Here is a 40,920-nt window from a genome sequence, read left to right as displayed (position 1 = left end):
CCGGCGTGGTCGGCGTTGCGTCTTGTCTGTCATGCTCTTCTCGGTCTCGGGGGATACAAGCCCTCATCGACCTGTCCGATCAGATTGAACCACGACACGCGCAGCCAGCCTTGCGCCCGGCATGGCCGAGCTGGATGCCCGGCACCGCAGCGGCACCCGTGATGGCTCGCGCCACGGCGGCCAATCCCCGCACGTGTGCGTCGCTCCAGAGCCCGAGGTCTCCGGGTGTGATGCGGCCTTCGGGCGACACGGCGGTAGCCTCGACCATCACCAGGCCAGCACCGCCGCGCGCCAGGCTGGCGTAGTGCGGAAGATGCCAGTCGGTCACCAGGCCTTCCCGGGCCATGTACTGGCACATCGGCGAAGCTGCGATGCGGTTGCGAAGGGTGACACCCTTCAACGTGTAGCTGTCGAACAGTCCAGGCATCGAATACGTGTTCCGAGGTAAGGGGCTGAAGGCGCAGAAGCTCGGCAGGCCGCAGTCAGAAGTTGCCGACGGTCGACTTCGAGAGATCCTCGAAGGCGTGCACCGCCTTCAGTCGGGCTTGCACGGCCGGGGCAATCATCTCGATCGCGTCGCCTCCCGCCACGAACAGGCGTGGCGGTGACGCCATGCCGGTGAGCTTCACGAGCACTTCGCCGAGCTTGTCGGGGTCCCCCGGCTGGTGGCCTGCGTAGGGAGACCACATCTCCTGGGCGCTCACCTCGTTTGCCGCATAGTCCGCGATTCGATGGCTGGGCCACTTGACGTTGGCGGCGTCCAGCAGGTCCGTGCGGAAGAAGCCCGGCTCGACGGCGGTGACCTTGATGCCAAACTGCTCGACCTCGTCGGCGACTGCCAGCGAAAGGCCCTCGACGGCGAACTTGCTCGCACCATAGGCACTGCAGTGCTTCATCCCGACGACACCCGCCACGGAGCTCATGTTGATGATGTGGCCGGAGCGCTGCTTGCGCAAGACGGGCAACGCTGCCCGCATGACGTGGCTGACGCCCCAGAAGTTGGTTGCGAACTGGCGCTCGATCTCGTGTGTCGTCAGCTCCTCGAAGTTGCCGACCAGGCTGTAGCCGGCATTGTTCAGCACGACGTCGATCCTGCCAAACCTCGTCATCGCCTGCGCCACAGCCGTTGATGCCTGCGCCTCGTCGGAGACATCCAGGGGGAGGATCTCCAGGTTGTCGGCCGCCACGCCGCGAAGCGCGCTTCTCAGTTTCTCCACGTTCCTGCCGGTGGCTACGACGCGGTGACCGGCGCCCAGCGCGGCCTTCACGGCGCCGGCGCCAATGCCGCTGCCCGCTCCGGTGATGAACCAAACTTTGCTCATGATGTGTTCCTTGCGAATACTCTGACTACTTGGCACCGTCGACCAACCATTGCCCGAGCACCCGTGCGTCCGCCTCCGGAACCTGCATTTGCGGCGGCATCGGCATGGCGCCCCATTTCCCCGAACTGCCCGCCCTGATGCCGGCGGCGAGTTGTGCGGCCGCGCCTTGTCCTTCGCCGTACCTTGCGCGGATGTCTTTCCACGAGGGGCCTACGACCTTTGTCGCGGGCTGATGGCATGCGACGCACGCGTACTTCTGTGCGAGCGCCTGGCTGGCCGCGGCGCTCATCGGCCATGCAATGCCGCCACAGCTGACCAGCGCGGCTGCCAGCACGGCTCGCAGCGAGCGCCGACTGGTTGCGGCTCGTTGGATGCTGGCTTGCGTCTTCGTTGCTCTGTTCATTTTCTTCCTCGTCGGTCGGGCGTTGTGCGAACTCTATGAGGGGGAGAACGAAAGAAAAATAGGGCAATGCTGCATGACCTGTGAAGGTAAGCTTCAAGGTATGAAACTGAATCAACTGGACGGATTGATCGCGTTCTGGAAGGTCGCGGAGCATGGTGGATTCACCGCGGCCGCAGCGGACCTGGCGGTTTCACCCTCCGCATTGAGCCAAGCCATCCGGCATCTGGAGGCACGCCTGGGTGTGCGGCTCTTGAACCGCACCACGCGAAGCGTCAGCCTGACTGAAGCCGGCCAGGCCTACCTCTCACGCATCGGTCCGGCCCTCGGGCAAGTCATCGATGCGGGGGACGAACTGAATGTCCTTCAGGGGAAGCCCTCCGGCACTTTGCGCTTGAATGCGGCAAGGGCCTCCAGTGCGCTGGCCCTGCGCCCCTTCCTGGAAGGTTTTCTCCGAGAGAACCCGCATGTCCTGCTCGAGCTGACCAATGACGAGGGTTTTGTCGACATCGTCGAGAAAGGTTTCGACGCAGGCATCCGCTTTGGCGAGAGCGTTCATCGCGACATGGTCGCCGTTCCCATCGGAGGCCCCCTGACGGTCGCGGTGGTTGCGTCTCCGGAATACCTGAAGCGCGTGCCTGCTCCCCGGCATCCGGACGACCTCGTGCATCACAACTGCGTGCGGCTGCGATTCGCCACCACAGGCGCGATCTACAAGTGGGAATTCGACGTAGACGGCCGGCTGGTGGACTATGAGGTCGGCGGCAACATCATCATCACCGACACGACGTTCAGCCTGGACGTCGCACTCGAAGGCGTCGGATTGGCATACACGTTCGAGCAACTGGCGGAGCCCCACATCCGGGCCAAGCGCTTGAAGCGTGTACTGACCGAGTTCTCGCCAACGTTCTCCGGGTTCTACTTGTACTACCCCAGCAGGCACGACCAGCCTTCGAAGCTGAAGGCGTTGATCGAGTACGTCGGCCGGCATGCGTCTTGATCGAACGGCGCGGCGGGTTGAGTCGAGGCGCGCATCTTGAAGAAGACCTTCATACGGTCATAAGCATTGATGCCTTTTTCTTCTTCGTCAGCGTACCTACAGTCGCGGTCGCTGGCGCAAGACAACGCCTGACACCCCCACGCCGATCCATCGGGCACCCCTCGCCCGTCCACTGTTCGCGGAGAACCGACCCACCATGAGCAAGCTCAACATCAACGGCCGCGATCACACTGTCGACACCGACCCCTCCACGCCGATCCTCTGGGCGCTGCGCGACACGCTGGGCATGACGGGCACCAAGTTCGGGTGCGGCGCGGCCCTGTGCGGCGCCTGCACGGTGCACATGAACGGCCAGGCGATCCGCTCCTGCGTGACGCCCATCTCCGCGGCGGCCGGCCAGAAGATCACCACCATCGAAGCCGTCACCGGCGGCACCGACAAGGTCGGCAAGGCGGTGCACGAAGCCTGGGTCAAGCATGACGTCGCGCAGTGCGGCTACTGCCAGAGCGGCCAGATCATGTCGGCCACTGCCTTCCTGAAGTCCGTCCCGCGCGGCAAGCTGCCGACCGAGGCCGAGATCGATGCGGCCATGGCCGGCAACATCTGCCGGTGCGGCACCTACGCCCGCATCCGCGCCGCGGTGGCCGATGCCGCCAGAACCCTCGCCTAAGGAACCACCATGTCGCGCAACATCGAATACCGGGAACTGCCGCTCGCCTTGCAGCACATGCTGGACCGGGAGCAATCCGGCCAAGCCACCACCCTGCCGCGCCGCAGTTTCCTGAAACTGGCCGGCGCAGGAGGGTTCGCGCTCGGCGCCTTTCCCCACCTGGCAATGGCGCAGGCCAACGGCGCGGGCGAGTCGGCCGGCGGCCTCAAGCCGACCCAACAGCCCTCGGCCTTCGTGCAGATCGCACCCAACGGCGAGGTCACCGTGACGATCAACAGGCTGGAGATGGGCCAGGGTGTGCAGACCGCATTGCCGATGATCCTGGCCGAGGAACTCGATGCGGACTGGAAGCTGGTGCGCAGCCAGCATGGCTCGAGCGACGCCGCCTATGTCGACCCGGCGTTCGGCATGCACCTGACCGGCGGTTCCAACTCGGTCAAGAACAGCTACACGCAGTACCGCGAGCTGGGCGCGCGCGCGCGGGCCATGCTGCTGGCCGCGGCGGCGGCGCGCTGGAATGTGGACGCATCCACCTTGCGCACCCGGGCCGGTACGGTGCTGGGCGCGGGCGGCCGCAAGCTGGGTTACGGCGAGCTGGCCGAGGCCGCCATGGCCTTGCCCGTGCCCGAGAAGGTCACGCTGAAGGATCCGAAGGACTTCCGCATCATCGGGCGGCCCACCGGCCGCCTGGACGCCCGGGCCAAGAGCAGCGGACGGCAGAACTTCGGCATCGACGTCCGCCTGCCCGGGCAGCTGACTGCCGTGGTGGCCCGTCCGCCAGTGTTCGGTGCAAGGCTGACCTCCGTGGACGACGCTGCGGCACGCGCCATCAAGGGCGTGAAGGCCGTGCTGCGCGTGCCGCTGGACCGCGGGGCCGAAGGCATCGCGGTGATTGCCGACGGCTACTGGCCGGCCAAGCAGGGGCGCGACGCGCTGAAGCTGCAATGGGACACGGCAAATTTGGAGAAAGTCGACAGCGACAAGCAGCTCGCACAGTACCGCGAGTTGGCCGGCCGCCCCGGGCCGCACCATTTCGAAGCCGACATGGCCCCACTGGCCAACGCGCCACGGCAACTGGAAGCCGAGTTCGTCTTCCCCTACCTGGCCCACGCGGCCATGGAACCGCTCAACTGCACCGTCGCGATCACGGACGGGCACGCGGAAATATGGACGGGCTCGCAGTCGCCCGGCATGGACGGTGCCGCGGTCGCGCGCGTGCTGGGCCTCAAGCCCGAGCAGGTGAAGGTGAACGTGCAGATGGGCGGCGGGGGTTTTGGCCGGCGTTTCTCAGCCACCAGTGACTTCGTGGTCGAGGCCTGCGAGATCGCCAAGGCGGCGGGGGCTGCCGGCCTGAAGGTGCCGGTACGAACGCTGTGGAGCCGCGAGGACGACATGAAAGGCGGCTACTACCGCCCGATGCACCTGCATCGCGCGCGCATCGGGTTCGACGACACGGGCAAGGTGCTGGCCTGGGACCACGTCATCGTCGGCCAGTCGATCCTCGCTGGCTCCGTGTTCGAGAAGTTCCAGGTGAAGAATGGCATCGACGCGTCCGCAGTCGAAGGCATGCGGGAGCCCTACCCGCTGCCGATGCGCCTGACCGTGCACCATCCCACGCTCAACGTGCCGGTGCTGTGGTGGCGCAGCGTGGGTTCCACCCATACCGCGTTCGTGATGGAGACATTGATCGACGAGATTGCCCGCGCCACGAAGCAGGACCCGGTGGCCTACCGCATGAAGCTGTGGGGCGACAAGCACCCGCGCCACCGCGCAGCGCTACAGCTGGCCGTGGACAAGAGCGGCTACGGCAAGAAGCAGCTCCCCGCCGGCCGCGCCTGGGGCGTGGCGGTGCACGAATCTTTTTCGACCGTCGTTGCCTACGTGGTCGAGGCTTCGATCAAGGAAAACAGTCCCGTGCTGCACCGGGTGACGGCGGGTGTGCACTGCAACCTGGCGGTGAACCCGCGCACCATCGAGGCCCAGGCGCAAGGCGCAGCCGTGATGGGGCTGTCGATGTGCCTGCCGGGTGCGGCGATCACGTTGAAGGACGGCGTGGTGGAACAGAGCAACTTTGGCGACTTCGCCGTGCCGCGCATCACCGACATGCCGCAGTTCGCCGTGCACGTCGTGCCCAGCGCCGATGCGCCCACGGGCATGGGCGAGCCGGGCCTGCCGCCGCTGGCGCCCGCGTTCGCGAACGCGGTGGCGGCGTTGACCGGAAAACCGTTGCGTGAGATGCCGTTCAAGCTCTCCTGAACCTGGGTGAATGGAAGCCCGCGCCATGACCGTGCGCGCGGGCTTCGACAACACAGGCAGGTAGAAACTCCCGATGGACACACAGCATCTGCGAACGTTCATCGAGGTCGTGCGCCAGGGTAGTTTTGCCGCAGCGGCTCGGCGGCTGGATCTCGCCTGCTCGCAGGTAACCCGCGCCGTGGCAGCCCTGGAAGCCGAACTCGGCGCGCGCCTCATGCACCGGACCACCCGGAAGTTGACATTGACCGAGTCAGGGGCTGCCTACTTCCGACGTGTCAGCGAACTGATGGATGAGCTCGACGAAGCATCGGACGATGTGCGTGCCAGTACGGGTGAAACTCGCGGGCTGGTCCGGCTGACCGCCTCGATGGCGCTCGGGCAAAAGCTCGTCTTGCCTCTCTTGGGCAAACTTCACGCGCGGCATCCCGGTCTTCACCTGGACCTCCACTTCACGGACACGGTCGTCGACCTGATTGGCCAGCAAGTGGACATCGCCCTGCGGCAGAGTCACACCGTTGATGGGTCCCTGATCGGTGTCCGGCTCGGTCCGCTTCGCTCTCGCGTGTGCGCGAGCCCCGAATACATCGCACGGCATGGCCGACCCAAGGCGCCAGCCGAGTTGACCCATCGCGACTGCTTGCGCTTCGCGCTGCCTGGCGTCCAAAGCGCCTGGTCGTTCAAGGAAGGCGGCATCGCTGACGCGGCAATCGAGGTGGTCCCGATCGGCGGTTGGCTGGCAGCGTCATCGGCCCTGTCGCTGCTCGAGGCGGCGCAGGGCGGACTCGGGCCGGTGTTGCTGGCAGACTGGCTGGTCGATCCCGACATCGCAGCAGGTCGCCTTGTCGACCTGTTTCCGCAGCACGAAGCCACGTCGACCAGCTTTGACAACGGTGTCTGGCTGCTGTTCCCGTCGCGCGAGCATCTGCCACGGCGCGTGCGCGTCGTGGTCGATTTCCTGCGCGAGGAACTGCCGGCGCTCATCGGGGATTCGAAGGGGCCGCCGTTCGTGGCGGCGTCCCACGGTTCATTCACCCGCTGAGGCCTGCCCGCGCGAGGCGCCCAAGGAGGCTCTTCATGACAAGTTTCTGTTGGGTTGCGGATGGAAGAGAAAAGCGAACCGCGCGTCGAGCGGCACGGTTCTTCACCCGCGATGCGTTCGCTGGGCGTCAGATCGCGCAGCCGGCGATCGTCCCGACTTCGAGGTGTGGCGCTTGATGCCGCGTCTTGCCATCGGCAATCCTCGTCGGCGCATCCAGCTCGACACCGTTCTTCATGGCCACCACTTCGGCCATGATCGACAGCGCGATCTCAGCGGGCGTCTTGCTCCCGATGAACAGGCCCGCCGGCCCGTGCAGGGCCTGCAGCGCCGGTTCGGAGAGATCGAAGTGATCGCGCAGCCGCTCTCGCCGCTGCGCAGAATTGCGGCGTGAACCAATGGCACCGACGTAGAAGGCATCGGACTGCAAGGCATCGATCAGCGCCAGGTCATCGAGTTTCGGGTCATGCGTCAAGGCCACCACCGCGGTACGAGCGTCCGGCTTCAGCCGCAGGATCAGGTCGTCGGGCATCTCGCGGCTCACCACCACGCCGTCCAGGCTCCAACCGGTGCGGTGCTCCTCACGCGGATCGCAGACGATCACCTCGAACCCCAGGCTCAAGGCCATCTGGCACAGGTAGCGCGAGAGGTCGCCGGCTCCGATCACGATGAGTCGAACTCGCGGCCCGAGGTAGGTCGTCAGATGCGTTTCGGTGAGTTGCGGGACGCCGTCGCGCTGGCCTTCGCGCAACACCGCCCTGCCGGTGCGCAAGTCCAGCGTTCGCTCGGTACTGCGCCGCTGCAAGCAGGCGTCGAGCAAGGCTCCCAGCTGGCTGTCTGCCGACACAGGTTCCAGCACCAGTTCCACCGTTCCACCGCAGGGCAGGCCGAAGCGGTGGGCCTGGTCGGCGGAGATGCCGTAGCGCAGCGTCGTGGGCAAGAGCGTCGCGCAGACCTCCTTCACGCCGCCTTCCTTGATGCGCTGGATGAGGTCGTCCTCGATGCAGCCGCCGGAGACGGAGCCGACCGTCTCGCCCCGCCCGTTGATCGCCATCAGCGAACCCGGCGGCCGCGGCGAGGAACCCCAGGTCCGCGCGACGGTGACGAGCACCACGGGCAGCCCATGCAAGTGCCAGCTCAGCGCAGCGCGCAAGACCAGGGTGTCGAGATCTTCCATGGCTCAGGTCAGGTCGAAAGGGTCGGTTCTCGCAGGGGTGGGCAGATTGGCGAAGATGTTCAGAAGATGCCTTCAGGTCTTCCCGATGGCGCTGAATGTAGGCAGCCGAACTGAAAAGAAAAATGCCCAAACGCTGCATGCGGTATGAAGAAAATCTTCACAGTACGAAACTCGCCCGGCGCACGGCCTGCGCTCACGGGTTTCGCCCGGGTCAAGCCCCGGCGGGCCTTCTAGGGATTGGCGAATGGGGGCTGGGCCTTCCACTATCCGGGTCCCTTCACCCTGCGAATCCATCACGTGAACAAGCACAAGGCACCCTCACTGCGTCAGTTCATCCGGTTCTCCCTCCATTCGCTGTCCCTGGCCGTGGCCGTCGCCGCCTGCGGCCCGGCGCTCGCCCAGGGAACCTGGCAACGCCTCGCCACGCAAGGCAACGGCCCGTCGGTGCGTTCGACGCCCGTGGCCGTCGCGGTGCAACAATCGATCTATGTGTTCGGCGGGGTCAAGGACGACTTCAGCACCGGCCAGAACGAGTTCCATGCGGACCTGTACCGCTTCGACGCCATCACGTCGCGCTGGACGGCGCTGGCCCCGGCAGGCGCCACGCCGCCGGCGCGGGCCTTCGCCGCCGGGGTTGACGTGCCGCAGCGGCAATGGGTCGTGGTGTTCGGCGGTGCCAGCTACGGGGCCGACTTCTCCAACATGACCTTCCACGGCGACCTGTGGGCCTATGACATCCGCGCGAACCAGTGGTTGCAGCTCCAGCCCGTGAACGCCGGTCCGTCGGGGCGCTCGGGACCGGCCGTGTGGCGGGTGAACGATCAGCTGTATGTGTTCGGCGGCATCAACAACGCCAGCGGGGCCTATGGTGCACTCAACGACCTGTGGCGGTATGACTTGCGCGCCAACCGCTGGGAGCAGCTCAGCGGCCAGAACCAGGCGGGTTCGCCGGTCACCCGGCACGAGGCCACCCTTGGCGGGAGCTCGGCGTTCGCGGGTCAGTTGACCTTGTACGGTGGCGATACCACGACGCCGGAGGGCGGCTTTACCCATCTCAACGACACGTGGCAGTACGACCTGCACACCCGGCAGTGGCGCAACATCACGCCCGCCACCGGCAACATCACGCCGTCGCGCATCTCCGGCGCCAGCGCGAAGATCGGCCATTCGCTCTACCTGGCCGGAGGCGACGCGCCCGGCGGCAGCTCGGAATGCGGCGCGTCCTTCCCGCAGAATCCCACCAACGAGTTGTGGCGGTTCGACCTGGTGCGCCACACGTGGTCGCAGGTGACGGCCGGCGGCGACACCTTCCCCGCCATCAAGCGAACCAGTGCCGCCGAGGTCAACGGGCGCATGTTCGTCTTCGCGGGCTGGGCCTTCGCCTGCACGAATGGGCAGGGAGGCCAGACCTGGAATCCGGACGTGTACGTCTACGCGCCCACATCCCACGCCCACTGACGTTCACCGTCGTGCCACGCCGGCCCCATCCTGCCCAGGATGGGGCCGGCACGAGCGGCGTGCTCCCGCGCGCCCTCACCCTGCCGTGGACACGACAGATCGATCAAGCAGTACACGCCGCGGCCTGAACGGTACGATGCGCCAGCGTCCACCCCGCCGAAAGAGCCCTTCGTGCCTCCCAGATCGATCGCACCGCCACGCCTGCCCGGCTCCACCTACCTGCTGACGCTGGCGCAGGCCATCCACCTGACGTGCGCGGTGATCTCGGTGACCGTGGCCGCCGTCGTGGGCACGGCATTGGCGCCGTCGCAGGCGCTGGGCACCATCCCCTACGGCATCCAGTTCGCCGCGATGATGCTGTGCACGTACCCCGCCTCGATGCTGATGCGCCGGTGGGGCCGGCGGCGGGTGTTTTCGCTGGGCGCCCTCCTCCTGGTCGCCTCCGGCGTGTCGGGCTACCTCGCTGCGCAACACGGCAGCTTCGGCGCGTTGACCGCAGCCCATGCGCTGCTGGGCGCGTTCATGGCCTGCGCCGGGTTCTACCGTTTCGCCGCGGTGGACCATGTCGCGGCGGCGCTCAAGGCACGCGCCATCTCGCTGGTGGTCGCCGGGGGTGTGCTGGCCGCCCTCGCCGGGCCGGCGCTGGCCAGCACGTTGCGCAGCGTCGCGGGTTTCGCCGATTTCTCGCTGTGTTACGCCACGTTGAGCGTGATGGGGGTGGCCACCCTCGGCCTGATGGCGCTGTGGCGTGAGCCGGCCCCCTCGCCGCAGTCGGCTGCCGCAGCACCGGCCTCGCAGGCCGGTTCGGGCTGGACACTGCCCGTGTTCACCGCCATCTTCTGCTCGGCCGGGGCGTACCTGATGATGAACCTGCTGATGGTGCAGTCGTCGCTGGTCATGAAGGACATCTGCTCCTTCTCCGCGTCGTCCCGGGCCATCCAGGCGCACGTGCTGGCCATGTTCCTCCCGTCGTTCGTCACCGGACCGCTCATCGCACGCATCGGCCTGCGTGCCACGCTGGTGACCGGGTTCGTGCTGCTGCTGTGCGCGGCAGCCGCGGGCACGCTGGTCGTCGCCTACGAACCCATCGTGGGCGGCCTGGTGCTGCTGGGCCTCGGCTGGAACTTCGTGTACGTGGGCGGCGGCGCGCTGCTGGCCCGGCACGTGAGCGACAGCTCGCGGCACCGCTGGCAGGGCCTGAACGACACGGCGATCGCGGCCTGCGCCACGCTGGGTGCCTTCCTGCCGGCCCCGCTGCTCAGCGGGGTGGGCTGGAACGTCACGAACATCCTGCTGATGCCGATGTGCGCGGCCGGCATCGTGCTGTGCTGGAAAGCCCTGCCCCGCGCCAGCAACGGAATGGGCGCCGCCGTCAGGGCTTGAACAGGAGGCAGACGGCCCGCGTCTCGATGGACTCGAGGCGCCCCACCGGCCCCATCTTTTCCGCCGTCTTCGCCTTCACGTTGACCTGGTCGAGCGCGATGCCCATCGCGGTGCTCAGGCGCTGGCGCATGGGCTGGATGTGAGGCGCCATCTTCGGCGCCTGGGCCACGATCGTGCTGTCCACGTTGGCGATGTGCCAGCCCGCGGTGCGCACGCGCCGGGCCGCCTCGGTGAGCAGCGCGATGGAGTCGGCGCCGTGGAACTGCGGGTCGGTGTCGGGGAAATGGCGGCCGATGTCGCCCAGCGCCGCGCCGCCCAGCAGCGCGTCGGTGATGGCGTGGCACAGCGCGTCGGCGTCGGAATGCCCCAGCAGGCCGTGGGTGTGCGGGATCTCGATGCCACCGAGGATCAGCTTGCGCCCCTCGACGAGCGCGTGGGTGTCCCATCCTTCTCCCACGCGGAATTTGGGAACGGGGGGCTTGATCATGGTCGGGTCCTCAGCAGTCGTTCGGCCAGCGCGAAGTCGGCGGGCCAGGTGATCTTGAAATTCTCGAGCGAACCGGGCACGAGCAGCGGGCGCCGGCCGGTCGCCTCGATGGCGCTGGCCTCGTCGGTGATGTGGCCCGTGGCGCCCTCCAGTGCCGACAGCAGCAGCCCGAGCCGGAACATCTGCGGTGTCTGCGCCTGCCACATGCCGGCGCGGTCCACCGTCTCGCCCACGCGGCCGTCACCTTCGCGCTTGAGGGTGTCGGGCACGGGCAGCGCGAGCAGGCCGCCCACGTCGTCGGGCAGGCAGGCGTCGATCAGCGCGTCGATCCATTCGGGCCGCACCAGGCAGCGTGCCGCGTCGTGCACGAGCACCCAGTCGTCGGCGCGGGCGCCCCGCGCGAGCAGGTCGCGCAGGCCCTGCGTCACGGTATCGGCCCGCGTGGCACCCCCCCCACGCGACACCCACCCGGCAAAACCCGGCGCCTGGGCCTCGAACGAGGTGTCGTCGGGGCTCAGCACCACGAGCACGGCCTTCAGGCGGGCAACCTGCCCCAGCGCGTCGAGCGTGTGGGCCACGAGGCTGCGGCCGGCCACCGGTGCGTACTGCTTCGGCCCACCGGCGCCCGCACGCTGGCCCACACCGGCGCACGGCACCACGGCATACAAATCAGGGGGAATGTGTTTGGTCATCGGAACGTCTTTGATGCCGGAATTCTATAATTCGCGGTTTCGCGCCCCGGGGCTCACGGCCCACCGGGGCGTTCTGCCTTGTCGACGCGCATGCTCCTGCCCACACTCGCCCCAGGTAAACGGTTCACGCTGCCCCGCTCCGTCGGCTCGTCCGACGCACTGCTGCTGGCACGCTTCGCCCAATCGCAACTGGCCGCCGGGCGGCTCACGGCCGTCTTCACGGCCGAACCTGCGGACACGCAGCGCCTGGAGGACGAACTCGCCTTTTTTGCGCCCGAACTGCGCGTGGCCGTGTTCCCCGACTGGGAAACGCTGCCGTACGACACGTTCTCGCCCCACCAGGACCTGATCTCCGAGCGCCTCGCCACGCTGTGGCGCATCCAGCAGCGCGAGGTGGACCTGGTGCTGATGCCGGCATCCACCGCGCTCGTGCGCCTGGCTCCGCCCAGCTTCCTCGCCGCGTACACCTTCCACTTCAAGCAGAAGGAAAAACTCGACGAGGCCGCGTTGAAGGCGCAGCTCACGCTGGCCGGCTACACGCATGTGAGCCAGGTGGTGTCCCCCGGCGAGTACGCGGTGCGCGGCGGGTTGATCGACCTGTTCCCGATGGGCTCGCTGGTGCCGTACCGCGTGGACCTGTTCGGCGACGAGGTGGACAGCATCCGCACGTTCGACCCCGACAGCCAGCGCAGCCTGTACCCGGTGCCCGAGGTGCGGCTGCTGCCGGGCCGCGAGTTCCCGATGGACGACGACGCCCGCACGGCCTTCCGCGCCCGCTGGCGCGAGCGCATGGAAGGCGACCCCACGAAGGTGCGGCTGTACAAGGACATCGGCACCGGCATCGCCACCGCCGGCATCGAGTACTACCTGCCGCTGTTCTTCGATGCCACGGCCTCCATCTTCGAGTTCCTGGGCGAGGCCGCGGCCTTGGTGCTGCACGGCGAGATCGACGAATCGCTCAAGCGCTTCTGGACCGACACCCGCGAGCGCCACCGCTTCCTGCAGCACGACAAGGAACGCCCCCTCCTGCCGCCGGAAGACCTGTTCCTGCGCACGGAGGAATTCTTCACGCTGGCCAACGCACACCCCGTGCTGGCCGTGCGCGGACTGGAACCCGTCGACTGGGCCCGCCCGCTGCCCGACCTGAGCGTGGACCGCGGCGCACCCGAACCCCTCAAGCGCCTGCAGCAGCACCTGGCCGACACGAAACACCGCGTGCTGATCGTGGCCGAAAGCTCGGGGCGCCGCGAGAGCCTGCTGGAACTGCTGCGTGACAGCCGCATCGAGCCGCCCAGCGTCGAGGGGCTGGTCTCCTTCGAAAGCGGCACCGAGAAGTTCGCGATCGCCGTCGCACCCCTTGCCGAAGGGTTCTTCTGGACAGAACCGGGCATCCAGTTCGTCACCGAGACCGAGCTGTTCGCCACCACGCCCACCACACGCCGGCGGCGCAAGCAGGAGCAGGTCAGCGACGTCAACGCGCTGATCAAGGACCTGTCCGAGCTGAAGGTGGGTGACCCGGTGGTCCACTCGAACCACGGCATCGGCCGCTACGTGGGGCTGATGAACATCGACCTCGGCGACGGCCCGAGCGAGTTCCTGCACCTCGAGTACGCCGACAAGGCCACGCTGTACGTGCCGGTGGCGCAGCTGCACCTGATCAGCCGCTACACCGGCGTGAGCGCCGAGGAAGCGCCGCTGCACCGGCTGGGGTCGGGCCAGTGGGACAAGGCCCGCCGCAAGGCCGCCGAGCAGGTGCGCGACACCGCCGCCGAGCTGCTGAACCTGTATGCCCGCCGCGCCGCGCGCGAGGGGTACGCCTTCCGGTTCACGCCCCACGACTACGAGGCCTTTGCATCGAGCTTCGGTTTCGAGGAAACGCCGGACCAGAAGGCGGCCATCCACGCCGTGATCCAGGACATGATCTCGCCGAAACCGATGGACCGCCTCGTGTGCGGCGACGTGGGCTTCGGCAAGACCGAGGTGGCGCTGCGCGCCGCCTTCGTGGCGGTCAACGCGGGCAAGCAGGTGGCCATCCTCGCGCCCACCACGCTGCTGGCCGAGCAGCACTTCCAGAACATCTCGGACCGCTTCGGCAAGTGGCCGGTCAAGGTGGCCGAGCTCTCGCGGTTCCGCTCGGCCAAGGAAATCAAGCTGGCCCTCGAAGGCATCGAGGACGGCACCATCGACATCGTGGTGGGCACGCACAAGCTCATCAGCCAGAGCGTGAAGTTCATGCGCCTCGGGCTGCTCATCATCGACGAGGAACACCGTTTCGGCGTGCGCCACAAGGAAGCGGTCAAGGCCATGCGCGCCGAGGTGGACGTGCTGACCCTCACCGCCACCCCGATCCCGCGCACGCTGGGCATGGCCCTCGAGGGCCTGCGCGACCTGAGCGTGATCGCCACCGCGCCACAGCGGCGCCTGGCCATCAAGACCTTCGTGCGCTCCGAGAGCAGCGGCACCATCCGTGAAGCCGTGTTGCGCGAGCTCAAGCGTGGTGGCCAGGTGTACTTCCTGCACAACGAGGTGGAGACCATCGGCAACCGGCTGCAGAAGCTGCAGGAGCTGGTTCCCGAGGCACGCATCGCCATCGCGCACGGCCAGATGCCCGAGCGCGAGCTGGAACACGTGATGCGCGACTTCGTGGCCCAGCGTCACAACGTGCTGCTGTGCTCCACCATCATCGAGACCGGCATCGACGTGCCGAGCGCGAACACCATCGTGATCGCCCGGGCCGACAAGTTCGGCCTGGCGCAGCTGCACCAGCTGCGCGGCCGCGTGGGCCGGTCCCACCACCAGGCCTACGCCTACCTGCTCGTACCCGACGTCGAAGGCCTCACGAAACAGGCGTCGCAGCGGCTCGAAGCCATCCAGAACATGGAGGAGCTGGGCTCCGGCTTCTACCTTGCGATGCACGACCTGGAGATCCGCGGCGCCGGCGAGGTGCTCGGCGACAACCAGAGCGGCAACATGATGGAGGTGGGCTTCCAGCTCTACAACGAGATGCTGTCCGAGGCCGTGCGGTCGCTGAAGGCGGGGCGAGAACCCGACCTGCTGTCGCCGCTGTCGGTCACCACCGAGATCAACCTGCACGCACCAGCCCTGCTGCCGAACGACTACTGCGGCGACGTGCACACGCGCCTGAGCCTCTACAAGCGCCTCGCGTCGGCCGAAAAGGCCGACCAAATCGACGCGATGCTGGAGGAGATCACCGACCGCTTCGGCAAGCTGCCGCCGCAGGGCCAGACGCTCTTCGACGTGCACCGCCTGCGTGTGCTGGCCAAGCCGTACGGGGTGGTCAAGATCGACGCCGCCCCCGCGCTGATGGTGTTGAACTTCCGCCCCAACCCGCCCATCGATGCCATCCGCATCATCGAGCTGGTGCAGAAGAACCGCCACATCAAGCTCGCCGGCAACGACAAGCTGCGCATCGAACGCGCCACCACCGACCCGAAGGACCGGGCCCAGCTCGTGCGCGACGTGTTGCGCCAGCTCGGCACGCCCAAGGCCGAATCCTGACCCCCCTGCCCTATCCCCCATGACCACCGAACTGAGCCCCGGCCTCGTGATCCAGCGGTTCACCGCGCCCCTCCCGCTGAACCGCTTCAAGGTGATCGCGTTCGACATGGACTCGACACTCATCAACATCGAGTGCATCGACGAGATCGCCGACGCTGCCGGCAAGAAGGCCGAGGTGTCGGCCATCACCGAGGCCGCGATGCGCGGCGAGGTCACCGACTTCAAGGACAGCCTGCGCCGCCGCGTGGCGCTGCTGAAGGGGGTGCCCGCCACCTTCCTCGACCAGGTCTACACCGAGCGCCTGCGCCTGAACCCGGGGGCCGAGGTGCTGCTGGACGCGGTGCATGCCGCGGGCCTGCGCAGCCTGCTGGTCTCCGGCGGGTTCACGTTTTTTGCGGACCGCGTGCGCGACCGGCTGAAGATCCACCGCGCGCAGTCGAACGTGCTGGGCATCGAGGACGGGCTGCTGACCGGCGAGGTGATCGGCGGCATCGTCGACGGCGCCGAGAAGCAGCGCCAACTGCTGCGGGCCTGTGAAGAAGCGGGCTGCGCACCGGCCGAGTCCATCGCCGTGGGCGACGGTGCCAACGACCTGCCCATGATGGGCGCGGCCGGCCTGTCGGTGGCCTTTCACGCCAAGCCGAAGGTGCGCGAGCAGGCCATGGTGGCCATCAACAGCGGCGGGCTCGACCGGCTGCTCGAGGTGCTGCGCTGAGGTGAATCAGCGGGGGTGGATCGGGTGCCCCACGGGCAGCAGCACGAGGTGCAGCCCGGCCCCCGAGCGCACCACCTGCAGCGGCAGGTCCACCTGCGGGAACATCAGGCCCAGCACCACCCCTTCGCCCAGCAGTCTGGCGGCACGGGGTGGCAGCTGCGCCTTGGCACATCCCCGGTCGTCGACGAACCCCTTGACCGGCAGCAGTTCCACGTCACCCAGTGACGGGTACGCCACGAGCGTCCACGGCGTGTTGTAGGCGGTGTTGAAGGCCCGGCCGTAAACACCGCCCAGGTCGAGCCCGCACGCACGCAGCTGCAATGGGCGCTTCGGCAGCGGTGCGGCGGCCGTGCGCGCTTCGGCGAGGTAGCGGGCCCAGGCCAGCCGATGTTCGGGCGGGTGCAACACGTAGGTGTCGCCCTCGTCCAGTGCGCGCAGCTTCGCCATGCGGTCCACGCCCTGCGTCAGCTCGGCCATGTCCGGCGTGTAGCGCAGGCGGTCCTCCAGCAGGCGGATGGCCGGGCTCCGCGCGTCCGGCAGGCCCAGCAACGCGGCCTGTTCGTAGTGCACCAGCGCGCGGTCCCGGTGCTCGCGCTCGTCCATCCGCGCCAGGTGGTAGTGCGCCACGGCCACGCCTTGTGCGGCGGCGCGTTCGAACGCCGCACGCGCGCCGTCACGATCGCCCTCCTCGTGCAGCAGCACGCCATGGTTGGTCCACGACGGCGCGTGGCCCTGGTCCATCCCCACCTGCAGCCACTGGGCGGCGCGTTGGCGCAGCGCGGGCAGGTCGAAGGCCTTGTCCTCCGGCGGCACCGCGTTGCGCGCGAACTGCCACGCCTGCAGGTACTGCCGCGATGCCTCGAACGCTTCGGCCACGTCGGAAGACTGGGCGAAGGCCCGCGCGTAGTAGTCGCCGGCCCGGCCTGCGGCGGCCACCGGCTCGCGCAGGAAGAACCGCGTGCCCGGGATCTCGGGCGAATGGGCCCGTCCGAGGTTGTGCAGCGTGGGCATCTGCAGCCCGCGCGCCAGCGCTTCGTCGAGCAAGGTGATGGCCTCGCCACGCTGGCCAGCGGCGAGCGCCATCAGGCCGAGGTTGTGGCTGGCGCGGGCCGAGCCCTTGGCCCGGGCCTCGCCGTACAACGCGCGGGCGCGTGCCGGGTCGGCTTCCACACCCACGCCCAGGTGATAGGCCTTGCCCAGAAGGAACAGCGCCTCGGTGTCGCCACGTGCCGCGGCCGCCTCTGCTTCAGCGAAGAACCGGGGTTTGTCAGGGCCGTTGAAGGCATCTTCGAGCGGCGAGGCCCCGGCCATGCCGGCCAGGCCCCACAGCACCAAGGCGGCCCAACGGCGCCGGAACGTCATGCGAATGGTCGTCTCCTGGAGGTGCGCCACCCTTGGCGCACCCGGGACTATCGCATGAGTCAGAAGCGGTACATGTACCCCAACCGCACGCCACCCTCGGTGGAACGATCGACGAGCGGGCTGTCGGTGATGCCGCTGCCCAGGCGCGTGACACTCATGTCCACGAACATGATGTGCCGCTGGGCGAGCACATGTCCCACACGCAGCCCCGCCTCCAGGTTCACGGTGCCTTCGCCGCCGTAGGCCGGCCGGTCGGCGAGGACCTCGCTGCCCTTCACCCCGTAGTAGTAGTCGACGTACTTGCCGTTGAGGCCGATGGCGGCCACGCGCGGCGTGATGTCAGTGGCGCCGAACTGGAAGCGGTGATCGGCCTGCAGCTTGAACATCGCGCCCTTGCTGTGGTCCGACACGTCACCCAGCAGTTCGGCCGACAGGTTGGCGATGGGGTTGCGCCACATCGCGGCACCGCCGAGCCAGACGCTGCCCTTGCGCTTGTCCATGCCGGCCAGGTACGGGGAGTCGTCGGCCTCGTAGCCTTCGCCCGCGTACTGCAAGCGCACGCGGAACGACAGGTCGCCCACCGGGGGCAGCTTGAAGTCGAGGCGGGGGCCCATCAGGCTCAACCACGAACTCTCGTAGCTGATCAGCGGGAACACCATCGCCTTGTTGTCGAAGTCGCGGTAGGCCTTCTTGCCAAAGCCGGTGATCAGGCCAAGGCCCCACCCCGGGGGCGCTTCCTGCGCCTGCACCGCCGGCAGGCACAGCGTGGCGGCGGCAGCCACGAGGGCCGGCCGGAGCCAGCGGGAACGGGGGAACCGTTTAACGGCGGTGAGCGTCATCGTCAATGTCCTCATGAGAATGAAAGGGTCGCACGGCAGTGTTGCGCAACCCACCGGGGAGGACTGTAGAAACCCTGACTTAGCGCAGCGTTAGGAACCGCCGCCACGTTTGACCAGGCCGGGATCAGATCAGTGATGCCCACTGCCCACCGTGAAACAGGTAGAGGTCCTTCGGCCCCATCGAGACCACGCCCCCATCGCCGGGCATCAGCCGCAGGCAACTGGTGGGACGGTCGGTGGTCTTGAAGCGTGTGTCCGGCACGAGGGTTTCGCCGTCGAGGCACAGGATGCGAAAGTCGCTGACCACGAACACGTTGCCGTCGAACGCGCAGACATCCTGCAGGCTCTCCTGCCGGCCGGCGTCGAACACCGCCCAGACATCGCCCCGGCCGCGCACCAGGGTGCCGCCATCGCCCACCACGTAGACCCATCCGTCGGGCGCGCAGCATACGGCGTTCAGGTTCGCCGATACCGGGCTGTCGATGCGCCGCCACGCGCCCTGCTCGCACACCCAGATCTCGCCTCCCCAGCCGACGGCGTACATCTCGTCCGTCGAGTAGCCGGCCATGTCTTCGAAGCCGATGATGCCCGTCTCGTCCGCGCCGAGTGGCGGCCCGATGGGTTGCCAGACACCGGGACCATCGCGCCGCAGCACCTCGCGCCCCATGCCGCAGGCGAAGATGACGTCGCCGATGGCGGCCAGCGACGCCAGCGGGAACTGCGCCTCGCGGATTTCTCCGACCGTTTCGGTGACCGTCTGCGTGTCGGCTTCCCACACGTCCTTGTCGGCGCCAATGAAGACGAGCGTGCGGTTCTGGCCGGCGGGCTTGATGGTGGCCGATGCCACCGCCGGCCAGCCAACCGACGTCGGGAACTTCGACCAGGCACCGGCATCGAGCCCGAGGATGGTCGAGTTGCCGACTCGCTGGCCGGACAGTTCGTCCGCCTGCTTTGCGACGAAACAAAGATCGTGGAAGGGCGCGCAATGCCATTGGCGAATACCGGATTTCCCATGTTGGCCCTAGCTGATCCCGGCGTCGTGCCCGACACGGGCGGAACCGCGGGCGATCACCGCAAGCGACGAGGTAGCGCGTCGAAAGTGAGGTTGGTCACATGCACCGCACCCTGCCCTGCCCTGCCCTCTCGCTCATGCTCACCTCAGAAAAGAACGCTACGCTCGCGGCCTGAGGGGTTTTTTCGGGAGACGGGGTGCGCGCGCTGCTGGTGGAAGACGACGACATGATCGGGCAGAGCCTGCGCCATGCGCTGGCCGCCGCCGGCTGGTCGGTGGACTGGGTGCGCGACGGTGGCCAGGCCCATGCCGCGATGACCGACGGCGGCTACGCGTGCGTGCTGCTCGACCTGGGCCTGCCCACGCTCGACGGCCTGGAAGTGCTGCGCCGCGCCCGCGCCCGGGGCGACCTGACCCCGGTGGTGGTGCTGACCGCCCGTGACGCCCTCGACGACCGTGTGCAAGGCCTCGACATCGGCGCCGACGACTACCTGCCCAAGCCGTTCCAGGTCAGCGAACTGCTGGCCCGCATGCGTGCCGTGGTGCGCCGCCGCAGCGGGGCCGCTCAATCGGTGCTCGGCGCACCGGGGCTGCAGCTCGACATGGCCACGCGAGAGGTGCTGCGCGACGGCGCGCGTGATGCGCTGACGGCCCGGGAGTTCGCGCTGCTGCACGCGCTGCTGGAGCGTCCCGGCGCCATCCTGTCGCGCGAGCAGCTGGAGAAGCGCATCTATGGCTGGGGCGAAGAAGTCACCAGCAACGCGGTCGACGTGCTGATCCACGGCATGCGCCGCAAGCTCGGGGCGGACGCCATCCGCAACGTGCGCGGCCTGGGCTGGCGGGTGGCCGCGGCATGACGGCGCCGGTGAAATCCGGGCCACCGCGCTGGTACCGGCCCCGCTCGCTGCGCGGCAAGCTGCTGATCTGGCTGGTGCCGCTGTACCTGGTCATGGCCCTGTTGTCGGGCGTTGCAAGCTGCTTCCGCTACGAAGCCCTCATCCATCGATTCATGGACGAGCTGATGGAAACGCTCGCGTACTCCCATGCGGCGGGCCGCATCGAGGACATCGCGCCGTTGCCCGTGGTCAGCTGGCGCAGCGCGCACGAAAACGGAGCCGTCATCGTGCAACTCTGGACGCAGGATGGCCGACTCATCACTTCATCCCGTTTCGACGCGGCCGTGTCGCTGCAGGCCACGCCCGGTCACCACGTCGTGGCCGACGAGCAGGACAAGGACCAGGTCTGGCGTGTCTTCACGGCCCCGCCGGGCATCCGTGCCTCCCAACCCCGCGTCCAGGTGCTGCAGAGCGAGCGGTTCACGAAAAAAGAAGTGGCGAGGCGGGCTTTTTTCGCGGCGGCGCCCGTCGCCTTGCTGGTGCCGGTGACGCTGCTGGTGCTCTGGCTGGTGGTGGCCCGCACCTCGCGATCGTTGCGCACCGTGGCAGACGACGTCGCGCGCCGGGACGACGGCAACCTCGACGAGATCCCCGCGTCACAGGTACCGGAGGAACTCGCGCCGCTGGTGGGTGCGTTCAACACGCTGCTCGCGCGGTTGCAACGGGCGTTCGTGGCCCAGTGCCGCTTCGTGCAGGATGCGGCGCACGAGTTGCGCACCCCGATGACCGCGGTGGCGCTCCAGATGGAGAACCTCCGGGCGTGCGTCCCCGACGGCCAGGCCCGCGACCAGCTGGCTCAGTTGGAGGCCGGCATGCACCGGGCCCATCACCTGGTGGAGCAGCTGCTGCGCCTGTCGCGCCAGGACGTCCCGGCCACGCCACCGCCCACCGACCCGGTCGACCTCACGGCCCTGCTGCGCGAGAGCGTCGGGCAGTGCATGGCACTCGCCGACCGGCGCCGCATCGAGGTGGGGTTCGACGGGCAGGTGGCACCGGTGTTCCGGGCCTCGGTGAGCGACCTGCGAAGCGTCTTCGACAACCTCCTCGACAACGCCTTGCGCTACACCCCCGAAGGTGGCGAGATCGAGGTCCGGGTGCACACCGCGGACGGCCGCGCGGTGGTAGACGTGGTGGACAGCGGTCCGGGGCTGCCCCATCACATGCTCGAGCGGGTCTTCGACCGCTTCTTCCGCATGCCGGGGGCGCCGTCCGGTGGCAGTGGCCTGGGCCTTGCCATCACCCGCGCGGCCGCACTGCGCCAGGGGCTGAGCGTGGAGTTGCGCGCCCGGGACGACGGCGTCCCGGGGCTGGTGGCGCGGGTCCACCTGCCCGGGTGAGCCAGGTGCTCATGGGTGGCTACCCGCTTTTGTTCCGCCACCCGCAACAAGGTGTTGGGTCGCGCGCTATTTTTTTCGCGCCGGTCCCCGCCTAAAGTAAATACAGGTCGACTCGACCTGCCCACGCCCACCGAATGGAACCGCCATGAACCTGCTCCATCGCAACCAGCTCGTTGCCGCCACCGTGGCCCTCGCGGTGGCCAGCGCCTACCTGCTTGTCGCCACGCCGGGCATCATCTGACCGTCAGGTCTCGTCGAACTGAGGCAGGTCGTCGGTGATGTCGAACCACGGCGCCTTGCTGGCCACGTGGACGTGGCGGGTGGCCTTGACACCAGGATCGGTATCGAGCGTGCCGAGCGGGAAACCCAGCACGGCCGGATGCGCGTCGAACTTCGTGAAGAGGCTCGACCCGCAGTGGCCGCAGAAGGCCTTGTGTTCGCCGGGTGATGATTCGTACAACCGGATCTCGTCCGCACCCGACAGCGTGGTCCAGTCTTTCGTGGCCACCCGGGCGCGCGTGCGGAACGCCGCGGCGTGCAGCTTGCGGCACATCGAGCAGTGGCAGTTGAGCAGGTCGGTCAACGGGCCGTCAATCTGGTAAGTGACACGCCTGCACAGGCAGCTTCCTTGCAACAACATTCATGGGCTCCATCCCGGAGAAGACCGGTGGCGGAGATTGTCGCAGCTGCTCGCTGGAACCCGCCCGCAGCGTCGCCTACCGGCACTCGTCCCAGTACCAATCAGGATTCCCCAGCAGCGGCGTGGCGATCCGCTTGAGCGACGGGCGGCCCTTCGCGTCCTTCGCAACAACGAAGACGTGCCCGTCCTGAATCGGGAAACCGTTGCGCAGAAGCCTGAAGCCACTGCGCACCGACGGAAAGCGGGCGTCGTTGAGTGCGTTGCGCAGGGTATCGAAATCGGCGACAGAGCCCTTGGTCTCCTTCAACGCGCTGTCGATCAACAGCGCCGCATCGAAACTTTGCGCGGCGTATTGCGATGGGATCCGCCCGTGCTTCTTTTCGAAGGCCTCAACGAAAGCCTTGCTAGTCGGGCTCGGCAGGTCGGGGCCCCAGACCGCGCCGGCCAGCACATTGAGCGCGGCATCCTTGAGCAGCGGCAGTGTCGTGCCGTCGACCGTGCCCCCCGTCAGCAGGGGCACCTTGTTCAGGAGGCCCGAGCGATTCATCTGCTGGATGAAGTTGACGCCCATGTCGCCCGGCAAGAAGGCCACCACCGCATCGGGCGCGACGCGCTGGATTTGCGCCAGCGCTGCCGCGTAGTCGGTCTGGTGGGGCTGGACGTGGATCTCGCTGACCACCTCGCCCGAGTAGTAGCGCTTGAAGCCCCGCAGCTGGTCCTTGCCCCATGGGCTGTCGGGCGCCAGGAACAGCGTCTTCCAGTAGCGCTTGTCGACCGCGTACCGTCCCACAATCTGGGCCTGGTACTCGTCCTGATACGAGGTGAAGACGAACTTGATGTTGCACTGCTTGCCGGCAATCGGCGCGGGGCCGGCATTCGAGCCGACGAACAGAATGCGCGATCTGACCATCGGCTTGGCCATGGCCATCATCACGTCGGAGAAGGTCACGCCGGTGATGAAGGTTACCTTGTCTTTCTCGATCAGGCGCTGCGCCAGCTGCGCCCCGAGGTCAGGGTTGTGTTGGTCGTCTTCCTTGATGACCGTCACGGGGACGCCGCCGAGCATTCCTTGCCGTTGCTCGACCGCCAGCATGAAGCCGTCGTACTGTTCCTGCCCGAGCGCTGCCCCCGGCCCGGACAACGTGCCGACGAATCCGATCTTTACCTGTGCGGAAGCGGCCAGTACCGTGGCGCCCAAGGCGCAGGTCACGAGGACAGAGCGGATGCGATGGATCAAGGTGTTCCTTGTAGGTGAGTCGGGCGAGTGGCAAACGCTCGCGGCCGACGACTCGCCTATTGCACCACGCCGGCGGTCGGCTGCCGGGACTCAACTCTTGGCCACCAGTGGGCCGGTGTTCGCCCACTGCTGTCCGGGGAAAATCTCGGGTCATCCCGGTGAAAACCGGGACCCACTGGACGCATGGGCTCGAGCGTGTGATGCAGAGCAGGTGTTGCCTGCAGCGGGCCCAAACGTTCCACGCTGTCGAGAGAAGCGTTGAGGCGGGGGTATCAGGCCAGATGTGACCGGAACGTCGCCGCGCCTGGCCGCAGTGGGTCCCGGCGTTCGCCGGGATGACCCGAGATTTTCCCCGGACAGCAGTGGGCGTTCGCCGGGATGACCCGAGATCTTCCCCAGACAGCAGTGCCCGCAGGCCCGCGATCTACCGCCGCGCCGCCGACAAGCGCCGCACCACCGTCACCAGCCGGTCCACCTCTTCGCACGTGTTGTAGAACGCGAGCGACGGACGCACCGTGGTCTCCAGGCCGAAGCGCCGCAGGATGGGCTGGGCGCAGTGGTGCCCGGTGCGCACCGCGATGCCCTCCTGGTTCAGCGCCTTGCCCACCTCCTCGGTGGTGTAGCCGTCGAGCACGAACGACAGCACGCTGGCCTTGTCCTTCGCCGTGCCCACCAGCCGCACGCCCGGGATGGGCTTGACGTGGTGGGTGGCGTAGTCGAGCAACGCATGTTCGTAGCGGCCGATGTTCTCGATGCCGATGCGTTCCACGTACTCCAGCGCCGCGCCCAGCCCCACCGCGTCGGCGATGTTGCCCGTGCCGGCCTCGAACCGCGTGGGCGGTGCGTGGTACACGGTGCGCTCGAAGGTCACGTCGGCGATCATGTTGCCACCGCCCTGCCACGGCGGCATGTCGGCGAGCACGTCACGCTTGCCGTACACCACGCCAATGCCGGTGGGGCCGAAGATCTTGTGGCCCGAGAGCACGAAGAAGTCGGCGTCGAGCGCGCGCACATCCACTTTCATGTGCGACACCGACTGCGCGCCATCCACCAGCGCGCGGGCGCCGGCCCGGTGGGCCATCTCGACGATTTCCCGCACCGGCACCACGGTGCCCAGCGCGTTCGACACCTGGGTCACCGACACGATCTTCGTGCGGTCGTTCAGCAGCTTCTGGTACTCGTCCAGCAGCACCTGCCCCGAGTCGTCCACCGGGATGACACGGATCTTCGCGCCCTTCTCGGACGCGAGCTGCTGCCACGGCACGATGTTCGCGTGGTGCTCGAGGTGCGACACGATGATCTCGTCGCCCGGCCCGATGTGCTTCGCGCCCCAGCTCTTGGCCACGAGGTTGATGGCCTCGGTGGTGCCCCGCACGAAGATGATCTCCTCGGTGGACGACGCGCCGATGAACCGGCGCACCGTCTCGCGGGCCTTCTCGTAGGCATCGGTGGCCCGCGCGGCCAGCTCGTGCGCGGCGCGGTGGATGTTCGAGTTCTCGTGGGCGTAGAAGTACGCGATGCGGTCGATCACCGACTGCGGCTTGTGCGTGGTGGCCGCGTTGTCGAACCACACCAGCTGCCGGCCGTTGACCCGCTCCTGCAGGATCGGGAAGTCACGCCGCACCGCATGCACGTCGAACGGCGGGTGAGCCGACGACGACGCCTGCGGGATTTCGCGCCCGTTGTGCGTTCGCTCCGCCGAGGTGTCGATGAAGTAGAACGGCGCGCCGGCCGGTTCCGCCGGCAGCGTGGCGCGGCGCGGTTCTTCCGACAGCAGACCGCGCAACACGTCGTTGCCCGGCAGCCCGAAGGACTGCGTGGTGACACGGTCGTCCACGGGCACGTCCACCGCGTCGCGGCCGGGGATGCCACCGCCATCGAGGAAGTAGTACGGGGCGGCGGCCGCCGGCACCGGTGGCACACCGATCGCATGGGTGCCGGCGCGCCCGTCGTAGGCCGGAGCGGCGCTCAGCAGGTGATCGGGCACGGCGTTGGGCGCCTGCGCGTGGGGCCGCAATGCGGGCGCCGAAGCCAACATGTTCGCGGGCGCCTGGGGCGAGGTGGGCACCAGGTTCGCCCCAGGCGGCACGGCACCGAACGGCACCGCCGCCGGCGTGGCCGGCCCGGTCACGCCCGGGGGCAACGACAGGCCGGCCGGGTGCGGGTTCGCCGGCACGGGCACCCCACCCGCGGCCGACAGACCGGGCAAGGCAGAGAAGAGTTCACCGGCCAGCCGCGCAATGGCGGCCGGGTCCGGCAGGCCCGGCGGCAAGCCCGGGCTCAGCACGTCGGAGGTCGACATGGGTCAGATCACTTGTAGGTGTCCGGGTACTCGTGGTACTTGCCCACCTCGACGTCCTCGAGCACGGCCAGCGCATCCGGCGTCTGCACGGCCAGGGAGCAGTACAGCGAGATCAGGTACGACGAGATGGCGCTGCGGTTGATGCCCATGAAACGCACCGACAGGCCCGGGCTCTGCTCACCCGCGAGGCCCGGCTGGTACAGGCCCACCACACCCTGGCGCTTCTCGCCGACACGCAGCAGCAGCACCTTGGTCTTGCCGTCGGCCACCGGCACCTTGTCGGACGGGATCAGCGGAATACCGCGCCACGTCAGGAACTGCGAACCGAAGAGGCTCACGGTGGGCGGCGGCACGCCGCGGCGCGTGCACTCGCGGCCGAAGGCGGCGATGGCCAGCGGGTGGGTCAGGAAAAACGCGGGCTCCTTCCACACCTTCGTCAGCAGCTCGTCGAAGTCGTCGGGCGTGGGGGCACCGGTGAGCGGGTACACGATCTGGTCGGGGTGGACGCTGGCGAGCAGGCCGTAGTCGGCGTTGTTGATCAGCTCGCTCTCCTGCTTTTCCTTGATCGTCTCGATCGTGAGGCGCAGCTGTTCCTTGATCTGGTCGTGCGGGCTGCTGTACAGGTCCGACACGCGGGTGTGCACGTCGAGCACGGTGCTCACCGAGTTCAGGAAGTACTCGCGCGGCTGTTCCTCGTAGTCGACGAACGTGGTGGGCAGCTCGGCCTCGTCGCGCTTGGCGCACAGCACCTGCACGTCCTGCGGGTTGCGCACCTGGTTCAGGCGGTAGATGCCCGCCTCGACCGGCAGCCACTGCAGCAGGTGTGTCAGCCAGCGCGGGCTGATGACGGACAGGATCGGCGCGGTCTTGGTCGCGTTGGCAAGCTGGCGGGCGGCGTTGTCGCCGAGGGCGCGTTGGTCCGGCGCGGACACGGGCTGATGGTCTGCCATGGGATCTCCAGTAGAAGAAAAACGAATGTCGATGGACGAAAAACAACTAAGGCAAGTGTCGAGTTCCGGCGCCGGCCCATCAACCGGCTATAGCCACCAAGCCATGAATTCAGCCCGTGACGGGCGCTTCGCAATGGGAGATGAGTTCGGACAACGAGACCTCGAGGGCCTGGGCCAGCTTCGCCGCGGTGGCGAGCGACGGCATCGCGGTGGCGCGCTCGATTTCGCCCATGTACGACCGGTTCAGCGCCGCGTGCCCGGCCAGCCGCTCCTGCGACCAGCCCTTCGATTCACGCAACCGCCGCACGGCCGCGCCGAAACGCTCCCCCATCGATTCCACCGTGTCCTCCACCTTGTCAGAGCACCGTGCGCCCGGCGTCCGGGTCGTCCCGCGAGCCCTCCCGCGATTGCGCCTGCGTGATGCGGCTGCCCGGAGGCACGCTGCGCGTGAGCCACACGTTGCCGCCGATGGCCGACCCGCGGCCGATCGTCACGCGCCCGAGGATCGTGGCGCCGGCGTAGATCACCACCTCGTCCTCCACGATCGGGTGGCGTGCGCCCCCCTTCTGCAGATGGCCGTCGTCGTCCGTCACGAACCGCTTGGCGCCCAGCGTCACCGCCTGGTACAGGCGCACATTGCTGCCGATCTCCGCCGTCTCGCCGATCACGACGCCGGTGCCGTGGTCGATGAAGAATCCGGGCCCAATGCGTGCACCGGGGTGGATGTCGATGCCCGTCTCGCCGTGGGCCAGTTCGGCCACGATGCGTGCGAGCAGCGGCACGCCGAGCACATGCAACTGGTGCGCCAATCGGTGGTGGATGACCGCATGGATGCCGGGATAGCAGAGCAGCACCTCGTCGACGCTGTGCGCGGCCGGGTCACCGCGGTAGGCGGCCAGCACGTCGCTGTCGAGCAGCTCGCGGATGGACGGCAGCGCGGCGCCAAACGACCGCACCACGTCGACTGCACGCGCCTCGGTGGTGGCACCGGGTTCGCTGCCCTGGCGGGCGTGGTACCGCAGCTCGAGCTGCACCTGCGTGAGCAGCGCGCCGAGCGTGACGTCGAGCGTGTGGCCGACGTAGTAGTCCTCGTTTTCCTGGCGCAGGTCGGGCGGGCCCAGCCGCATCGGGAACAGGGCCCCGCGCAGCGCGGACACGATGGCCGACAGCGCTTCGCGCGACGGCAGCTCGCGGCCGGTGGCCTCGCGCGGGCGGTGTTGCCCATCGCGCCAGCGTTCCCGCGCGGACCGCAGCTGCGCGACGATGTCGGCCAGCCCCGGGGTGACCGCGGCGCTCACTCCTGCACCCACGGCAGGCCCCGGAAGCGCCAGCCGTCTGCCGTGCCGCGGTGGTTGTCGGCGTCGAGCTCCCCTTCGAATCCTTCGAGCACGTTGAACGCGTTGGCAAAGCCCGCCTTGGTGGCCGCTTCCGCCGCCAGCGCCGAACGCTTGCCGCTGCGGCACAACAGCAGCACCACCTGGTCGTGGCCCACCTTGGCCTCGAGCTCGCGCACGAAACGCGGGTTGCGCGTCAACGCGGTGCCGCTGGCCCAGGCCACGTGCACGGCGCCGGGCACCTGGCCCACGAACTTGCGCTCCTCGCCGCTGCGCACGTCGACGATGACGGCCTCGCCGGCCTGGAACAGGGCCCACGCGTCCGCGGGCGGAAGGCTGCCGGCGTATGGCTGGCCGATGTCACGCGCCGCGGCGCGGGCCCGCTTGAGCGCGGGGTGGAGGGACAGGGCTTCTGCTGCGATGGACATGGCGCCACGGGCCTTTCGTCTGTGCTGGACACAAACGACAGGTTAGGGACATGCCCCCCGCGCAGGAACGAACCGATGCGCCGGTCGATATATGAAAACCGTTGGTCAGCCCGCCAGGACGTCGAGCAGCCCGCTGTAGCGGCGGGTCTGCTGGGCCAGCGCCTCGGCAAATGCCCGTTCGCGCCCGGTCACCAGCGTGAAGCGCTTGCGCGCCCGGGTGATGCCCGTGTACACCAGCTCGCGCGTGAGCACCCGGCTCGGTGTTTCGGGCAGCACCAGCACGGTGTGCTCGAACTCGGACCCCTGGGACTTGTGCACCGTCATGGCGAAGGCCGTCTCCACGTCGGGCAGCCGGCTCACGCCCACCGACCGCACCGCGTCCCCTTCGAGGAAGTACACCCGCAGCGGCGCACCCTCCCCCGGCGCCCGCAGCGCGATGCCGATGTCCCCGTTGAAGACCCCCGCGCTCGCGATGTTGCGGGTGACCATGACCGGCCGGCCCTCGTACCACTCGCCGCGCGGCGACAGCAGCTTCTGCTGTGCCAGCGCCGCGAGCACGGCCTCGTTCAGGCCGGCCACGCCCCACTCGCCTTCGCGCACGGCGCACAGCAGGCGGAAGCGGTCGAAGGCCGTCAGCACGGCGTGCGCCCAGGCCGCGTGCTGTTCGTCGGCAGCAGGCCGGTCGCGCAGCAGGTCGAGGCACGGGCGGTAGCCCGCCACCGCGAGCCGCACCGCGCCGTGGGCCGAGGTGTCGGACACCCACGCCAGTTCGCCGGCATGGCGCGCGTCGCGCAGCAGCACCGTGGCCCGCGCCGTGGCGCCTTCGTTCACCGCCAGCGCGAGCTGGCCGATGGCGCCTTCGAAGCGCCGGCTTTCGCGCAGCATCACGGTCTGCTGCGCCAGCGCGGGACCACCGCCCGCGTACGCATCGGGCAGGCGCTGGCCCGACACGGCCTCGGCATAGCGCCGTGTCTCGGTGTCGTAGCGGCCCTCTTCGGCGCCGCGGCACAGGTCGCCCAGCACCGCCCCGGCCTCGACGGACGCGAGCTGGTCCTTGTCGCCCAGCAGCACGATGCGGGCGTTCGGCGGCAACGCGTCGAGCAGCGACGCCATCATCTCCAGGTGCACCATCGACGCCTCGTCCACGAGCAGCACGTCCACGTCGAGCGGGTGTGCGGCGTCGTGCTGCAGCCGGCGCGTGTCGGGCCGGGCGCCCAGCAGCGAATGCAGCGTGCGGGCGCTTTCCAGGTGGGAGACCCAGTCGGTGAGCGGCAAGGTGTCACCCACCTTCGCCTGCAGGTCGGCCAGGGCGGTGGAGATGGACTGCTTGAGCCTCGCCGCGGCCTTGCCGGTGGGTGCGGCCAGCGCGATGCGCAACCGCGCCGGGGCCGGGTCCACGGCCCACAGCAGCGCGAGCAGGCGGGCCGCGGTGTAGGTCTTGCCGGTGCCGGGGCCTCCGGTGATCACCGACAGCCGCGCACGCAGCGCCACCGCGCAGGCAAACTTCTGCCAGTCGAAGGCCGGCGCGGGCGGGAACAACGCGTCGAGCCAGCGGCGGGCCACGGCTTCGTCCACCGTGTCGTGCGCGGCCACGCGGCGGGCCACCTGGCGGCCCACCCGCTGCTCGTCGAGCCAGTAGCGCCGCAAGTACAGCCGCTCGCCCGACAGCACGAGCGGTTCGCTGCCGGCGGCCTCGTGGCCCACCACCGGGCTGCTGCGCAGTGCAGCCAACCAGTGGGCCGTCTGCCGCGGCAGGCGCGCCGCCACGGTGTCCCAGGCTTCCAGCGCCAGGTCGGTCCAGCCCAGCAACTCGTGCGCGCGCGACACCAGTTCGTCGACCACGAGGCACGTGTGCCCGCGCCCTTCCATGTGCACGAGCATCGCGGCGGCCATCAGCACCGGCGCGGGGTCGTGGGGCGCCCGTTCGGCCATGAAGCGGGCGAACATGTGGTCGAGGTGGCGCACGGATCCGGCGTCCGCCCACGCCTTCAGCGCGGCCAGCGCCTCGGCGCCCGACAGCGGCGGGCGCTTCTCCGGCGGCAGCAGGTCGTCGAACGCGTCCATCTGGATGCCCGGGGTCATCGCACGCCCTCCGCCAGGCTGCCGAACGCATCGTCGAGCGCGTCGAGGAATTCCGGGTGCGCCGGCACGTGGCAGCAACCCGACGCCGGCCCGTGGATTCCCCGCAGGAACAGGTAGACGGCGCCACCGAGGTGTTCGGCCGGATCGTAGGCCGCGCCGAGGCGGATCTTCAGCAGCCGGTGCAGCGCCAGCAGGTACAGCGCGGCCTGCACGTCATACCGGTGTTCGGCCATCGAGGCCTCCAGCGCGCCGCGGGTGTAGTCGGCGTCGCGGGTGCCGAGGGCGTTGGACTTGTAGTCGAGCACCCAGTACTTCCCGCCGTGGAAAAACACGAGGTCGGCGAAACCCATCAGCATGCCGCGCAACTCGCGCTCGGGCAGCGCGGGCCGGGCGATGCCACCCAGCAGGTGCTCGCGGCAGAGGCGGTCCACCTCGCCGGTGGCCAAGGCGTCGCTCGGGAACCAGAATTCCATTTCGGGCAGGCGTCCGGCCAGCGCGTCGAGCGCGGCGCCCACCGGCGGCAGCGGACGCGACACCACGTCGCCGAGCCACGCCACCACGTCGTCGGCGCGGTGGCCCCAGCCCTGCCGGTCGCAGCGCTTGCGCAGGCGGTCCTGCAGCCGCTCGGACGCGGCCAGGCCGAACTGTTCCTCGGCCAGCCACTCGAGCTGGTCGTGCAGGAAGTTGCCCGGCAACGCGCCCCGCGGGAACGTGTGCCAGGGCTGCGTGGCGGCGGCGGGCACCGCGGTGTTGCGGTCGGCGGACGCGAGCACCTCGTCCTCGCGCACCACGCCGGCCAGCGGCGGCATGGGCGCGTGCGCAATGTGCCGCACCATCGACGAGAAGCTGCCCACCGACCAGCGGCGCTCGAAGCGCGCGGCATAGGGCACCGGGGTCACGAGGGGCACGTCCTGGTCGTGGCGGCGCAGCGGGGTGCGGGCCGGCGCGGCGTTCACCGGCTCGGCCAGCACCTCGCCATGGCCCGACGCCAGCGCATCCACCGCGGCCACGAGGCCATCTTCGGTGACGGGGCTGCCGCCGGCGGCGAGGTAACCGAACGCGCTGCGGTGGGCCACGCACACCTTGTCCTGCTGCAGCGCCGCCACCCCCACCCACAGCGCATGGCGCGCGCGGGTGAGCGCCACGTAGAGCAGCCGCAGGTCTTCCTGCAGCCGCTCGCGTTCGGCGAGGGCGACCACCTCGCCGGACGGCTCCAGGTGCAGCTCGCGCTCGCCGTTCGCGCCCATCACGCTCACCGCGGCCGGGCCGCGCGGCCGCGCCGACCGCACCGCGGTGGCAAACGGCAGCAGCACCACCGGATACTCGAGGCCCTTGGACTTGTGCACGGTGATGACCTTGACCAGGTCCGCATCGCTTTCGAGGCGCACGATCTGTTCGTCGGCCCCGTCGGCCCCGTCCGCGATGCGTTCGGCGAGCCAGCGCACCAGCGCGTGTTCGTTGTCGAGGTGGGTGCTGGCCGCCTGCAGCAGCTCGGCGAGGTGCAGGTAGTTGGTGAGGCGCCGTTCGCCGTCGGGCATCGCGAGCCAGCGCGACGGCAGCGACAGCACGTGCAGCGTCTGGCGCAGCATGGTCAGCACGCCCTGCCCCAGCCACGTGCGGTGCAGTTCGCGCAGGTCTTCGGTGCGCTGGTCGAACACGGTGTCGTCGTCGGCCAGCGTGGCCAGTTCATCGAGCGACCGGGCCATGGTGACGGTGGCGAGTGCGGCGCGCACCAGGTGGGCGTCGAGCGGTTCGGCCACGGCGCGCAGCCAGCGCAGCAGGTCGGCGGCCTCGGGGCTCGCGAACACCGAGTGGCGGTCGGACAGGAACACCGACGACACCCCGCGGCGGCGCAGTTCGCGGCGCACCGCCTCGGCCTCCTGGCCGGTGCGCACGAGCACCGCGATGTCGGCCGGGCGCAGGCGCACGAACCCCTCGCTGCCACCTTCGAAACCGGCCTCCGGGTCGTTGAGCCACGTGACGATGCGTTCGGCGCTGGCCGCCGCGAACCGGCGCTGGCTGGTCTTGCCGTCGAGCAGTTCACCGTCGAGGCACAGCGTGACCGCCGGCACCGGCCCATCCGACGTGCGCAGGTGTTCTTCGCGCCCGCGGGCCTTGACGGGCAGGAACGGCAGCGGGTGATCGCCGCGCGCGCGCAGCAGGAACGCCCCCGGGCCGTCGCGCCCTTCCGCCAGCTCGAACAGGTGGTTCACCGCGGCCACCAGCCCGCCGGTGGAACGGTGGTTGGTGTCGAGCACGTAGTGCCGCCCCTCGGTGGCACGGCGCGCCAGCAGGTAGCTGTGGATGTCGGCGCCACGGAACCCGTAGATGGACTGCTTGGGGTCGCCGATCAGCAGCAGCGCGGTGGCCGGGTCGTTGGCCGCCGTGCGGTACAGGCGGTCGAACAGGCGGTACTGCACCGGTGACGTGTCCTGGAACTCGTCGATCAGCGCCACCGGGTACTGCGTGGCGATGCGCTCTCGCAGGCGCTCGCCGTTGGGTCCGGCCAGCGCCACGTCCAGGCGGTCCAGCATGTCGTCGAACCCGAACCGGCCGGACTGGCGCTTGAGCCACTGCAGCCGTTGCCCCACGTGCGCCGCCGCGTGCAGCCGGATGGCGGGAGACCAGCCGGGCAGCGCCATCAGTTCGCCGAAGGCCTCGAACTCGGCGGGCAGGTCAAGGGGCTCCGCCCCCTTCCAGACCTCGCGCAGGCCGTCCGGCGTGAGGCGTTCGGCGCCCTTCTTGACTGCCGCGCGCAGCGCGTCCGGCGTGCCGGCCCACTGGGCCAGCGCGTCGAGCCACGGATTGAACCAGCTGGGCCGCAGCCGCTTGCCGTCCACGTGCTTGAGGTCGCACTGGGCCTGCAGCCAGTGGCGCATGACCGCCACGCGCGCGGGCCAGTCGCCCTTCTGGGCCACGAAGGCCGCCGACAGGCGATCCACCAGGGCCCCGAGCGGTTCGGCGGCCGGGGCGCCCTGCGGGTGGCGCAGCAGGTTGCGCACGTCGGCGCCCAGGGCGTCCACGTCCTTCCACACCGACAGCACCACCTCCAGCTGGGCGGCCGACAGCGGGTACAGGTGCTGGCGCCAGTAGTCGCGCACCGCCTCGTCGCGCAGCGTGCTGTCGTCGGGCACCAGTTCCTCGTCGAAGAGGCTGCCGCTGTCGAACGCGTGTTCGCGCAACATGCGCTGGCACCACGCGTCGATGGTGAACACGGCGGCATCGTCCATGCCCTCGGCCGCGGCACCCAGCCGCCAGGCCGCGGCGGCACGCGCCGGCCCCTCGGGGTATTCGGCGAGCAGGTCGGCCAGCAGCGGGTCGCCCGGCGGCGCGTCGCCGCGGAAGCAGCGGGCCGCCTCCAGCAGGCGCGACCGGATGCGGTCCGACAGTTCTCGGGTGGCGGCGCGGGTGAACGTCAGCACGAGCACCTCGGACGGCGCCAGCGGCCGCTGGAACGCCGCGCCGTCGGCGCCATGGCCCAGCACCAGCCGCAGGTACAACGCCGCGATGGTCCAGGTCTTGCCGGTGCCGGCACTGGCCTCGATCAGGCGGCTGCCCCACAGCGGGAGGGACAGCGCGGCGAGCGGCTCACTCATCACCGTCTCCTGCCGTGTCGTGGCGGGTCACCGCCACCGAGTGGCCGATCCACCGGGCCATGGGGCCGTACAGCTGTTCGGCGAGCCGTTCGAAGCGGCCATCGGCCACGAGGGTTTCGAAATCGGGGTAGGTGCGGGCGAGGCAGGTGTCGGCGGCTTCGCCGGGCGCAAACCCGCCGTCGTACACCGCGGCGGCCTGGGAGGCGTCGGCCACGAACGCCAGCGCCGTGCGGGCCGCCACCGGCAGCGGCTCGGCCATGCCGGCACGCCACACGTCGATCAACTCACCCAGCAAGGCCTGCGCCTCGGCCTGCCCCACCGGCTGCACCACCACGGACGCATCGCGCGCCACGATCACCCCGCCCACCGGCGCACCACAGGCGCCGGCCGCCAGCGACCGGACCCACGCCCGCATCAGCTGGTCGGGCCGCGGCGCGGGCGCGCGGAACGACTTGCCCTGCAACACGCGGTTGGGCAGCAGCTCGCTCCAGACCGTGTGCGTGCCGTTGGTGCGCAGGCCATCGAGCCAGTCTTCCAGCACCACCCCCTGGTGTTCATGGCGCAGCGGCACCTTCGGCGCGGGCAGCGGGTGGTCGGCCATCACGTCGCGCCAGCGCACCAGCATGGGGGCCACGTCGTCCACCAGCTGGGCCTGGCGGCGCACGCCCAATGCGCCGATGGGCAGGCGGCCGGCGCGCCGCAACGCATCCACCCGGCGCGTCAGGGCCTCGCCGGGATCGGCGTCACCCGCGTCGGCGATCAGTTCACGCACCAGCTGGTATTCCTCGAGGCCCCCGATGGCAAAGGCCTCTTCGTCATCCGCCGCGGCATCGCGGTCGGAAAACACCACCCCCAGCCTGCGCCGGAAAAACTCGCGCACCGGGTGGCGCAGGAACGCCACGAGGGTGTCGAGCGTGAGCGCCGCGCCGCGTTCGAACGCCACCGGCACGAACGCCGCGGTGCCACCGGCCTGGGCGTCGTGGGCGGCCCGCCATTCGCGGGCGTGGGTGAAGAGGTCGCCCCCCTCGAAGTAGCGGCGGCTGAACGGCTGCAGCGGGTGTTCCGTGGTGCGGGCGCCCAGCACGTCGCCGGTCCAGCCCGCGGCCAGGTAGTCGCGGAACTGGGACACCAGCACCGACGGCGGCAGCTCGCTGTTGTCGCGCACGTTGCGGCCCGTCCAGCTGATGTAGAGCACGCGGCGTGCGGACAGCACGGCCTCGAGCATCAGCTGGCGGTCGTCGTCGCGGCGCGACCGGTCGCCGGGCCGCGTCTGGCCCGGCAGGCCCATGAGGTCGAAGTCGCTGCGCGGGCTGGCGCGGGGGTAGTCGCCGTCGTTCATGCCCAGCAGGCACACCACCTCGAAAGGGATGGACCGCATGGGCATCAGCGTGCAGAACGTGACCCCGCCGCCCAGGAAACGGCGGCCGAGGCCCGGCTCGTCGAGCCCCGACAGCCACGCCTCGCGCACCGCGGCCAGCGGCACGCGTTCGTGGAAGCCCGCGGTGTCGCACGCTTCCAGCCAGCGGCGCAGCGCGTCGTCGAGCGCGGCCACGGTGACCCGGTCGCGTTCGTCGTCCGCATCGATCAGCCCGGTCATCAGCGCACGCAGGCGTTCGGCCCATTCGGTGGGGGTCACCGGCATCACGGCCGATTGCCACCAGCCCGTCAGCGCGTCCACCAGCGCGGCCAGCGAGCCCGCCAGCGCCGCTTCCAGGCCGCCCACTTCCGGGTAGGGTTCGATGCCGTCGAACGGCGTGCCCGCGGCCACGAGGCCGCTCGCGTACCCGAGCAACATGCGCCGCAGGCCGAAGAGCCAGGTGTTCTGCTCGCCGCAGGCTTCGAGGCCCAGGTCGGCGCGCTGCGCCTCGTGAAGCCCCCACCGCACACCCGCGCCCGACATCCACGCGGTGAGCTGCGGCAGGTCGGTGTCGGTCAGCCGGAAACGGTTCGCGATGGCCGGCACGTCCAGCAGGTCGCGCACGTCGTTCAGGCGGCAGCGTTCCTGAGGCAGGCGCATCAGCCAGTCCACCGCCACCACCAGCGGGTTGGTGCCGCGGTCGTTCACGTCGGCGATGTCGAACGGGATGAAACGCGCGTCCCCCCGGCTGTACTGGCCGAACACCGCGCGGATGGCCGGTGCGAGGGTCTCCACGTCGGGCACCATCACGACGATGTCGCGCGGGTGCAGCGGCGTGTCGCCCGGCGCGGCGAGCAGTGCCAGCAGCTGGTCGTGCAACACCTCCACCTCGCGCTGGCCGCCGTGGGCCACGTGGAAGACGATGGAGCGGTCGGCCGGCAACGCCGCCAACGGCGGGTGTTCGGCGAGCGGCACCAGGTCGCGCACGCGGGCCTGCACCTGGGACAGCAGCGTGTCGCCATCGGTTTCGTCGAACAGGTCGATGCGGGGGATGGCGAACCGGCGGCGTGCCGCTTCGTCGTCGAACGCGTCGAGCTGGCGGATGAAATCCCCTCCCTGACGCCCCCACGCGGCCAGCAGCGGGTGGCCGTGCAGGTGCATGTCTTCCAGCGGCACTTCGGCCAGGTCGCGCCCGAGCTTCAGCGGGTGCCGGCGCTGCGGCACGCGCAACGCGGCGCGGTTCTGGAGGATGTCGGCCCAGTGGAAGCGGCACGGGTTGGGCACCGCCAGCAGCACCTGGGCACGCTGCGACAGCGCCGCGAGTACCTCCATGGTCTGCGTGGGCACGTGCGACATGCCGAACAGCACCACCCGGCGCGCAAGCGGTGCCGCGGTGGGGGTGTCACCCGCCATGGCCGCGACGAACCGGCGGTGCAACTGGGGCCGGATGCCCGCCAGTTCACCGGCGGTCAGCGTGCCCAGCAGCTCGCGCCACAGCGCGGGCTGCCACGCCTGGTCGGCCGGCACGGGCAGCGCCAGTGCCTGCCCGTTGGGCAGCACGTCGCGGCCGTTCGCCCAGGCGTCGAGCCAGTCGCTGCGGTAGACCTGGTACTGGTCGAACAAGTCGGCGAGCCGCTGGCACAGCTGCAGCCGGCGCACCACGTCGTCACCGTGGAGGAAACGGGCGAGCGGCTCGAACCCCTCGCGCCCGAGCAGCGCCGGCACCTGGGCCATCAGGCGCCACGTGAGTGCCGTCTTGTCGAATGGGGAGACGGGCGGCACCGCGTCGCGGCCCAGGGCCTGGCGGAACGTGCGCCACATGAAGCGCGCCGGCAGTTCCACCCGCGTGGCCGCACACACCCCCAGGCGCTGGGCGAGCGCCATCTTGAGCCATTCCGCCACCCCGTTGCTCTGCACGAGGAACACCTCTTCCTCGAGCGGCGCCAGCGGCTGGCGCTGGATCCACTCGAACAGGGCGTCGCGCAGCAGTTCGGCGCGGTTACCGTGCAGGACCAGCAGGCCGGGCTGGACGTCGGAGGTCATGGGCGGGTTACGGGAGACGGCATGGGGGTGGACGGGGCAACGCGCATTCTCGGCGATGTGGGCGGTCCGAGTATCCATGCACCCTGGGTCGCCAGGTGAGCCAGGCGACGGGGCTATGCTCCGCGCATGCGACCCGAAACCTTCGTCACGCTGTTCATCGCCGGCACCGGCCTGGTGGTGGTGGGCGCCATCGTCGCCGTGGTGGTGGTCGTGGTGCGGGCGCTGCCGAAGCGCAAACGCCCGCCCCGCCCCGCCGGCCGGCCGCGGTTTGCCACCACCGACAGCGAGCCGACGGTGCGCCGCGCGTCGTTCTCCGACACCATTCCGTCGTCGGGCAGCAGCGCGAGCGGTGGCAGTTTCGTGCCCGCCTTCCTTGGCGCCGCGGCGGTGGCCGTGGGCGACGCGTTGCTGCCCGAGACCGACCACAGCTCGGACGATGGCGGGGACAGCGACTCGTCGTCATCCAGCGATTCGGACTCCTCGTCGTCCAGCAGCAGCGACAGCGACTGAACGCCAGCGAGCGAAATTGCTCACGGGCGACCCGCCTCATGACGCGCGCTCAGCCGGGAAGCAGCGGCGCCACGAACGCCCGAGCCTTCAGCAGATTGGTCTGCGCCAGTTCGCGCATCTCGCGGGACAGCGGCGCCTCCAGCGCTTCGGTCATCGCCGCCTTCCAGAACTGCTCCGCGGCCTTGGCTGCCTGGCTCCACACCTCGGGCTTGGCGCCGATCGTGCCCACGTTGGGCTGGATGGGCGTCAGGTCCGGGTCCACGCCGCCGCCGATCGACGCGTAGCGCATGGGCAGGATGTCGTAGGCGGGCGCGATGCCGGCGTACTCGCCGTCCTCCCTGACGAGCACGGAGATGTTCTCGAAGTGCCGGTCGCTATTGCCGATGAGCTCGCTGAAGGCGGCCATGACGTCCACGCGGCGAGCATCCTCGGCGGAGAGATACCGGGCGTGCTCGCACCGCGCGGCGAACTCGGGCCATGAATCGCGCGCGCCGAAAAACTCATCGTCCACGGCGCCGGCCGAGAGCATGCCGATCCGCCCGGTGAGCCCGACGCGATCGAAGCGTTGGACCTCCAGGAAGACGAAGTCGCCGGCAGCGAGCAACCGGGTCTTGCTCGCGGGCACGCCGACTTCGCCCAAGGCCTTCAGCGCCAGGTGCTCGAGCGGGAGCAACTCGGCCATGCGGCTGCCGACCTTCGCGAACTTCACGATGACGTGCCCCATGCCTTCGGTCAACCACAGGAACTTTGGCTGCTCGCCGCCGGCGCTGGAGCCGTACGCAGTGCTCCGCAGCGCCGTGGCCATGCCAACGTAGTGGGCCAGCCTCTCGTCGTCAGGCGTCCGGTTGAGGCCCAGGAACTCCATCTCCCGCTGCAACGGCATGTCGCCGAACACCAGGTTGCCGGGCAGGTTCAGGCCCTGTGTGAAGAGGTAGGCGACGCGGTGATCGTCGCCCCAGTCCCTGAGGCTGGTCGGAAACCCGTGGATCTTGGCCGCCTCGTGGGCCAGCTGGCGGCCCATGAAACCGGATGGCGCCGCGAAGAGCAGGTACGGCGGCAGCCCGTCGTACATGCGCGCGATCCCGTCGATGCGCTCCAGCGTGGCGCCGCCGACCAGGAATTCGACATCGGCGAAGGGTGCGATGTGGCCTGTGCGCAGGTGGCGGTAGATCTTCTGCCGGGGGTTGAGGCCCAGCGGCAGCGAGCGCAGCAGCGCGTACCTAGGGGTGCGGTCGCCCGACACCCTGAACATCGTCACCGTCGTTGCCAGTTGGCGAATAGTTCGTGACAGCGTCGGCTGACTCACGCCCAGGGTGTCCTGGAGCGCCATGGAAGTCCTTGCGCCCAGGTGCAATGCGCGCTCGATCTCTTGGGAGAGATCGACGCTGGATCGGCGGGGCGCTGAGGCCATTTGCATTTTTTGTGAATAGTTCGATGCATTATATGGCGACACCCAGGAATGCACCAGGCCAGGGCCGTGCCCGCCCGCCCACTGCTGTCAGACAAGACGGGACGCAGCGACGTGGCACGATGCACAAACTTTTCCTGCACCGTCCCCGATGAACACGCTGCACGTCTACAAGCTCGCGATCCAGAGTTCCTACACCAACAACACTGAAGAGGCCGCCGATCCCGAGCACTTCGACACGGTTCAGTGGTGGGTCACCACCGACGGTGCCTGGCGCATCCGAACCTTTGCGGCCGACAATGATGTGCACCTGCATCACGTCCAGGCCCCCGTGGAGGTGGATGTCCTGCGCGAGACCACGCAGCGCAACTACGAGGACGTGATCGCCGATGCGTTCCAGATCGATCTGCCGGACCTGCAGGATGCCGACGCCATCACCCTTGCGATGGGCGCGTTCGGAGGCGCGACCGCGCTGGAGATTGATCGCAACGGAGCGCGGTTCGCATTCTGGAATCCGCTGAGGCTGAGCTTTGCCAGCCAGAGTGAGCCCGAATGAGTGGTGCAGCGCGCAGTTGTCAACAGGGCTGCCACGTGATCGATCGGCCCGTGCGTTCACCCTTCCCTGAAACGATCCCCCGCTGCGTAGCGGAAGTGGCCGCCGCCTCAGTGAGAAACATGAATCGGTAGAGCCACTCCCGAAGTGCCCGAGAAGATGACGATCCCGCGGCTATGCTGTTCGCTGCTTAGCCCATTCCCACGGACGCCCCGATGCGCTACGAGTTTTCTGAAGTCCTGAACGATCTGATGGACTACTTCCTCCTCGGCGACCTGCTGCTGCTGAAACGCTTCAAGGACGACCACCGACTCGCCGACGACCTGGCCAACGAACTCGTGACCAACGACAGCGGCGATAGAGCCGTGCTCGATGGCATCCTGATTCCACTCAAAGGCGTCGAGAACCATCCCTACACCATCATCTTCACTCTCGACGATGCCACTCCGGAGCTGCTTGCTCCGGGCAGCCGCCTGCAGCATCGGCGCGGCGGCTATGCGCTGCAAGTCGAGCATGGCTGCGTACAGCTTTATACCTGGCGCATCCTGCAAAACTTCACGCCCTACGCGCTCGATCAACTACTTGCACGCTATCGGGAAGCGCGACGGCCGATGGTCGAAGTCGAGAACGGCTGGTACGAGGTGGAAATCCTGGGCGGTGAGGTGCATCGAAACGGGTCGTTCGAGCCCGCGTTCGAGTTTGTGTTGAAGAAAGCAGACCTGCCGGTAGATGCCTCAGGGGTAGATATCAGCTATTGCTTTGCTGTGCAGATGAGCGCCGGGCCTGTGCTGTAGAAGTCGAAGTCGGCACCGGACAACACCGCTAGCTGTGAAGGTTCAATAGGTTGTTGCGGGTGTTCACCCGGAGAGGTTTTGAGAGACTGGCATTCGCCAAAACCCCAGTCCAACTCATAGCCCGG

32 protein-coding genes and 1 pseudogene are annotated in these 40,920 nt (G+C 69.0%); 13 read left to right on the top strand and 20 right to left on the bottom strand.

Going from position 1 to position 40,920, the window contains the following annotated elements; translation table 11 throughout:
- Positions 1 to 106: 106 nt before the first annotated feature.
- The 3 genes and pseudogenes from ASC87_RS23370 to ASC87_RS23360 form a co-directional block, all read right to left on the bottom strand.
- A pseudogene (locus ASC87_RS23370) lies at positions 107 to 427 on the bottom strand (NADH:flavin oxidoreductase/NADH oxidase); the annotation flags it as partial.
- 55 nt (positions 428 to 482) lie between these two features.
- Entirely contained in the window at positions 483 to 1,358 is an 876-nt protein-coding gene (locus ASC87_RS23365; RefSeq protein WP_235582263.1) for an SDR family NAD(P)-dependent oxidoreductase, read from the bottom strand.
- Positions 1,348 to 1,725, bottom strand: a complete 378-nt coding sequence (locus ASC87_RS23360) for a c-type cytochrome (RefSeq protein ID WP_235582262.1) — start codon at positions 1,723 to 1,725, stop codon at positions 1,348 to 1,350. The genes ASC87_RS23365 and ASC87_RS23360 overlap by 11 nt, the downstream gene beginning before the upstream one ends.
- 100 nt (positions 1,726 to 1,825) lie before the next feature.
- On the opposite strand from ASC87_RS23360, the gene ASC87_RS23355 reads away from it, so the two are divergent.
- From ASC87_RS23355 to ASC87_RS31040, 4 genes are all read left to right on the top strand, one after another.
- The gene (locus ASC87_RS23355) at positions 1,826 to 2,722 is read left to right on the top strand and encodes a LysR family transcriptional regulator (RefSeq protein WP_056668286.1); all 897 of its coding nucleotides are present in this window, start codon (positions 1,826 to 1,828) and stop codon (positions 2,720 to 2,722) included.
- Positions 2,723 to 2,918: 196 nt separating this feature from the next.
- A complete protein-coding gene (locus tag ASC87_RS23350; RefSeq protein WP_056668283.1) occupies positions 2,919 to 3,392 on the top strand; it encodes a (2Fe-2S)-binding protein in 474 nt (157 codons plus the stop codon).
- Between the two features lie 9 nt (positions 3,393 to 3,401).
- Entirely contained in the window at positions 3,402 to 5,648 is a 2,247-nt protein-coding gene (locus ASC87_RS23345) for a xanthine dehydrogenase family protein molybdopterin-binding subunit (protein ID WP_056668280.1), read from the top strand.
- 73 nt (positions 5,649 to 5,721) lie between these two features.
- A complete protein-coding gene (locus ASC87_RS31040) occupies positions 5,722 to 6,687 on the top strand; it encodes a LysR family transcriptional regulator (RefSeq protein WP_082568884.1) in 966 nt (321 codons plus the stop codon).
- Between the two features lie 127 nt (positions 6,688 to 6,814).
- Here the strand turns inward: ASC87_RS31040 and ASC87_RS23330 are convergent, their stop codons facing one another.
- Positions 6,815 to 7,861 (bottom strand): XdhC family protein, encoded by a 1,047-nt coding sequence (locus ASC87_RS23330; protein WP_056668272.1) that lies wholly within the window; start codon positions 7,859 to 7,861, stop codon positions 6,815 to 6,817.
- A gap of 297 nt (positions 7,862 to 8,158) precedes the next feature.
- On the opposite strand from ASC87_RS23330, the gene ASC87_RS23325 reads away from it, so the two are divergent.
- Together ASC87_RS23325 and ASC87_RS23320 are read left to right on the top strand one after the other, a co-directional pair.
- Complete coding sequence (locus tag ASC87_RS23325; RefSeq protein WP_162255200.1) at positions 8,159 to 9,319, top strand: kelch repeat-containing protein; 1,161 nt, start codon at positions 8,159 to 8,161, stop codon at positions 9,317 to 9,319.
- 171 nt (positions 9,320 to 9,490) lie between these two features.
- A complete protein-coding gene (locus tag ASC87_RS23320) occupies positions 9,491 to 10,702 on the top strand; it encodes an MFS transporter (RefSeq protein WP_056668270.1) in 1,212 nt (403 codons plus the stop codon).
- Here ASC87_RS23320 and ispF read toward each other — a convergent pair.
- Together ispF and ispD are read right to left on the bottom strand one after the other, a co-directional pair.
- A complete protein-coding gene (gene ispF, locus ASC87_RS23315; RefSeq protein ID WP_056668267.1) occupies positions 10,692 to 11,189 on the bottom strand; it encodes a 2-C-methyl-D-erythritol 2,4-cyclodiphosphate synthase in 498 nt (165 codons plus the stop codon). The genes ASC87_RS23320 and ispF overlap by 11 nt on opposite strands.
- Complete coding sequence (gene ispD / locus ASC87_RS23310) at positions 11,186 to 11,881, bottom strand: 2-C-methyl-D-erythritol 4-phosphate cytidylyltransferase (RefSeq protein ID WP_056668264.1); 696 nt, start codon at positions 11,879 to 11,881, stop codon at positions 11,186 to 11,188. Before ispD ends, ispF begins: the two co-directional genes overlap by 4 nt.
- A 90-nt stretch (positions 11,882 to 11,971) precedes the next feature.
- On the opposite strand from ispD, the gene mfd reads away from it, so the two are divergent.
- Both mfd and serB read left to right on the top strand, forming a co-directional pair.
- Positions 11,972 to 15,400: a transcription-repair coupling factor gene (gene mfd / locus ASC87_RS23305; RefSeq protein WP_056668261.1), complete on the top strand. Its 3,429-nt coding sequence runs from the start codon at positions 11,972 to 11,974 to the stop codon at positions 15,398 to 15,400.
- 19 nt (positions 15,401 to 15,419) lie between these two features.
- The gene (gene serB / locus ASC87_RS23300; protein ID WP_056668259.1) at positions 15,420 to 16,115 is read left to right on the top strand and encodes a phosphoserine phosphatase SerB; all 696 of its coding nucleotides are present in this window, start codon (positions 15,420 to 15,422) and stop codon (positions 16,113 to 16,115) included.
- Between the two features lie 6 nt (positions 16,116 to 16,121).
- Here serB and ASC87_RS23295 read toward each other — a convergent pair whose 3' ends face one another.
- From ASC87_RS23295 to ASC87_RS23285, 3 genes are all read right to left on the bottom strand, one after another.
- Positions 16,122 to 17,477, bottom strand: a complete 1,356-nt coding sequence (locus tag ASC87_RS23295; protein WP_056668256.1) for a lipopolysaccharide assembly protein LapB — start codon at positions 17,475 to 17,477, stop codon at positions 16,122 to 16,124.
- 59 nt (positions 17,478 to 17,536) lie between these two features.
- On the bottom strand, positions 17,537 to 18,316 hold the full coding sequence (locus ASC87_RS23290) for a MipA/OmpV family protein (protein WP_056668253.1): 780 nt from the start codon (positions 18,314 to 18,316) through the stop codon (positions 17,537 to 17,539).
- A gap of 124 nt (positions 18,317 to 18,440) precedes the next feature.
- On the bottom strand, positions 18,441 to 19,163 hold the full coding sequence (locus tag ASC87_RS23285; protein WP_056668250.1) for a hypothetical protein: 723 nt from the start codon (positions 19,161 to 19,163) through the stop codon (positions 18,441 to 18,443).
- Positions 19,164 to 19,525: 362 nt separating this feature from the next.
- On the opposite strand from ASC87_RS23285, the gene ASC87_RS23280 reads away from it, so the two are divergent.
- Positions 19,526 to 20,185 (top strand): response regulator transcription factor, encoded by a 660-nt coding sequence (locus tag ASC87_RS23280; RefSeq protein WP_056668247.1) that lies wholly within the window; start codon positions 19,526 to 19,528, stop codon positions 20,183 to 20,185.
- Positions 20,186 to 20,193: 8 nt separating this feature from the next.
- A complete protein-coding gene (locus ASC87_RS23275) occupies positions 20,194 to 21,561 on the top strand; it encodes a HAMP domain-containing sensor histidine kinase (RefSeq protein WP_235582261.1) in 1,368 nt (455 codons plus the stop codon).
- Between the two features lie 244 nt (positions 21,562 to 21,805).
- On the opposite strand, the gene ASC87_RS23270 is transcribed toward ASC87_RS23275, so the two are convergent.
- The 10 genes from ASC87_RS23270 to recC form a co-directional block, all read right to left on the bottom strand.
- Positions 21,806 to 22,201 carry a GFA family protein gene (locus ASC87_RS23270; protein ID WP_056668240.1) on the bottom strand — a complete coding sequence of 132 codons (396 nt, stop codon included), beginning with the start codon at positions 22,199 to 22,201 and terminating at the stop codon, positions 21,806 to 21,808.
- 76 nt (positions 22,202 to 22,277) lie between these two features.
- Entirely contained in the window at positions 22,278 to 23,438 is a 1,161-nt protein-coding gene (locus ASC87_RS23265) for an ABC transporter substrate-binding protein (protein ID WP_235582260.1), read from the bottom strand.
- Between the two features lie 424 nt (positions 23,439 to 23,862).
- Positions 23,863 to 25,740, bottom strand: coding sequence for a family 2A encapsulin nanocompartment cargo protein cysteine desulfurase (locus tag ASC87_RS23260; protein ID WP_056668234.1), 1,878 nt, complete (start codon positions 25,738 to 25,740; stop codon positions 23,863 to 23,865).
- An 8-nt stretch (positions 25,741 to 25,748) separates the two neighbouring features.
- Positions 25,749 to 26,690, bottom strand: a complete 942-nt coding sequence (locus tag ASC87_RS23255) for a family 2A encapsulin nanocompartment shell protein (RefSeq protein ID WP_056668231.1) — start codon at positions 26,688 to 26,690, stop codon at positions 25,749 to 25,751.
- 109 nt (positions 26,691 to 26,799) lie between these two features.
- Positions 26,800 to 27,021, bottom strand: coding sequence for a helix-turn-helix domain-containing protein (locus ASC87_RS23250; protein WP_056668229.1), 222 nt, complete (start codon positions 27,019 to 27,021; stop codon positions 26,800 to 26,802).
- A 25-nt stretch (positions 27,022 to 27,046) separates the two neighbouring features.
- The gene (epsC, locus tag ASC87_RS23245; RefSeq protein ID WP_235582259.1) at positions 27,047 to 27,988 is read right to left on the bottom strand and encodes a serine O-acetyltransferase EpsC; all 942 of its coding nucleotides are present in this window, start codon (positions 27,986 to 27,988) and stop codon (positions 27,047 to 27,049) included.
- Positions 27,985 to 28,452, bottom strand: coding sequence for a rhodanese-like domain-containing protein (locus ASC87_RS23240; RefSeq protein WP_056668223.1), 468 nt, complete (start codon positions 28,450 to 28,452; stop codon positions 27,985 to 27,987). The genes epsC and ASC87_RS23240 overlap by 4 nt, the downstream gene beginning before the upstream one ends.
- 105 nt (positions 28,453 to 28,557) lie before the next feature.
- On the bottom strand, positions 28,558 to 30,534 hold the full coding sequence (recD, locus tag ASC87_RS23235) for an exodeoxyribonuclease V subunit alpha (RefSeq protein WP_082568882.1): 1,977 nt from the start codon (positions 30,532 to 30,534) through the stop codon (positions 28,558 to 28,560).
- Positions 30,531 to 34,130: an exodeoxyribonuclease V subunit beta gene (gene recB / locus ASC87_RS23230; RefSeq protein ID WP_056668222.1), complete on the bottom strand. Its 3,600-nt coding sequence runs from the start codon at positions 34,128 to 34,130 to the stop codon at positions 30,531 to 30,533. Before recB ends, recD begins: the two co-directional genes overlap by 4 nt.
- On the bottom strand, positions 34,123 to 37,530 hold the full coding sequence (recC, locus tag ASC87_RS23225; protein ID WP_056668219.1) for an exodeoxyribonuclease V subunit gamma: 3,408 nt from the start codon (positions 37,528 to 37,530) through the stop codon (positions 34,123 to 34,125). The genes recB and recC overlap by 8 nt, the downstream gene beginning before the upstream one ends.
- A 126-nt stretch (positions 37,531 to 37,656) precedes the next feature.
- Here recC and ASC87_RS23220 point away from each other — a divergent pair, with 126 nt between their 5' ends.
- A complete protein-coding gene (locus ASC87_RS23220) occupies positions 37,657 to 38,040 on the top strand; it encodes a hypothetical protein (RefSeq protein ID WP_056668216.1) in 384 nt (127 codons plus the stop codon).
- A 49-nt stretch (positions 38,041 to 38,089) separates the two neighbouring features.
- Here ASC87_RS23220 and ASC87_RS23215 read toward each other — a convergent pair whose 3' ends face one another.
- Positions 38,090 to 39,370 (bottom strand): HipA domain-containing protein, encoded by a 1,281-nt coding sequence (locus ASC87_RS23215; protein ID WP_162255199.1) that lies wholly within the window; start codon positions 39,368 to 39,370, stop codon positions 38,090 to 38,092.
- A gap of 229 nt (positions 39,371 to 39,599) precedes the next feature.
- Between ASC87_RS23215 and ASC87_RS23210 the strand changes: the two genes are divergently transcribed.
- Entirely contained in the window at positions 39,600 to 40,004 is a 405-nt protein-coding gene (locus ASC87_RS23210) for a hypothetical protein (RefSeq protein ID WP_056668209.1), read from the top strand.
- A gap of 212 nt (positions 40,005 to 40,216) precedes the next feature.
- Positions 40,217 to 40,795, top strand: a complete 579-nt coding sequence (locus ASC87_RS23205; protein WP_056668206.1) for a hypothetical protein — start codon at positions 40,217 to 40,219, stop codon at positions 40,793 to 40,795.
- Positions 40,796 to 40,920 lie beyond the last annotated feature (125 nt).

Source organism: Rhizobacter sp. Root1221, assembly GCF_001425785.1.
In the GTDB taxonomy this organism is placed as follows: Bacteria; Pseudomonadota; Gammaproteobacteria; order Burkholderiales; family Burkholderiaceae_C; genus Rhizobacter.
The sequence above is the reverse complement of the archived record's forward strand: the minus strand, read 5'-3'. Positions and strand labels throughout refer to the sequence as shown.

Coding starts and splice junctions, on each gene's coding strand:
- ASC87_RS31040 (WP_082568884.1), top strand. CDS start 5,722: ATGGACACACAGCATCTGCGAACGTTCATCGAGGTCGTGCGCCAGGGT.
- ASC87_RS23360 (WP_235582262.1), bottom strand. CDS start 1,725: ATGAACAGAGCAACGAAGACGCAAGCCAGCATCCAACGAGCCGCAACC.
- ASC87_RS23295 (WP_056668256.1), bottom strand. CDS start 17,477: ATGACGTTCCGGCGCCGTTGGGCCGCCTTGGTGCTGTGGGGCCTGGCC.
- ASC87_RS23260 (WP_056668234.1), bottom strand. CDS start 25,740: ATGTCGACCTCCGACGTGCTGAGCCCGGGCTTGCCGCCGGGCCTGCCG.
- ASC87_RS23330 (WP_056668272.1), bottom strand. CDS start 7,861: ATGGAAGATCTCGACACCCTGGTCTTGCGCGCTGCGCTGAGCTGGCAC.
- ASC87_RS23250 (WP_056668229.1), bottom strand. CDS start 27,021: ATGGGGGAGCGTTTCGGCGCGGCCGTGCGGCGGTTGCGTGAATCGAAG.
- ASC87_RS23255 (WP_056668231.1), bottom strand. CDS start 26,690: ATGGCAGACCATCAGCCCGTGTCCGCGCCGGACCAACGCGCCCTCGGC.
- ASC87_RS23290 (WP_056668253.1), bottom strand. CDS start 18,316: ATGACGCTCACCGCCGTTAAACGGTTCCCCCGTTCCCGCTGGCTCCGG.
- recC (WP_056668219.1), bottom strand. CDS start 37,530: ATGACCTCCGACGTCCAGCCCGGCCTGCTGGTCCTGCACGGTAACCGC.
- ASC87_RS23205 (WP_056668206.1), top strand. CDS start 40,217: ATGCGCTACGAGTTTTCTGAAGTCCTGAACGATCTGATGGACTACTTC.
- recD (WP_082568882.1), bottom strand. CDS start 30,534: ATGACCCCGGGCATCCAGATGGACGCGTTCGACGACCTGCTGCCGCCG.
- serB (WP_056668259.1), top strand. CDS start 15,420: ATGACCACCGAACTGAGCCCCGGCCTCGTGATCCAGCGGTTCACCGCG.
- ispF (WP_056668267.1), bottom strand. CDS start 11,189: ATGATCAAGCCCCCCGTTCCCAAATTCCGCGTGGGAGAAGGATGGGAC.
- ASC87_RS23355 (WP_056668286.1), top strand. CDS start 1,826: ATGAAACTGAATCAACTGGACGGATTGATCGCGTTCTGGAAGGTCGCG.
- ASC87_RS23240 (WP_056668223.1), bottom strand. CDS start 28,452: ATGTCCATCGCAGCAGAAGCCCTGTCCCTCCACCCCGCGCTCAAGCGG.
- ASC87_RS23220 (WP_056668216.1), top strand. CDS start 37,657: ATGCGACCCGAAACCTTCGTCACGCTGTTCATCGCCGGCACCGGCCTG.
- ASC87_RS23210 (WP_056668209.1), top strand. CDS start 39,600: ATGAACACGCTGCACGTCTACAAGCTCGCGATCCAGAGTTCCTACACC.
- mfd (WP_056668261.1), top strand. CDS start 11,972: ATGCTCCTGCCCACACTCGCCCCAGGTAAACGGTTCACGCTGCCCCGC.
- ASC87_RS23215 (WP_162255199.1), bottom strand. CDS start 39,370: ATGGCGCTCCAGGACACCCTGGGCGTGAGTCAGCCGACGCTGTCACGA.
- ispD (WP_056668264.1), bottom strand. CDS start 11,881: ATGACCAAACACATTCCCCCTGATTTGTATGCCGTGGTGCCGTGCGCC.
- ASC87_RS23345 (WP_056668280.1), top strand. CDS start 3,402: ATGTCGCGCAACATCGAATACCGGGAACTGCCGCTCGCCTTGCAGCAC.
- ASC87_RS23270 (WP_056668240.1), bottom strand. CDS start 22,201: ATGTTGTTGCAAGGAAGCTGCCTGTGCAGGCGTGTCACTTACCAGATT.
- ASC87_RS23350 (WP_056668283.1), top strand. CDS start 2,919: ATGAGCAAGCTCAACATCAACGGCCGCGATCACACTGTCGACACCGAC.
- recB (WP_056668222.1), bottom strand. CDS start 34,130: ATGAGTGAGCCGCTCGCCGCGCTGTCCCTCCCGCTGTGGGGCAGCCGC.